Origin of the sequence: Micromonospora sp. DT178, assembly GCF_049841695.1 — a bacterium.
Lineage (GTDB): Bacteria > Actinomycetota > Actinomycetes > Mycobacteriales > Micromonosporaceae > Micromonospora.
Genome location: NZ_JBNCKV010000001.1, coordinates 678,735 through 734,510, shown reverse-complemented (window position 1 = coordinate 734,510; position 55,776 = coordinate 678,735). Strand labels below are relative to the sequence as shown.

Sequence of the window (55,776 nt, the reverse complement as noted above, 5' to 3'; positions counted from 1 at the left end):
TGGTGGCGAATGCCAAGGGTTACGCCCCCGCCCCTATTACCAAGTGGCGGACCGAAGAAGACGGGTGATTACCACTGCGCTCCACTCAGAATGGGAGAGGCTGCCTATTGCTCGCGCAACCGTACCGACAACTCACCGTGGCAGGTCGCCGATCGGTGCCACGGTCGCGGCCGGATGCTGCGCGCCGGCGGGCCCGGGCCCGCCGGCGCGCAGCGTCGTCATCCAGCGTCTGCTGGCTCGGCTCACCGGCCGGGCGTGCCGTCCATCTGCGCACCGGTGGAAAGCGAGGCGTACGCCGCCTGCAACTGCAGGCGAACCGCCGCCGAGCTGTGGTGCGCCGCCACCCACTCCCGTCCGTTGGCGGCCAGTCGGGCGGCGGTCTCGGGCGCGGACAGCAGCCCGCTGACCGCCGCGATCCAGCCAGCCCCGTCGTCGGCGACGCGGACGTGGACACCGTCCACCACACCCGCGCGGTCGGCCACCATGCTGGTCGTCACGCTCGGAACTCCAACCGACATCGCCTGGATGAGCTTCAGCTGGACGCCGGTACCCCGGAAGATCGGCGCGATGGCGACGGCAGCATCCGCGTAGTGGGGCTCGACCGCGGGCGCGTTGGCGTGGAGTTCGATGCCGTTTCCGACCAGTTCCTGCACCGCCTTGGGCGGGTCCGTGCCGACGATCCGGAGCCGGGCGTCCGGGACGGCGTCCCGAATGCCCTGCCAGCACTCACGCACGAACCACATCAGGCCGTTGACGTTCGCCTCGTAGCTGAGCCGACCGACGAACAGGACCGTCGGTGCGATCGGGCCCGCCTGCCGCTGGACGGAGAAGTCGCAGGGGCTTCTGACGAGGAAGGTGTTGGGCCGCTCCTGGCCGGGCAGGGACGGAGCGGAGAGCATCAGGGGAACCCCCATGCCGACCAACTTGTCCTCTCGGGCCCGCATCCGGGGTGCCTCCACGCGGCCCAACGCCCGCCAGGCGGGGCTGGGCCCGTGCGAGGCGAGCTGCTCGTAGTACTCGCTGCGGAACTCGTCCAGGTCGACGATGACCGGCGTTGAGCCACAGGCCTCGACCAGGTGGACGGTACGGAAGACATTGAGGTGCACGACGTCCGGCTGGAAGTCGTCCAACTCCCGCCGCAGCGCGTCGGTGAGCGCCTTCGGGCTCGCGTACCCCGTCTGCAACGAGACCCCGGTGCCGAGTGCCCGCGCGGAGCGCAGCATGGAACCGACGCGTGGGTTGGGGACGAGGGTGCGCTCCTTGACCGGCAGGAGCTCCGCCAGCCGCGCCTCCTCCTCGTCGTGCACCAGCCCCAGGAAGCGGACATCGTGCTCGGCGGCGAGCATCTCCAGGATCACGAGGCTGCGCGGACGGACCGATGCCGGGATCCACGGCGCCACAAACAGAATCTTCAAATCGGCAGCCTCCTCAGGGCTGACGCGAGGAGTCGCTGACCCCGCGTGCCATGCTTCGCGAAATAGACATACATGCCGGACCGGTACAGGGGGTTCTTGCCGACCGCACCGGTGCTGGTGCTCTCCTTGTGTTCGGCGACACTCGTCCCGACCGACGCGACACCCCAGCCACCGGCGCGCAACTGCGTGCACAGGTCGACGTCCTCGAAGTAGAGGAAGAAGCGGGGGTCGAACCCACCGATGGACCGGAACGCCTCGCCTCGTACGAGCATGCAGAACCCGGACACCCAGGCGGTTTCGCGCACCTGGCCGGTCGGTTCGACATCGAGATACTCGAGCATCTTGAACTTCTTGCGCAAGGGCGTCGCCCGAGCCAGGTGCTGCTTCAGTCGCCTCGGCACGAGATGGTCGACCTTCAGCGCCGCCAGCCATTCCTTCGCGATGCTCGGCTCGGGCCCCGCCGAGATTCCGAAGCGCCCGTCCGGGTATCGCATCAGCGGCGCGACCACGCCCCGCTTCGGGTCGGCCCGCAGGGCCTCCACGAGGTGCGCGAACGACTCGGGATTGATGTGGCAGTCGGGGTTGAGGAGGAAGTAGGCGTCGGCGCCGGGGAGGGTCTCCGCCGCGGCGTTGATCGCCTTGCCGAAGCCCACGTTCGGCAGCGAGATGACGGGATACCCGAAGGACTTAGCGACCTCGACGCTGTCGTCCGTGGAGGAGTTGTCCACGACCACGACATCGTCCACCGGCAGGGTGCCCAGGCAGCCCAGACTCAGGGGAAGCTCCCGGGCCGAGTTGTAGGAGACGATGATGGCTGCGATTTTCACTGTCGACTCGCAATCCCGTAGGCGTCGAGGTACGAGCGGACCGTGTCGTCCCAACGGAACGTCCGCTCGATGTGTGCGCGGGCGCGCCGACCGCGCTGCGCGGCGTCGTCGGGTGACTCGACTGCGGCCCGGACTGCCGCCGCGATCTCGTCGGCCGTCGACGCGGTGTACAACATCGAGGCGTCACCGCGTACGGACGCGGCCGGTCCATCCGACGTGATGACGGGGCAGCCGAGGGCCATGGCGTGTGCCACCTTCATCAGCACTCCGCCGCCCACGATCGACGGCACGACGACGGCGTGGGCGTCGAGCATCTCCGACCGGAGGTCGGGTACCGCACCCGTCACCACCACCCTGCCGTCGCTCTCACCGAGGCCGACCACGTCGGCGGAGGGCTCCGCCCCGACGATTCTGAGTTCCGCCTGCGGCAGGCTCTGCCACACCAGCGGCATCACCTCACGCGCGAGGAACTGGGCGACGAGCGCGTTCGCGCGTCGCCACATCGCCCCGGCGAACACCAGTCGCGGTCGCTCCGTCGCCGGCGGCGGCGACCAGGACCGGTCACCGACGTGGATTCCCGGCCGGGCGAGCACGGTGTTCGGGTTGCGTGCGGCGGCGACCGCGAAGTCGGCGTCGGAGAGGGTGATGACGGCGGCCGCCTGGCGGATCGCGGCGCGTTCGAACCGTCGCGTCCGAAGCAGCTCGATGAGACGGTACGGCCGTTCCAGGCCGGACGACGCCCGGTAGGACTCCAGCATCACCTTCTCGGTGATGTCGTGCAGACCCAGCACCGAGGCGGGGCTGATCCCGACGACCTCGGCGGACTGCAGATACTCCGAGTGCACGACGTCAGGCCGGATCCGGCGGATGAGCTCGGCCGCCTCCCGGGTCGCTTCTCGCGGCCACGCCTGGCGGAGCCATGCCGGTTCCAGGCGGAGACGGTCCCGGTGGCTCGGACGAGCGGTGACCGTGGCGGGCAACAACGTGTACTTCAGATCGTCCGGCTCCGCCGGCGCCGTGTGCTCCGGCGAGTAGACGAAGAGGTCGACCTGCTCAGCCAACCGCGGGGTGAGCTGCACGATCGTGTCGGCCGCAGCGTGGTAGTGGTGCGCGTTGGGCGCGAACGGGGTGAGCAGAAGGACGCGCATCAGCCCAGCCGCTTCACGAGCGTCGTGACGAACCCTTGCGCGATCCGTCCCTGGGCCGCGACCCGCTGGGCGGCCTCCCGGAACTGCTCGGCGGACGCGGCAGCCGCGGTCGCCGTGCGGTAGAGCGTGTCTGCGTCGACGTCCGGTGGCACCAGGTACTCGCGGAGCCCCAGGTCGACGAAGGCGTCATGGACCTTCCGCTCGTACGCGATGGCCACCGTCGGAACGCCGATCGCCACGGCGAGGAGTGCGGCGTGCAGGCGGGTGCCGAGGACGAGCTGGTTCGTGGCGAGCGACTGCAACCAGTCGCGGAGCGCTCCGACGAGAGGCCGGCTGCCGTCCAGCGGGGTGGGGTCCAGGTCCAGAAGGTCGCGGAAGGCGCGCTCGTAGATGACGCGGTCGTCCTCGCCGTGCGCTCCCCGGCCGAAGGCCATCGGAAGGAAGGTGCCCGACCATCCCTCCTGGCGGAGCCGAGCGGCGCATCCGGAGGTCGCCGCCAGCAGCGAGCCCTCGAGGTCGGGCGCGAGCGGCCGCATCGACAGCGCGAAGCGGCGGCCGGAGTCGACCCGCTCCAGATCGGGCAGCGGCAGGGTGTACGCCATGTCGCCGATGACCTCTGCGCCCGAGCCGAAGTGCGACGCGGTCCGCTCGTCGCGCACACCCACCGCGACACAGGAGGCGCCGATGAGACGCAGCAGCTGACGGCCGAACGGCGTTCCTCCCTCGCGCACGCCGACGCCGACGGTGGCGACGGGCGTTCCCGCCAACTTGGCCATCGCGATGATCCGGGCGAACATCGGCAGGGTGCCGGGCCAGGACAGGTTGGGAGAACGCTCCTGGAAGACCGTGCCGGGGCCGAGCAGGAGCAGTTGACACGACTTGATCGCGCGCTGCACCGCGACCTGACGCTCGGAGGCACCACGAGCCCGCAGTACGGGCATGTGCTCCGTCTGCACGCCATGGAGTTCGGCGACCCGGTCCGGGTTCGGGGAGAAGACCACGAAGGACGCGTTCTCCTTGACCTCGCGGACGCAGGTGATGAGCGAGTGGAGGAGGATCTCGTCTCCGAGATTGTCCGATCCGAACCACCCGACTATTCCGACCCTCACATGTCCTCCGTCGTTGCAGCCCGCAGTCTGCCTGCGGCCCTCCGTTGTCTCACAAATCTGACGGTAGCCAGAGCAAGGATGACGCCCCCGAGAGTGGCGGACGCCGAGGCGGATCCCATCACGGTCAGCAGTCCGGCGAGCGCCCATGCCGCCGCCGCGACAGCTCCGAACGAGATGAGGACCGGCCACACCAGTTCCTTGATCCGCAGGAACCACAGCAGCGACCCGGCCACGACAAGCTCGTTCAGCACCATCGCGCAGGCGGCTCCGTAGGCGCCGTATCTGCCGTCGAGCGCGAGGTTGAATCCGACGCTGCCGCAGATGCTCAGCACGAGCACCATCAACCGGCTGGCGGCACGGCCCCGGGCGAGCAGGATGGCGGACAGACCGAAGTTGGCGAATCGCAGCGCGAGGAACAGGGTGAGCACCATCGCGAGCTCCGGGATGTTCCCCGCCTGGTCACCGAAGAGCACCACGGTAGCGATCGGAAGGCCGATGAACATGACGCCGGCGGCGCCCTGGCCCGCGAGCCCGAAGAACTGGAAGATCGTGAGCGGGTCGTTCGCCTGGGCGGTCCCGGAAGTCCCCTTCGGCGCGGCATAGGCGAGGGCGCCGAGGCCCATGGACGCCGCGACCTGGACCGCCGGCCCGATGATGGCCGCGGCCGAGACGTACTCTCCGACTTCCACGGCGGTGACGAAGAACGCGAGGATGAAGACGTCGCCTCGGAAGTAGAAGAGACCGAGCAGGTCGGAGGCGAAGTACGGCAGCGCCAGCCTGATGTGGTGGGCCGAGCGGACGCCCCGGGAGGCGCGCAGCGACGGCAGGATCCGCACGACGAGTACCGCGGCCGTCGACCGGAGGACCGACGTCACCAGGAAGTAGACAGCGGCGTCACCGAGGGCGAGCCCGTCCGTCAGCCACACGTCGACCGCGCACGCGCCGATGAGCAGGAGGCCGGTGGAGGTGTTCGTGAGCGGTTCGGCCCAGGCCGAACGTGTGCCTCGGATGAGGACCCACGCCGTCTCGTTCCACTGTTCGAAGAGGCTGGCGACGAAGACCAGGAAGAAGGCGAGCTGCGCTTCCGGGGGAAGAAGGACGCCGATCACCACGTACGCGACGGCGGCGGCCGACATCAGCACGACGAAACGGCCGCCATGGATCCGGGCGACCACGGGCGGCGAGACCGTCCCCGCGGCGGCCTCCCTGGTCAGGTAGGTCGGCAGACCGAGGGAGAGCGCGGCGGCGGTGAAGGACGCGGAGAGCGTGGCCATCCCGTAGAAGCCGACGGCCTCAACGCCGGCGCCCCTGGTCAGCAACGCCATGACCACCAGGGTGGTGAACCGCGTGGCCAGGGTGGAGAGCCCCAGCAGGCCCGACACGACCGTCAGCGACGTGCGCCGCCCCGCCGGCGCCCTGGCCTCAGTCGCGACCATTGCCGGTCGCAACCGCCGAGAACCGCGTCCGGGCATGGAAATAGCCCGCTACGAGCGCCAACATCAGAAAATAGGGTCCCTGCATCAGTCCCCAGCCCGTCATACCGATGAGGACGAGAGCCGGCAGAGCGCTGACCAGGACCCTGGGTGCCAGTTCCGAGGTCCGCGTACGAAAGACGGAGCGAATGGCCGCCGTCGCGGTCAGCACGAACGGCAGCCAGAGGAGCAGCGCGCCGACGATGCCCACCTCGGCGGCGCTCAGCAGCAATACGTTGTGCACGGGCACGCCACTCGCCGTCAGCGGATCCGAGGCGCCGACGACGGCGACGTAGCTGTTGGGTCCCACCCCGGCCCACGGATGCGCTCGGATCGCTTCCCCCGCGACCACGAGGAGGTGTTGTCGGGAGCCTCCACCGGGGTCCGCCAGGAATCGCTCGATCAGCCACGGTAGCGACGCCAGGCCGAGCACCCCGGTGAGGCCGACGACCACGAAGTACTTCTTCTGCCACCGCCCGGTCATCAGCTCGAGCAACATGAAGATGAGGATCATGGAGACCACGGCTGCGAGAACCGTGCGACTCTGGGTGAGGGACACGCCGATGAGGACGACACCGAGTGTGGCCCAGGCCACCCATCGTTCGCGCACCGTCCGCTGCGGCAGGGTCAGCGCGCACAGGCCGCAGAAGAACAACACCTTCGCCAGCTCGCCCGGATGGCTCGTCAGGCCCGTGGCACGCCCGAGCACGTCGAGCGCCTGTTGGCCGGAGACGCGTCGCAGCGGAAAACCGAGCACCGCCGCGGTGATCGCGAAGAGTTGCAGCCACGCCACGGCCGCGAAGGCCCAGAGCAGGATCGAGTGCCGGCGGTCCGCGCGCTCGGCCGTGGCACCGATGGCGAACACGATCGCCGCCAGACCGAAGTGCAGCAGGCCACTCACGGTACGCGGGGACGCGTCCCAGTGGAACGCGGCGAACAGGGCCAGCCACCCGAGAAACGGCGCCCACAGGAGGAGGGCGCGGACGAGTCGACGACGCGTGTGCATCGTGACCAGCACGAACGCCACAGCGATCGCGATGGTGTACGAGTAGAGCGTCGGCGCCCCGGTCGACACACCGGCGTAGATGACGACATCGGCGGGAGCAAGGGCGATCGGCACCAGTCCGAGTGTCGCCACCAGGAGCGCCAGTGCGGCGACGATGCGCTGATCCGGATCGGACCGCAGCCCTGCGGCGATCGACCGGCCGGCCCGGGTCAGCTGGACAACCAGGCTCGGGCCCCGATGGCGGCCCGGCCCACGGGCTCCGCGGTTCTCGCCGCCCGGGCCGGCAGCCGGGTCGACGTGTGTCCGAACTGGCTGCTGACCGCCGCTGCGCCATGTCGCCGGGGCATGGCGTGGATCACCCTGGGGATGACCACTGGCCGTACCGGTGAACATGACATCTCCGTATCAGCCTTGGTCGGCCGGTCGCTGCTACGGCTGCGCCGGTCGTGCCGCCGTGCGGGGGTTTCGCTCACGCCTCCAGGGCGGGATCCAGAGCCGATGACGGATCGCTCCGGGGCCGAAGCGGGACTTCGCGCGCTCATCATAGAGGTGGGTGTCGGCGGCGAACCATAGGTCCCGGGCCCCCGCGCCGGACCTTCCGACCTGCATGCCGGCTGTACCGGACATGACACTGACCGTATGTCCGGTGATCGCGCGGGGGGTTCCGCGCATACCTGACTGGAACGGCCGAATCCCGCTTCTTGTGGCTTCGACTTGTCGCCGGCACCGCAGATCCTGGGACCAGCAGACAGGAGCCGATCCGTATCCTACGACTCGCCGATCACCTCTCTCGCCAAGCCGCCAACATGAACCTCACCCAGGCAAACGGCTCGACGCCCGCAGTTTCTCTTTCCGGCCGGTCCAGACGCAGATCAGAACTCGGCGTTGTCACGGATGGAGTTGACCACGCGCCGAATGACGTCGACCCAGTCCTCCGGGGCGGTCATTCGCAGCACGAGCTGACGGTCGATCGCACCGTCCGGCTCCGAGCGCCAGAAGGCGACCACGACGATGCCGTACTTGTTGGCGCCGTTCAGCTTCACGGTCTCGGCCAGGACGACGTACGGCCCGCCGCTGCGCCACTGGAGCCCCCACGCCTCCTCCGCCTTGCGCAGGGCGTCGCGTTGCTCCTCGCCGCATTCAGGACAGTTACGGACGATCAGCTCGCCGCCGACCTCCGCGTTGTCGCCGATCGAGGCACCGCAGTTGTACTTGACCTGCCCCTCGGTGCTGCCGCCCGGAGTGCACGTCCAGTCAGCCGGTGCCACGAACTCGAAGCCCAGGCCGTCCGGGTTCAGCGTCCGTACGGCATCGCTCCTGCTGAAGACCTGCCATTTGGGCCAGTCCCCCGGCCGTGGCGGCTCGATGCCCGGCTGCTGTGGACGCGCGGAAGGTGACCAGCTTGAGGCGCCGGACGGGACCACGGCGGTGGGTGAGGGGTTCGCCGTCGGCTCGGTCGTATCCCCGCGCCCGATCCAGACGAAGGCACCCGCACCGCCGACGAGGACCAGCACCAGTGCGACGATCCCGACCCAGAGCCCGGTACGGCGCCGGCGCGTCTTGGAAGGCGTGATGCGGCGATCAGGCGCGGCGAGCGGATCGTACGGCGGGATGCCGGCCGGCGCGGGGGCCTGGGCGGCGGCGGGCGACTGGGGCGTCCCGGCGACCGGCTGCGCCGGCATCGCGGTGGTCGGCGCGTCCCAGCCTGGCGCCGGCGGGCCCGAGGCCGAATGCGGGGCCGACGACACCGGCTGGGTGGGGTTCGGACCCGCGTGCATCGCCCACGGCAGATGCGGAACACCGGAGACCGACTGCGGTACACCGGAGACGGGATGGGTCACCCCGCTGACCGGCTGAGGCATGCCGCTGACCGGCTGGGGCATGCCGGAGACCGGCTGGGGCATGCCGCTGACCGGCCGTGCAGCCGTCGGGTCCGGGGTGTACTCCACGCCGAGTGCACGGAGCAGCTTCTCCGCCCCGGGTCCGACCTCCGCCGAGTACGCCACCCAGGGCGCGGCGGCCGAGAAGTCGGCGTAGGCGTAGGGCAGGGGGTCCGCCGCCTGCGCCAGCGAGTTCGTCATCCCGACGAACGCCTCCCGCCAGCCGGGGGCCGCGGCGACGGCGGCGTCCAGGACGGCCACGGTGACGAGGCGCCCCTGCTCGTCGATCGCCGCCCACGCCTTACCCACCGGAGACCCGCCCAGCACGTGGGTGAACCTGTAGGGACCTGCCGGCTGCATGCGCCAACTCCTCTGCTCAACCGCCGTGCGGATCCTACAGAGGCGGCGCCAGCGCCTCCGCCCGCCCGTCGCAGGCCCGACAGGCCTCCGCCCGCCCGTCGCCGGGCCCGACGCCCTGCTGGGCCGCGCGGCGGGCCCGTTGCGCGCCCCAGGCCACTCGCCGGCCCCGCACCACGGGCGTTCCGCGGGCGGGCTTGCCCTGTGAAAGTTTTCATGCATACAGTCACCTCATGAATGAGGGAGCTGTCATGGCGCCCATCGAGCGGGTGCTGGACCTGTTCCAGGGGGTCCGGCTCACCCCCACCCAGCGCCGCATCGCGCACTGCCTCGTGCAGCACGCGCCGGCCGCGGCGTACCTGTCGGCGGCCGAGGTCGCCGAGCTGGCGGGGGTCAGCCAGCCGTCGGTCACCCGGTTCGCGGTCGCGCTCGGCCACGACGGCTACCCCGCGCTGCGCCGCCGGCTCCGCGAGCTGACCGCCGGCGCCCCGGGCGACGCCACCGACGCGGGCAACGAGCTCCAGCAGGCGGTACGCGCCGAGATCGGCAACCTCGACCGCCTCGCCGGGCAGCTCGCCGACCGGGACCGGATCGCCGAGACCGGGAGGCTGCTGGCCGCCAGCCGCCCCCTGCCGGTGCTCGGCCTGCGCGCCGCCGCCCCGCTGGCCGCCTACTTCGCGTACTTCGCCGCCAAGGTGCACCCCGACGTGCGGGTGCTCGACGACGGCGGCAGCCTGCTCACCGACCGCCTCGAACAGGCCGCCGAGGCCGGGGCGGGCGCCCTGCTCGCCTTCGTGCTGCCCCGCTATCCCCGGGAGACCCTGGACGCGCTGCGCGAGGCCCGGGCCGCCGGCCTCACCGTGGTGGCCATCACCGACTCGCCGGTCAGCCCGGCCACCGAGCACGCCGACGTGGTGCTGCCCGCCGCGGTCGGCGCGCAGCTCGTCTTCGACCTGCACACCGCGCCGATGACCCTGGCCATGGTGCTGCTCCAGGCCATCTGCGACGCCGCCCCGACCGACACCCAGCGCCGGCTGGAGGCCTTCGAAGCCTCCGCCGCCCGCCGCCAGTTGTTCCTCGGATGACCCGGAGGAGAGCCGAGATGACCCAGCCCGTCCGCGCCGCACGCGGCACCGAACGCACCGCCCGTGGGTGGCCCCAGGAGGCCGCGCTGCGGATGCTGATGAACAACCTCGACCCGGAGGTGGCCGAGCGCCCCGACGACCTGGTTGTCTACGGCGGCACCGGAAAGGCGGCGCGGGACTGGCCGTCGTACCACGCGCTGGTGCGCACCCTGACCGACCTGCGCGACGACGAGACCATGCTGGTGCAGTCGGGCCGGCCGGTGGGCGTCATGCGTACCCACGAGTGGGCGCCCCGGGTGCTGCTGGCCAACTCCAACCTGGTGGGCGACTGGGCCACCTGGCCGGAGTTCCGCCGCCTCGAACAGCTCGGCCTGACCATGTACGGGCAGATGACCGCCGGCTCGTGGATCTACATCGGCACCCAGGGCATCCTCCAGGGCACCTACGAGACGTTCGCCGCCGTCGCCGCCAAGCGGTTCGGCGGCACCCTGGCGGGCACGCTGACGCTCACCGCCGGCTGCGGCGGGATGGGCGGGGCGCAGCCCCTCGCGGTCACCATGAACGGCGGCGTCTGCCTGGTCGTCGACGTGGACCGCAGCCGGCTGGACCGGCGGGTGCACGACCGCTACCTCGACGAGGTCGCCGACTCCCTGGACGACGCCGTCGAGCGGGCGCTGGCCGCGAAGCGGGACCGGCGGGCGCTGAGCGTCGGCGTGGTCGGCAACGCGGCCACGGTCTTCCCGGAGCTGCTGCGCCGGGGCGTGGACATCGACGTCGTCACCGACCAGACCAGCGCGCACGACCCGCTGTCGTACCTGCCGGAGGGGGTGGAGCCGGCCGACGCCCGGGACTACGCGGCGGCGAAGCCGGCCGAGTTCACCGACCGGGCGCGGGCGTCGATGGCGAAGCACGTCGAGGCGATGGTCGGGTTCCTCGACGCCGGCGCGGAGGTCTTCGACTACGGCAACTCGATCCGGGGCGAGGCGAAGCTCGGCGGGTTCGAGCGGGCCTTCGACTTCCCCGGCTTCGTGCCCGCGTACATCCGGCCGTTGTTCTGCGAGGGCAAGGGCCCGTTCCGGTGGGCGGCGCTCTCCGGCGACCCGGCCGACATCGCGGCCACCGACCGGGCGATCCTGGAGCTGTTCCCGGAGAACGAGTCGCTGGCCCGGTGGATCCGGATGGCCGGCGAGCGCGTCGCCTTCCAGGGCCTGCCGGCGCGGATCTGCTGGCTCGGCTACGGCGAGCGCGACAAGGCGGGGGTGCGGTTCAACGAGATGGTCGCCTCCGGCGAGCTGTCGGCGCCCGTGGTGATCGGCCGCGACCACCTGGACTGCGGCAGCGTGGCCAGCCCGTACCGGGAGACCGAGGCGATGGCCGACGGCTCCGACGCGGTGGCCGACTGGCCGCTGCTCAACGCGCTGGTCAACACCGCCAGCGGGGCGTCCTGGGTGTCGATCCACCACGGCGGCGGGGTCGGCATCGGCCGGTCCATCCACGCCGGGCAGGTCTGCGTCGCCGACGGCACGGCGCTGGCCGGGCAGAAGATCGAGCGGGTGCTCACCAACGACCCGGCGATGGGCGTCATCCGGCACGTGGACGCCGGCTACGACGCCGCCCGCGAGGTTGCGGAGGCCACGGGCGTGCGGGTGCCGATGGCGGAGGGTGACAACCCGTGAGCGACCTCGCCGGGCGGTTCCGGGCGCTGTGGGACGAGATCGCGCCGGTCGGGCGGGACGAGGGCAGCGGCGGCTACCTGCGCTACGCGCTGACCGCGCCCGAGCTGCGGCTGCGGGAGTGGTTCCGCGAGCAGGCCGACCGCCGGGGCATGCCGGTCACCGACGACGGCAACGGCAACCTGTTCGCCCGGTGGGGCGACCCGGAGGCCGGCGACGCGGTGCTGACGGGCAGCCACTTCGACTCGGTGCCGCACGGCGGGGCCTACGACGGCCCGCTCGGCATCGTCAGCGCGTTCCTCGCCGTCGACGAGCTGCGCGCGGCCGGCGTCGCGCCGGCCCGCCCCGTGGTGGTCGGCGCGTTCGTCGAGGAGGAGGGCGCGCGGTTCGGCGTACCGTGCCTGGGGTCGCGGCTGCTCGCCGGGGAGATCGCGGTGGAGCGCGCGGCCGGGTTGTGCGACGCCGGCGGGGTGAGCTTCGCCGAGGCGCTGGGCGCCCGGCCGGCAGGCGCCCGGCCGGAGCTGCTCGGCGGCTTCGCCGCCTTCGTCGAGCTGCACGTCGAGCAGGGCCGCGCGATGGTCGACGCCGGCGCGCCGGTGGGGGTGGCCAGCGCGATCTGGCCGCACGGCCGCTGGCGCTTCGAGTTCACCGGCGAGGGCAACCACGCCGGTACGACCCGGATGGCCGACCGCCGCGACCCCATGCTGACGTACGCCTTCACCGTGCTGGCGGCCAACAAGGAGGCGCGGCTGCGCGGCGCCCACGCCACCGTCGGCCGGGTGGCGGTGGAGCCGAACGCCACCAACGCCATCCCGTCGAAGGTGACCGGCTGGCTGGACGCCCGGGCCGCCGAGCCGGAGACGCTGACGGGGCTGGTCGACGCGGTGCGCGCGAAGGCCGCCGAGCGGGCCCGCCGCGACGGTACGGAGGTGGCGCTGACGGAGGAGTCGGCCACCCCGCTGGTCGCCTTCGACGGTGGCCTGGCCGACCGGCTCGCGACCCTGCTCGACGCGCCGGTGCTGCCGACCGGGGCCGGGCACGACGCCGGGGTGCTCGCCGCGCACCTGCCCACGGCGATGCTCTTCGTGCGCAACCCGACGGGGGTGTCGCACTCGCCGGCGGAGTCGGCCAGCGACGCCGACTGCGCGGCCGGGGTCACCGCCCTGGCCCGGGTGGTGGAGGAGCTGGCATGCCGGTGAGCGCGGCCCGGGGAGGTTGTCGGCGGCCTGTCGGGCTGATGTCGCAGACGATTCGCCCCCGCGGTGATCGACTGATGTCGCAGACGATTCAGTTCGACAGGGGGCGTACGACATGACCGTGACCCGCTGGCTCGCCGAGTACGCCTGGCTGCCCGACCACGCCGAGCCGACCGCCGACGTGCTGATCGAGACGACCGACGGGCGGATCACCGGTGTGACCCCGCTGACGGCCGGGAGCACGCCGCCCGCCGGGGTCGAGGTCATGGCCGATGCCGAGCGGCTGCCCGGGCTGACGCTGCCCGGGCTCGCCAACGCCCACTCGCACGCGTTCCACCGGGCGTTGCGCGGGCGCACCCACGGCGGGCGCGGCGACTTCTGGACCTGGCGCGACCGGATGTACGCGGTGGCGCAGCGGCTCGACCCGGACTCGTACCTGGCCCTGGCCCGGGCGGTCTACGCCGAGATGGCGCTGGCCGGCGTCACCTGCGTCGGCGAGTTCCACTACGTGCACCACGGCCCGGACGGCACCCCGTACGCGGACCCGAACGCGATGGGTGCGGCGCTGGTCGAGGCCGCCGCCCACGCCGGGATCCGGATCACCCTGCTGGACACCTGCTACCTGACCGCCACCGTCGACGGGGAGCCGCTCGCCGGGCCGCAGCGACGCTTCGGCGACGGCGACGCGCTGCGCTGGGCGGAACGGGTCGACGCGTTCCGGCCCGCCGACGACCACGCCCGGGTCGGCGCGGCGATCCACTCGGTGCGCGCGGTGCCGGCCGGGCAGCTCGCCACCGTGGCCGGTTGGGCGGACCGGCGCGGCGCACCCCTGCACGTGCACCTCTCCGAGCAGCCCGCCGAGAACGATGCCTGCCGGGCCGCGCACGGCTGCACCCCGGCCCGACTGCTCGCCGACCGGGGGGCGCTCGGCCCGAACACCACGGCCGTGCACGCCACCCACCTGACCGGCGGCGACCTCACGCTGCTCGGGGACGCCGGCACGGGCGTCTGCCTCTGCCCGACCACGGAGCGGGACCTGGCCGACGGGATCGGCCCGGCCCGGCGGATGGCCGACGTCGGCCTGCCGCTCAGCCTGGGCAGCGACAGCCACGCCGTGATCGACCTCTTCGAGGAGGCCCGCGCGGTCGAACTGGACGAGCGGCTGCGCACCCGCCGCCGCGGGCACTTCGGCCCCGCCGAGCTATACGACGCGGCCACCGTGGGCGGTCACGCCGCGCTGGGCTGGCGCGACGCCGGGCGGATCGCCGTGGGGGCGCGCGCCGACCTGGTGACCGTACGGCTGGACAGTCCGCGCACGGCCGGCGTTCCGCCGGTGGGGGTCTGGTTCGCGGCGGGCGCCGCGGACGTCGCACAGGTCGTGGTGGACGGCCGGACGGTGGTGCGCGACGGCCGGCACCTGACCGTCGACGTGCCGGCCGAGCTGACCGCGGCGATCGAAGAGGTGACCTCGTGAGCAGTCTGCTGGTCGACGACATCGGCGAGCTGGTGACCAACGATCCGCCCGGCGACGAGGGCGGCCCGCTGGGCATCCGGCGCGACGCCGCCCTGCTGGTCGAGGAGGGGCGGGTGGCCTGGATCGGGCCGGCCCGCGACGCGCCGGCCGCCGACCGGCGACTGGACGCCGGGGGCGCCGCCGTGCTCCCCGGCTTCGTGGACAGCCACGCCCACCTGGTCTTCGCCGGGGACCGGGCCGCCGAGTTCGCCGCCCGGATGGCCGGGCAGCCCTACACCGGCGGCGGCATCCGGACCACCGTCGGCGCGACCCGGGCGGCCACCGACGACGAGCTGCGGGCCACCGTGCGCCGACTGCGCGGCGAGGCGATGCGGCAGGGCACCACCACCATGGAGATCAAGAGCGGGTACGGCCTCACCGTCGCCGACGAGGCCCGCTCGCTGGCGATCGCCGCCGAGGTCAGCGAGGAGACCACCTTCCTCGGCGCCCACGTGGTCCCCGCCGAGTACGCCGACCGCCCCGACGACTACGTGGGTCTGGTCTGCGGGCCGATGCTGGCCGCCGCCGCGCCGCACGCCCGCTGGATCGACGTCTTCTGCGAGCGGGGCGCGTTCGACGTCGACCACGCCCGCGCCATCCTCGCCTGTGGGCAGGCCGTCGGGCTGGGCGTGCGGGTGCACGCCAACCAGCTCGGCCCCGGGCCGGGCGTCCAGCTCGGCGTCGAGCTGGGCGCGGCGAGCGTCGACCACTGCACCCACCTGACCGACGCCGACGTCGACGCGCTGGCCTCGACCCGCGTCGACGGCGGACACACCACCACCGTCGCCACCCTGCTGCCCGGCGCCGAGTTCTCCACCCGCTCGCCCTACCCGGACGCCCGCCGGCTGCTCGACGCCGGCGTGACCGTGGCGCTGGCGACCGACTGCAACCCCGGTTCGTCGTACACCTCGTCGATGCCGTTCTGCGTCGCGCTGGCCGTACGCGAGATGCGGATGACCCCGGCGGAGGCCGTCTGGGCCGCGACCGCCGGCGGCGCCCGGGCGCTGCGCCGCGACGACGTCGGGGTGCTCCGGCCCGGGGCCCGGGCCGACCTGATGATCCTCGACGCCCCGTCCCACCTGCACCTGGCCTACCGGCCCGGTGTGCCACTGATCCGCCAGGTTCTGCGCAACGGAGTGCCCCAATGACCGTCACCGTCCTGCCCACCGGGATCTCCCCCGCCGACGTGCTCGCCGTCGCGCGCGGCACCGCCAAGGTCGTCCTCGACCCGGCCACCGTCGACGCCATGACCGTCAGCCGGTCCATCGTCGACGGCATCGAGGCCGCCGGCCGGCCGGTCTACGGCGTCTCCACCGGCTTCGGCGCGCTGGCGAACACCTTCGTCGCGCCCAAGCGGCGGGCCGAGCTCCAACACGCGCTGATCCGCTCGCACGCCGCCGGGGTGGGCGCGCCGATGCCGCGCGAGGTGGTCCGGGCCATGATGCTGCTGCGGGTCCGCTCGCTGGCGCTCGGCCGTTCCGGGGTCCGGCCCCTGGTCGCCGAGGCCCTGGTCGACCTGCTCAACCACGACGTGACGCCGTGGGTGCCGGAGCACGGCTCGCTGGGCGCCTCCGGCGACCTGGCGCCGCTGGCGCACTGCGCGCTGGTGCTGCTCGGCGAGGGCTGGGTGCTCGGCCCGGCCGGCGAGCGGCTGCCCGCCGCCGACGTGCTGCGCCGGGCGGGGCTGGCGCCGATCGGGCTGGCCGCCAAGGAGGGGCTGGCGCTGATCAACGGCACCGACGGCATGCTCGGCATGCTGCTGCTGGCGATCCACGACGCCGCGCACCTGTTCACGATGGCCGACGTCACCGCCGCCCTCGCCATCGAGGCGATGCTCGGCTCGGAGCGGCCGTTCCTGCCGGAGCTGCACGCCATCCGGCCGCATCCCGGGCAGTCGGCCTCGGCGGCGAACATCCACCGGCTGCTCCAGGACTCCCGGGTGATGGACTCGCACCGCGACGACCTCGCGCACGCGGTGCAGGACGCGTACTCGATGCGGTGCGCGCCGCAGGTCGCCGGGGCGGCCCGGGACACGCTGGACTTCGTCCGCACGGTGGCCGGCCGGGAGCTGGTCTCGGTGGTGGACAACCCGGTGGTGCTGCCCGACGGCCGCGTCGAGTCGACCGGGAACTTCCACGGCGCGCCGCTGGGCTTCGCCGCCGACTTCCTGGCCATCGCCGCCGCCGAGGTGGGCGCGATCGCCGAGCGCCGGGTGGACCGGCTGCTCGACGTCACCCGGTCCCGGGAGCTGCCGGCGTTCCTCTCCCCCGACGCCGGCGTCAACTCGGGGCTGATGATCGCCCAGTACACGGCGGCCGGGATCGTCGCGGAGAACCGCCGGCTCGCCGCGCCGGCGTCGGTGGACTCGCTGCCCACCAGCGGCATGCAGGAGGACCACGTCTCGATGGGCTGGGCGGCGGCCAAGAAGCTGCGCACCGTGCTGGACAACCTGACCAGCCTGCTCGCCGTCGAGCTGCTCGCCGGCGTACGCGGGCTCCAGCTGCGCGCCCCGCTCGACCCGTCGCCGGCCGGCCGGGCGGCCGTCGCGGCGCTCGGCGGGATCGCCGGGGAACCCGGGCCGGACGTCTTCCTGGCCCCGCTGATGGAGGCCGCCCGGGACGTGCTGGCCGGGCCCGAGCTGCGCGCCGCCATCGAACGCGAGATCGGGCCCCTCGACTGACGGCCACCCCGGGCCACCGTTGCGCCGCGGTGGCCCGGGGTGCCGCGCGGGCGGCCGGACCGCGTCGCCCACGGCGGTCTCAGCCCGCCAGCACCGCCACGCCGACCAGCACGGGCACGGCGGCCACCGTCGACAGCAGGATCGCGTCGCGCGCCAGGACCGCACCCCGGCCGTAGCGGATCGCGTAGACGAAGACGTTCTGCGCCGTCGGCAGGGCGGCGGTGACCGTGCAGGCCAGCACGAGGTCGGGCGGCAGGCCCATCGCGAAGCGGGCGACGAGGTAGGCGACGGTGGGCTGGACCACCGTCTTGAGGACGACCGCGAGCCGTACGTCCCGCCCGGTCTCGCCGGAGCCGGGCCGCGGCGCGCCGTGCAGGGAGAGGCCGTACGCGATCAGTGTGGCGGGGACCGCCATCGCCGCGACGAGTTCGATCGGCCGCAGGACCGGCTCCGGCGGCAGCCAGCCGGTCAGGCTGGCCCCGACGCCCAGGGCGCACGCGATGGTGACCGGGTTGGTGAGCGGCTGGAGCACCACCGTGCCGAGCGACGGTCTGCTGCCCGCCGTGGCCGCCTCGAGGAAGGCGAACGCGACCGGCGTCATGACGACCAGTTGGAACATCAGGACGGGCGCGACGAACGAGGCGTCCCCGAGGACGTAGACCGCGACCGGGATGCCGATGTTCGCCGCGTTGACGTACGACGAGGCCAGGGCGCCGACCGTCGCGTTCGCGACGGAGCGGCGCCAGCAGAGCCTCGCGACGGCGACGAACACCGACGCCACGGCGGTGGTGCTCACCACCGTGACGACGAGGGCGGACGAGACGACCGCGGGCACGTCGGCCCGGGCCACCGTCTCGAACAGCAGCGCCGGAGTCGCCACGAAGAACGCGACGCGGGAGAGGACGGTGGCCGCCTCCGGCCCCAGCACCCCGCCACGGCCGAGCGCGTAGCCGACGGCGATGACGGCGACGATGACGGCGAAACCCGTCAGCACCCCTGGCACCGGGGCGGGTCCGTCAGCTCGCGGGCGGCAGCACCTTGGCGACCAGCTTGGCCAGCTCCCGCAGCGCCTTGCCCCGGTGGCTGACCGCGTCCTTCTCCTGCGGCGTCAGCTCGGCGTTGGTGCGGTCCTGGCCGTCGCCGAGGAAGATCGGGTCGTAGCCGAACCCGCCGTCGCCGCGCGGCGACCGGAGCAGCCGGCCGGTCTGCCGGCCGTCGACCAGGTGCTCCTTGCCGCCGGGCAGCACCAGGGCCACCGTGCAGACGAACGACGCGCCCCGGTGCTCGTCGGGCAGGTCCGCGATCTGGTCCAGCACCAGCTGGAGGTTGGCCTCGTCGTTGCCGTGCCGGCCGGCCCAGCGGGCGCTGAACACCCCCGGCATGCCGTTCAGCGCCTCGACGGCGAGCCCGGAGTCGTCGGCGATCGTCGGCAGGCCGGTGCGCCGGCAGCCCTCCCGCGCCTTGATCAGCGCGTTCTCGCCGAAGGTCAGGCCGCTCTCGGGCAGCTCCGGGTACTCCTCGACGTCGTCGAGCCCGATCAGGGCGACGCGGTGCGCGCCGAGCGCGCCGTCGAGGATCCGCTGGAGCTCGACGAGCTTCTTGCGGTTACGGGTGGCGAGCAGCACCTTGTTCATGAGAAAAGCGCCTTCCGCTGGGCTTCGGCCAGTTCCACGCAGCCGGCGACAGCCAGGTCGAGCAGGGCGTCGAGCTGCGCGCGGGCGAACACGCCCGCCTCCCCGGTGCCCTGCACCTCGACGAACTCGCCGGTGCCGGTGCACACCACGTTCATGTCGACCTCGGCGGCCACGTCCTCGGTGTAGTCGAGGTCCAGCCGGGGCTCGCCGTCGATGATCCCGACGCTGATCGCGGCCACCGAGCGGTGCATCACCTTCTCCGGCTTGCCGGCCAGCGACTTGCGCCCGGCCAGCCAGGTCACCGCGTCGTGCAGCGCCACGTACGCGCCGGTGATCGCGGCGGTACGGGTGCCGCCGTCGGCCTGGAGCACGTCGCAGTCGAGCACGATCGAGTTCTCGCCGAGGGCCTTCAGGTCGATCGACGCCCGCAGGCTCCGGCCGATCAGCCGGGAGATCTCGTGCGTACGCCCGCCGACGCGGCCCTTCACGCTCTCCCGGTCGGAGCGGGTGTTGGTGGCCCGGGGCAGCATCGCGTACTCGGCGGTGACCCAGCCGAGCCCGGAGCCCTTGCGCCAGCGGGGCACGCCCTCGGTCACGCTGGCGGTGCAGAGCACCCGGGTGCCGCCGAACTCCACGAGCACCGAGCCCTCCGGATGGGTGCTCCAGCCCCGGGTCAACGTCACAGGTCGGAGTTCGTCGGGTCGCCGCCCGTCAGGTCGTGCCATCCCTGCACCCTATGCGGTGCCCCGATCGGTGTGCCCCGGGGTGTCCCGCCCCGGGCGCCGGCCGGTCAGATCTCGTAGCTGGCGCCGGGCCGGACGACTTCCAGCGGCCCGTCGAAGGCGGCGCCGGCCGACTCCACGGTGTGCGCCTCGCTGCCCCAGGCGGCCACCAGGTGGGTGAGCAGCAGTCGGCCCACCCCGGCCTTGGTCGCCGCCTCGCCGGCCTCCCGGCCGGTCAGGTGCAGGTCCGGCGGGTTCTCCACGCCGTCGAGGTAGCTCGCCTCGCAGAGGAACGTGTCGGCGTCCTGGGCCAGTCGCAGCAGCGCGTCGCAGGGCGCGGTGTCCGAGGAGTAGCAGAGGACCCGGCCGCCGTGCTCCAGCCGGACGCCGTACGTCTCGACGGGGTGGTTCACCCGGTCGACGGTGACGGCGAACGGGCCGATCGGGAAGGTGCCGGGTTCGAGGGCGTAGAACTGGTAGACGTCCTCGACCGTGCTGTCCTCCTGCCCGTACGCGGCGGCCAGCCGGTCCGGCGCGCCGGCGGGGGCGTAGACGGGCAGCGACGGGTAGGGGCCGTCCGGGGCGTAGCGGCGGACCACCACGTATGACGCCGCGTCGAGGATGTGGTCGCAGTGCAGGTGGGTGAGGATGATGGCGTCCGGGGCGTGCAGCCCCGCGTAGCGCTGGAGGTTGGACAGCGACCCGGAGCCGAAGTCGACCAGCAGCCGGAAGCCGTCGGCCTCGACGAGGTAGGCCGAGCAGGGGGACTCGGGACCGGGGAAACTGCCCGCGCAGCCCAGGACGGTCAGTCGCATCGAGTCGTCTCACTGTAACTATGCGTAGTTTCCGCGCCGACGGTTCCGCTGTGGATGATCTCTACCGACGCGTACGCCACGCAGGGCAGCCTACGCGCGCCCGCGCGACGACAAGAGTCATCCACAGGAAGTTGTCACCAACGTGACACCCGCCCGGGCCGCCCGCCCGGATCCCGTGACGAGACGGCGTGCGCCGGTAGCGCTGGGTGAGTGGCCCGGCCGCGTCGCGCCGAGGCGCTCGGCGCGGGAGTGACGGCGGGAGCCGTGACGGGCGGCCGGGCCACCGACGCGTGTCGGTGGCCCGGCCACGGGGACGTCACGCCCAGAGCTGCCCCTCCAGGGCTTCCTCCGCGTCGGCGAGGGTGCCGCCGTACGCCCCGGTGGAGAGGTACTTCCAACCGCCGTCGGCGACCACGAAGGCCACGTCGGCCCGCTGGCCGGCGCGGACGGCCTCGTGCGCCACCGCGAGGGCGGCGTGCAGGATCGCGCCCGTGGAGAAGCCGGCGAAGATGCCCTCCACCTCGACGAGCTGCCGGGTCCGCAGCACCGCGTCGCGGGTGCCGACGGAGAAGCGCCGGGACAGCACCGACGCGTCGTAGAGCTCGGGGACGTAGCCCTCGTCGATGTTGCGCAGCCCGTAGACCAGCTCGCCGTAGCGCGGCTCGGCCGCGACGACCTGGATGCCGTCGACCTTCTCGCGCAGGTAGCGCCCGGTGCCCATCAGCGTCCCGGTGGTGCCGAGACCCGCCACGAAGTGCGTGATCGTGGGCAGGTCGTGCAGCAGCTCCGGACCGGTGGTCTCGTAGTGCGCCCGGGCGTTGGCGTCGTTGCCGTACTGGTAGAGCATGACCCAGTCGGGGTGCTCGGCCGAGATCTGCTTGGCGGTGGCCACCGCCTGGTTGGAGCCGCCCGCCGCCGGCGAGAAGATGATCTCCGCGCCGTACATCCGGAGCAGCTGCACCCGCTCGGTCGAGACGTTCTCCGGCATCACGCAGACCAGCCGGTAGCCGCGCAGCTTGGCCACCATCGCCAGCGAGATGCCGGTGTTGCCGCTGGTCGGTTCGAGGATGGTGTCGCCCGGCCGGAGCCGGCCGGCCTCCTCGGCCGCCCGGACCATGAACAGGGCCGCCCGGTCCTTGATGCTGCCGGTGGGGTTCCGGTCCTCCAGCTTCGCCCAGAGCCGCACCGGCGGCGCCCCGGCGGGCACCGTCGGGGAGAGCCGGGGCAGCCCGACCAGGGGCGTTCCCCCGCAGGCGTCGAGGAGGCTGTCGTACCGCGCCATGGTGACCGCCGCCGTCAGCGGGCGGCGGCGGCCGACCGCGCGGCGACCGCGGCGCCGTGCTGGGCGATCGCGGCGGCCGCGGCGAAGCCGAACGCGCCCCCGGCGACGGCCGGCAGGATGGTCACGCTGTCGCCGTCGTTGAGCTTGGCGTCCAGCGCGCCGAGGAAGCGGACGTCCTCGTCGTTGACGTAGACGTTGACGAAGCGGTGCAGCGCGCCGGCGTCGGTGACCAGCCGGGCCTTCAGGCCGGCGTGCCGGGAGTCCAGGTCGGCGAGCAGGTCGGCGAGCGTGTCGCCGGCGCCCTCGACGACCTTCGCGCCGCCGGTGTAGCTGCGCAGGATGGTGGGGATGCGAACCTCGATGGCCATGATGTCGTGCTCCTCGATGATGGTCGGGCGTGCCGGAAGGTGACGGGACGTGGACGGGTGTGACGGCGCTGGATCAGCGGCCGGAACACTCGTAGTCGACCGTCGCCGGGCTCTGCCCGAACATGTAGGACTGCACGGCGTGCGGGTCCACCCCCGCGTCCACGATCCGGACCGGCTCCTCGGTCACCACGCCGTCGACGATCCGGAAGGAGCGGATCTCCTCCGTGTCGGCGTCGCGGGTGGAGACCAGCAGGTAGTGCGCCCCGGGCTCACCGGCGAAGGAGATGTCCGTGCGGGACGGGTACGCCTCCGTGGCGGTGTGCGAGTGGTAGATGACGACGGGCTCCTCGTCCCGGTCGTCCATCTCGCGCCACACCCGCAGCTGCTCCATCGAGTCGAACTCGTAGAACGTCATGGAACGGGCGGCGTTGTCCATCGGGATGTGCCGGGTGGGGGTGTCGCTGCCGGCGGGACCGGCGACCACGCCGCACGCCTCGTCGGGGTGGTCCCGACGGGCGTGGGCGACGATCGCGTCGACGATCGACCGGTCGATGCTCAGCACGTGGTCCAGCCTAACGCGTACCCGCCGCGACCTTAAGGTGGCGGCGGTCACGCCTAGTCGATCAAGGCGTTGAGCAGGGATTCCTGGAGGTAGCCGAGGTACGCGTAGACCGACAGTTGGAACACCCGGCTGGAGGTCGGGTCCTCGGCGACCGCGTCGTCGAGCTCCTCGCCGAGGTCGGTGCCGTCCTTGATCTCCAGCCGGACGCCCATCGCCAGCCGGGCGTCGTTGAGCGCCCGCAGCCACGCCTCGGCCGCCTCCGCGTCCAGGCGCACCTCGCCGCCGGCCTCGTCGGGCAGCGCGGCGAGGATCGCGCCGGCCTGGTCGATCTTGGCGGTCTTCAGGTCGCCCTCGGTGTAGCGGCGGAACTCGGCCGTGCCGGACGGGTCCTCCGGGTAGACCTCGGGGAAGAGCCGGCCCACCACCGGGTCGGTGTGGTCGAAGCCGTCGGTGAGCAGCCCGACCACCTCGGATGCCACCTTCCGCAGCACCCGCACCTCGTCGACGGCGAAGGTGACGACGTAGCGGTCGCCCTGGCGACGGAACATGCTCACGACCGGTCCACCGTCGCCCACAGCCCGTACGCGTGCAACTGCGACGCGTCGTGCTCCATCCGCTCCCGGGCGCCGCTGGAGACCACGGCGCGACCCTTGTGGTGCACGTCGAGCATGAGCTGTTCCGCCTTCTCCCGGCTGTAGCCGAAGAGCTTCTGAAAGACCCAGGTCACGTACGTCATGAGGTTGACCGGGTCGTCCCACACGATCGTCACCCACGGCCGGTCGGACGCCGGCACCTCATCGGTGTCCGGCGTCTCGACAGGTGCAACCTGCGGAGCCGCCATGCCCCCCATCGTGCCACCGGATCCGCCGAACCGAGGAACCGGAACGCCGGCCCGGCGCGGATCGCCGCGTCCGTCCTGGTCAAGGGCATCGGCGGTGGCGAGCGGCGGCCTCGGCGCGGTGCCGACGCCGCGGGCGACCGGATCGCCCTCAGGCGAGCAGGATGCCGTGGTCGACAGCATCGGAGAGCACCCCGTCCAGCGAGAGGCGGACCACCTCGAACCGCCGGGACACCTCCCGGGACAGTTCCAGTTCGACCTCGCGCAGCGCGCGCTGCGCCCAGGCACGGGCGGCGTTGGCATCGTGGTTGCCGGGGCTGCGCCAGTGCTGCCAGCAGCCACCCGAGAGGGCCACGGCCACCGGCGGGAGCACCTCCACGCCCGCCACGCCCGGGTAGCTCGCCAGTGCGTCGGTCGCGCCGACCCCCGTCAGCCCCGCCACGCCACCGGTGCTGGTGACGAGCAGCACGCGGTCCAGCTCGTGCTCGCCCCGGTGCTCCGTCAGGCCCCAGCGCACGGGGGCGTAGAGGCGCCGCCGGACGCCCGCCGGCAGCGGCGCGCCGAAGACCCGCCCGGCGGCCTCATCCAGGAGCCCGCGCACCGCCTCGTCGCACTGGGCGGTGGCCAGCAGCGACAGCGCCTCCATCTCCCGGTCGAGCAGCTGCGGCAGGCCGGCGCAGCCGACCCCGAAGACGATCTCCTGCACCACGCGGAGGTGGATGTTCGCCACCTCCAGGGCGAGGTGCTGGCGGATGCGCCGGGAGGAGGACCGGGCCTGCCGGTCGAGCTGCTCCGACCAGCCGCCCGGGTCGGCCACCACCGGCACCCGGCCGTGCGCCCCGGGCAGCACCAGCGGTTCGGCGCTCGCCCGTCGCAGCCCCTCGTCGGCGGCCCAGCCAACCAGGGCCCGGCGCAGGTCCGCCCCGTCACCCGCGGCGTCGAGCGGGAACCAGCGGGCGTCGGCGAGCCCGGGAACGGCGGCCAGCAGGGCCGCCCGGTGCGCCTCGACGGTGACCGCGACCGGATCCACCGGTGCCGGAGCCGACCCGACGGACGCCCCCGTGCCCTCCGTCGTCGCCGCGCCCTCCGGCACCGGGGCCCAGCCGCCCGCGCCCGGGGTGACCGCGAAGACGACCTTGACGCCGGCGCGGGCCAGGTCGGCGAGCAGGTGCAGCTCGACCGCGGTGAATGCCTGGTCGGCGGCGATCACGAAGAGCACCGCCCCGGACCGGCCCGCCGCGTCGAGCAGCAGCTGACCGCCGGCCACCCCGAGGGCACCGGTGTCCGGCGTGTCGACGAGGCTGAAGTGCCGCAGCAGGGGCTCGGGCACGCTCAGCTCGACCCGGCGCGGCGGGCGCGCGAGCGCCGGCCCGGCGGCCAGCCGGTCGGCCCCGTAGGAGTGGGGCTGGCGGTAGCCGGGCACGTAGGCGGCCCGCGTCGGCACCTGGGAGTGGCGCACCGCGAGCCAGCTGCCGGCGGGCACGGCGAGCATGGCCGGATCGAGCTGGAGCAGGCGGGCGAGCACCTCGCGCCGCCCCGCGCCGGCCGGGCCGACGCCGATCACGGCCAGCGGCTCCTCCGGGCGGGGCTCGGTCACCCCGAGCCGGACGGGCAGCCGGTCCCGACGGGGCAGCTCTGCGGCTCCGGCCATGTCGTCGGGCCTGTCGACGGCAGGGAGAGGACCGGGCTTCATCGAAAGCGGCCTCCCGTGGCAGGCGACCGGCAGCGGCCGGCCGCATGGAATCGTCCGGTGACGGCACCCGGATGCCGGAAGAGTACGGGCGACCAGGCCCCCGAACCGAACACTTCGAATACTCAGGGGTAACTGCGAGATTACTCAACTTCGGTGCGTGACGGCGTGCACGCGGACGGATTCCGGTCGATATGCTGCCCCGATGAGTCGGTGGGGGTTCGTCGGCCGAACGGATGAGCTCAACCGTCTGCTGTCGGCGGTGACCGGCACGGAGGGGCGGGGCATCTTCTTCAGCGGCAACGCGGGCATCGGCAAGAGCCGCCTGCTGCGCGAGGGGATGGCGGCCCTCCCCCGCGACGGGTACGCCGTCTGGTCGATCGCGGCCAGCGCCACCACCGCCGCGCTCCCCTTCGGCGGCCTCGTCCAGGTGCTCCCGACCGAGCAGCCGCAGGGCCTCTCCCCCGCCGGCATCCTGCGCTGGGCGGTGGACGTGCTGCAACAGCAGGCGGCCGGCCGCCGGATCGTGCTCGCGGTCGACGACGCGCACCTGCTCGACCCGCCGTCGGCGGCGCTGGTGCACCTGGTGGCCCGGTCCGACAACGCCACGGTCGTCGGCACGTCGCGCGACGGCGAGCAGCTCCCGCTGCCGATCCGGGCCCTGTGGACCGACGGCCTGGTCGAGCACGTCGAGCTGAAGCCGCTGCCGCCGGCCGAGACCACGCGGCTGCTCTCCGAGATCCTGGAGGGACCGGTCGACGCCACCTCCGCCGACCGGCTCGGCCGGCTCTCCGAGGGCAACCCGCTGCTGTTGCGCGAGCTGGTGTTCGCCGCCGACCGCGGGGAGCTGACCCGCACGTACGGGATCTGGAAGTGGACCGGCCGGCTGGAGCTGGCGCCCAACCTGACCGACCTGATCGACGTCCGGATCGGCCAGCTCACCCCGGGCGTACGCGGGGTGGTGGAGCTGGTCGCCTTCGGCGAACCGCTCGGCCTGCACCTGCTCAACCAGGCCGCCGACCCGGTGGACGTGGAGACCGCCGAGGAGCGCGGGCTGATCGCCGTCGAACACGACGACCGCCGGGCCAACGTGCGACTGGCCCACCCGCTCTACGGCGAGGTGATGCGCCGCCGCTGCCCCGTCAGCCGGACGCGACGGTTGCAGGCCCGCCTCGCCGAGCTGCTGGAGCTGGTCGGCAAGCGACGCCGCGACGACCTGCTCCGGGTGGCCGTCTGGCGGCTCGACTCGGGCACCGCGCAGGATCCGGCCCTGCTGCTCGACGCGGCCCGGCAGGCGTTCGCCCGCTACGACGTACCGCTGGCGACCCGGCTGGCCCGCGCGGCGCTCGACGCGGGCGGCGGCTTCGACGCGGCGGAGCTGCTGGCCACCATCCTGATGTTCGCCGACCGGCCGGAGGAGGCGATCGGGGTGCTCGACGCGGTCTCCGGCGACATCGAGGGCGACCGGCGGCTGAGCCGCTGGCTGACGGTGCGGGGCATGGTCAGCTACTGGGGCCTGAGCCGGGAGTCCACCGTGGAGGAGATCGCCGCCCGCAGGTCGACCCTCACGGACTCCGCCGACCAGGCCCGGGTGCTGGCCTTCGAGGGCATCATGCGGCTGCACCGACTGGACACCGGCATCGCGTTGCGGCTCGGGCAGACGGTGCTGGACCGGCCGGCCGCGAGCGTCGCCGCCCGGGAGCTGGCCCGCAGCACGATCGCCCACCTGCAGGCCGCGCAGGGGCAACTGCACCGCAGCGCCACCGCGATCAACCAGGTGCAGGCCGAGGTGGGCCGGTGGCGGGCGGACATGCCGTACCTCCAACTGGCCCTGGAGCTGGCCCGGGGCACCCGGCTGGCGCTCGCGGGCGACCTGGCCGGCATCGACGCGATCGTGGCCGACGAGTTCGCCGACCTGGCCGGGGCCGGCGACTTCCGGCTCGGCACCGGCTACCTGGCCATTCTCCAGGCGTACGCGGCCCGGCTGCGCGGCCAGAGCGACGCGGCGCTGCGGACCAGCCTCGGCGCCTGCGCGGTGCTCGCCACCAGCCGGGTCTACGCGGGACTGGCCCAGGCCGAGCGGGCCCAGGCGGCGGCGCTGCGGGGCGACGCCGCGCAGGCGGCCGAGGCGATGGCGGAGGCCGACCGCACCCACGCCCCGGGCATGGTGGTGCTGTACCCGTGGCTGGAGCAGGCCCGGGGCGCGGTGCTCGCCGCCGGTGGCGACGTGTCCGGCGCCGTCAAGCACCTGACCGGGCTGGCCGACCGGCTGCGCGCGGACGGCTTCGCCGGCCACGAGGTGCACGTGCTGCACGACCTGGTCCGGCTGGACCAGGCGACGGCGCCCCTCGGCCCGACCTGCTCCGACGGCAGCCGGCGCACCGTCGCGCAGCGGCTCGCCGAGCTGTCCGAACGGGTCGACGGGCTGCTGCCCCCGCTGCTCGCCCGGCACGCCCGGGCCGCCGCGGGCGGATCCGCCGACGAACTGCTGGCGGTCGCCGACAGCTTCGACGCGCTCGGCCTGGCCGTCTACGCGGCGGAGGCCACCGCCACCGCCCTGGACCGGCTGCGCCGGCGGCGGTCCCCGGCGGCGGCCACGGCCCGGGAACGCCTCGCCGCGCTGCTCGGCCGCTGCGACCTGATCCGTACCCCGGCGTTGCAGGCCGGCTCCCCGGCGCTGAGCGAACGCGAGTGGCAGGTGGCGCGCCTCGCCGCCGACGGGGTGACCAGCCGGGCCATCGCCGAGCGGCTCTTCCTTTCCGCCCGCACGGTGGAGAACCACCTCCAGCGCATCTACGGCAAGCTCGGCGTCGCCGGGCGGGCGGAGCTGCGGGCCGCCCTGCGGGCGATCCCGGGCCACGAGGGCGGCGATAGCGGGTGAACCCTAGGCTGGGGAGGTGAGCACCCTTCGCCCCGCGCTGCTGACCGACCACTACGAGCTGACCATGGTCAGTGCCGCCCTGCGCGACGGCACCGCCGACCGCCGCTGCGTCTTCGAGGTGTTCAGCCGCCGGCTGCCCGCCGGCCGGCGCTACGGCGTGGTCGCCGGCACCGGCCGGCTGATCGAGCTGATCCGCGACTTCCGCTTCGACGCCGACGAGGTCGACTTCCTGCGGCGTACCGGGGTGGTCGACGAGCGGGCCGCCGCCTGGCTGCGCGACTACCGCTTCACGGGCGACGTCGAGGGCTACGCCGAGGGCGAGCTGTTCTTCCCCAGCTCGCCGATCCTCACCGTCTCCGGCGGCTTCGCCGAGTGCGTGGTGCTGGAGACGCTCATCCTCTCCGTGCTCAACCACGACAGCGCCGTCGCCGCCGCCGCCGCGCGGATGGTCACCGCCGCCCGCGGGCGGACCCTGATCGAGATGGGCTCCCGGCGCGCGCACGAGGAGGCGGCGGTGGCCGCGGCGCGGGCCGCGTACCTGGCCGGGTTCCGGTTCACCTCCAACCTCGCCGCCGGGCGGCGCTACGGCATCCCGACCGCCGGCACGGCCGCGCACGCGTTCACCCTGCTGCATGAGGACGAGCGGGCCGCGTTCGCCTCGCAGGTCGCCACGCTGGGCAAGGACACCACGCTGCTGGTCGACACGTACGACATCAGCCAGGGCATCCGCAACGCGATCGCGGTGGCCGGGCCCGACCTGCGGGCGGTACGGATCGACTCGGGCGACCTGGCGGTGATCGCGCAGCAGTCCCGCGAGCTGCTCGACTCGCTGGGCGCCACCGAGACCAAGATCATCGTTTCCGGCGACCTCGACGAGCACGCCATCGCCTCGCTCGCCGCCGAACCGGTCGACATGTACGGCGCGGGCACCGCCGTGGTCACCGGTTCCGGCGCGCCCACCGCCGGGCTGGTCTACAAGCTCGTCGAGGTCGAGGGCCGCCCGGTGGTCAAGCGCTCCGAGCACAAGGCCACCATCGGCGGCCGGAAGGTGGCCGTACGCCGGCACAAGCCGACCGGCACCGCCACCGAGGAGATCGTCGTGCCGCAGGGCGTGCCTGACCCCCGGCCCAACGACCGGCTGCTCCAGCACTCGTTCCTGGCCGGCGGCGAGCCGGTCGACCGGCCGAGTCTGGACGAGTCGCGGGAGCACCTGCGGCAGTGCCTGATCTCCATCCCCTGGGAGGGTCTGAAGCTCTCCGCCGGCGACCCGGCCATCCCGGTCACGGTCGTCCCGGCCGACTGAAAGGAGCACCAGTGAGCAACGCGCTGATCATCGTGGACGTGCAGAACGACTTCTGCGAGGGCGGCTCGCTGGCCGTGGGCGGCGGGGCCGGCGTGGCGGCCGGGGTCACCCGGCTGCTCGCCGCCGAGCCGGACCGCTGGGACCACGTGGTCGCGACGAAGGACTACCACGTCGACCCGGGCGCCCACTTCGGCTACCCGCCGGACTACGTGGACTCCTGGCCGCGGCACTGCGTGGTGGGCACCCCCGGCTCGGAGTTCCACCCCGACCTGGCCACGGACCGGATCGAGGCGATCTTCCACAAGGGCGAGCACGCCGCCGCGTACTCCGGCTTCGAGGGGCACGCCGACGACGGCGAGTGCCTGGCCGACTGGCTGCGCCGGCACGGCGTGGACCGGGTCGACGTGGTGGGGATCGCCACCGACCACTGCGTACGGGCGACCGCCCTGGACGCCGCCCGGGAGGGCTTCGCCACCACCGTCCTGCTGGACCTCACCGCCGGGGTCGCCCCGGACACCACCGACGTGGCGCTGCGTGCCTTCGAGGGCGCCGGGGTCACTATGCGCGGGGAGCCTGTGATCAGGGCCGCATGAGGCGGTAATTCGCTGGCGGGTGTCGTACCTCCGGCCGAGGATGTCCGGCGGAGGTACGCACCGACATGAACATGAAGCCTTACCGGGAGGCGCTCGCCCTGCCCGGTCTCCGGTCGCTGCTGCTGGTGTCGGTGCTCGCCCGCGTCCCGCTCACCGCCACCGGGGTGACCCTGACGTTCTACGTCGTGCTCGACCTCGGGCGCGGCTACGGAGCGGCCGGGCTCGTCGGCGCGGCGGTCACCGTGGGCGCCGCGATCGGCGGTCCGCTGCTCGGCCGCCTGGTCGACCGGCGCGGCCTGCGGCCGGTGCTCGTGCTGACCGGGACCGCCGAGGCCGTCTTCTGGTCCACCGCGCCGATGCTGCCGTACCCGGTGCTGCTGCCCGCCGCGTTCCTGGCCGGCTCGCTCGCCCTGCCGATCTTCTCGGTGATCCGGCAGTCCATCGCCGCGATGGTGCCGCCGGAGCGGCGCCGCCCCGCCTACGCGCTGGACTCGATGGCGGTGGAGCTGTCGTTCATGGTCGGCCCCGCGCTGGCCGTGGCGGCGGTCACCGCGATCTCCGCGCGGACCACGCTCTACCTCGTGGGCGCCGGCATCGTCGCCGCCGGCGTCGCGTTCTGGGTGCTCGACCCGCCCACCCGGGGCGGCGGCGAGCCGACCGGGCCGCAGGCGAGGGTGCCCCGCCGGTCGTGGCTCACCCCGCGCCTGCTCGCGGTGCTGGCGGTCAGCGCCGCCGGCACGCTGGTGCTCGGCGGCACCGACGTGGCCGTGGTCGCCGTGCTGAGGGAGAGCGGCGACGTCGGGTGGACGGGCGCCGTCCTCGCCGTCTGGGCGGTCGCGTCGCTGGTCGGCGGCTTCGCGTACGGGGCGGTCACCCGCTCCTTCTCGCCGCTGGTCCTGATGGCCGCGCTCAGCCTCTGCACCATCCCGGTCGGGCTGGGCGGGGCGCACTGGTGGCTGCTCTGCCTGGCGCTGCTCCCCGCCGGGGCGCTCTGCGCGCCGACCATCGCGGCCACCTCGGACGCGGTCAGCCGGCTGGTCCCCGCCTCCGTACGCGGCGAGGCGATGGGCCTGCACGGCTCGGCGGTCACGGTCGGCATCGCGGTCGGCGCGCCCCTCGCGGGCGCCGTCATCGACGCCTCCGCGCCGGTCTGGGGCTTCGCGGTCACCGGGGCGGTCGGGGCGCTGGTGGCGCTGGCCGTGCTCCCGATCGAGCTGCGCCGCCGCCGCACCGCCGCCACCCTCCCGCCCACCCCCGAACTCGTCCCGGCCCCCGCCACCTGACCGACCGCCCTTTTCCGGCGCGCCCCTGGCCCGGCGGTCCTGCCCCGGCGCCCCTGGCCCGGCGGTCCACCTGGCTTCGCGTCCTCACTTCCGGCGCCCCTTCTTGGCCTACGCCGGTCCCGCGCGGGCCGTCGGGCAGGCATGCGAGATCGGTTGATGCCCAGCCGGCGTCCAAGCGCCATGTGGCCCGGTTTTCCGTCAACTGATCATGAGGTCCGCGCTCAGGCTACGGCTAGGTCACGCCGCTCCGAGGCGACGCCGCACAGAGCCGCGCCGCGCAGAGCCGCGCCGCACAGAGCCGCGCCGCACAGAGTCGCGCTGGACAGGGTGGGGCTGGGCAAGGGGCGACGCGGGGTGGGCGGCAGCGGAGGTCGGGGCGGCCCGGTCGGGATCGTGGGCGCCGGGTTCGCTGCGGCGGGGCGTACCTCTCGCAACGCCGACGGGCGCCGCCCCGGATGGGGTGGCGCCCGTCGTACGTGATGCGGAGCGTCAGCGTCGGTCGACGTCGCTCGCGGTGTCCTCGCGGTAGCTGGCGCCGCCGTCGGACTCGCTGGTCAGCGGCTTGGCGCCGCCCTCCGGCGGGCCGGCCAGGCTCTGGCCGCCGGCCGCCAGCTCGGGGAACTTGAGGTCGAACGCCGGCCGCTCGGAGCGGATCCGCGGCATCCGGTCGAAGTTCCGCAGCGGGGGCGGGGAGCTGGTCGCCCACTCCAGCGAGTTGCCGTGACCCCACGGGTCGTCGACCTCGACCACCGGGCCGGCCTTGTACGACTTCCAGCAGTTCCAGATGAACGGCAGGGTCGAGATGCCGGTGATGAACGCGCCGATGGTGGAGACCATGTTCAGCGTCGTGAAGCCGTCGCCGGGCAGGTAGTCGGCGTACCGGCGCGGCATGCCCTCGTTGCCCAGCCAGTGCTGCACCAGGAACGTGGTGTGGAAGCCGATCATGGTCAGCCAGAAGTGCACCTTGCCCAGCCGCTCGTCGAGCATCCGGCCGAACATCTTCGGGAACCAGAAGTAGATTCCGGCGAAGACGGCGAACACGATCGTGCCGAAGAGCACGTAGTGGAAGTGGGCCACCACGAAGTACGAGTCGTGCAGGTGGAAGTCGATCGGCGGGCTGGCCAGCAGCACGCCGGTGAGACCACCGAAGAGGAAGGTGACCAGGAAGCCGATCGAGAAGAGCATCGGCGTCTCGAAGCTGATCTGGCCGCGCCACATGGTGCCGATCCAGTTGAAGAACTTCATACCGGTCGGCACGGCGATCAGGTAGCTCAGGAAGCTGAAGAACGGCAGCAGCACCTGGCCGGTGGAGAACATGTGGTGCGCCCAGACGCTCATCGACAGGCCGGCGATGGCGATGGTCGCGGCGACCAGGCCCTTGTAGCCGAAGATCGGCTTACGGGAGAAGACCGGGATGATCTCGGAGATGATGCCGAAGAACGGCAGCGCGATGATGTACACCTCGGGGTGGCCGAAGAACCAGAAGAGGTGCTGGTAGAGCATCGGCCCGCCGGTCGCGGGGTCGTAGACGTGGGCGCCCAGGAGCCGGTCGGCGGCCAGCGCCATCAGCGCGGCGGCCAACAGCGGGAAGACCAGGATCACCAGGAGACCGGTGACCAGGATGTTCCAGGTGAAGATCGGCATCCGGAACATCGTCATGCCGGGCGCGCGCAGGGTCAGGATCGTGGTGATCACGTTGACCGCGCCCAGGATCGAGCCCAGACCCGAGATGACCAGGCCGACGACCCACAGGTTCGCGCCCACGCCGGGCGAGTGCTCGACGGAGCTCAGCGGCGCGTAGGCGGTCCACCCGAAGTCGGCCGCGCCACCCGGGGTGAGGAAGCCGACCATGGTCATCGAGCCGCCGAAGAGGAACAGCCAGTAGGCGAAGCTGTTTAGCCGGGGGAACGCCACGTCGGGCGCGCCGATCTGCAGCGGCACCACGTAGTTCGCGAAGGCGAACACGATCGGCGTCGCGAAGAACAGCAGCATGATCGTGCCGTGCATGGTGAACAGCTGGTTGTACTGCTCGGGCGACAGGAACTGCAGCCCGGGCCGGGCCAACTCGGCCCGCATGATCAGGGCCATCAGGCCACCGATCATGAAGAACGCGAACGCGGTGACCATGTACATGATCCCGATCTGCTTCGCGTCCGTGGTACGCAGCAGCCGCGCGATGGCCGACCCCTTGACCGGCGCTCGGACCGGCCAGGGCCGGGTCACGACCGGCTTGGGTGCGACGGTGGTCACGAGTGGCCTCCGGTTCTGGGTTGTCCCGCTCGGCACGCGCTGGTTATCTGCGGGCCGTCATCCGCAAGGAGGATAGTCCCCGGCAGGTGGCTGCGCCGCGTGGGGTGGTCGGGTAGCCTGCCCCACCCCGGCGCACGGGGCACTCAACCGCCGGCCGCTACAGCGGGCCGAGCAGCAGCCGGTAGTGCTCGCCGAAGATCCGGTCGCCGCGCCCGCGCAGCAGCGGGTCGCGCAGCGCCGGCGGCACGTCCCGGGTCCGGTTGCGGTCCCGGGTCCGGTCCCGCACCCATCGCGTACGCGGGCGACGACGACTCTCGTACGCCGCCAGCGCCACCTCGACGTCGCCTCCGGCCGCGCGGAGGGACTCGGCGAGCACCACGGCGTCCTCCAGCGCCATCGCCGCGCCCTGGGACAGCGTCGGCGCGGTGGCGTGCGCGGCGTCCCCGACGAGCAGCACCCGCCCCCGGGACCAGCAGCCCAGCTCCACCTCCTCGGTGACCCCGACGTGCACCCGGTCCAGCGCCTCCAGCACGGCCGGCACCGGTCCGCCGTAGTCGCCGAAGAGCTCGCGCAGCCGGGCCGCCGGGTCGGCCGGCGCAGCGGTGCCGGCCTCGTCGGCGTAGCAGTGCAGCCGCCCGGCGCCGATCGGCACGACCAGGAAGCCGGCGCGCTGGCCGAGCAGGGCGGTCCACTCGGTGACCGGGGGTCCGTCGCGCACCACGGCGCGGTAGACGACCTGGCCGGCGGGTCGGGGCGGACCGCCGAGCGCGGCCAGGGCCCGGATCGAGGAGCGCGGCCCGTCGGCGCCGACGACGAGGTCGTACTCGGCGGCGGTGCCGTCGACGAAGGTGACGCCGACGGAGTGCGGCAGCAGGTCGACGGTGCGCACCTCGGTGCCGTGGCGGACGGCGCCGCCCGCGCCGGTGAGCAGCACCCGGTGCAGTTCCGTCCGGGGCAGCGCCCGGCACTCGCCGACCCCGGACCAGAGCGCGTCGAGGTCCACCTCGCAGAGCGGCGCCCCGGTCGCGTCGAGGAACCGCTGCCGGTGGATAACGTGCCCGAGCGGGCGTACGGGCCCGTGGAGGTCGAGCCGGCACAGCGCCCGGGCCGCGTTGCCGGGCAGGTAGAGGCCGGTCTCGGCGTTCTCACCCGGGGGCAGCCTCTCGGTGACGTCGGGACGGTAGCCCGCCATCCGCAGCGCCCGGGCCACGGCCAGGCCGGCGATGCCCGCGCCGACGACGAGGATGCGCAGGGGAGAGCCACCCATGGTGGTGTACGCCTCCGGAGGGGTTCGGCACGCGTTGGAGGCAAGACACTACTCGGCGCAATCGGCACACACCAGAGTCAATCGTCCCAGACGAAACATTCCTCGGCGGCCGTCGCCGCTACTTCGGTGGATCACCTGCCCGCCGACCGGTCCGTGCGTGACAAACCTCACTTACCTCTCCAATACCCCAGGCCCGTTGCGCTGCGGTTTCAGAGATGTAAATGTGTCGAAGAAGCTGTGGGAGCGCTCCCGCATCCACCGGCCGACTCCGTCCGGCGTTCCGCGCCGAAGCCGAAGGAGCATCATGAAACGTCCACTCCGGGCCCTCGCGGCAGCCGCGCTGCTCGCCACCGGCTCGATCGTCGCCGTGGCCCTCGGCGGCACCGCCAGCGCCGACACGCAGATCTGCGAGCAGTACGGCTCCACCACCATCCAGGGCCGCTACGTGGTGCAGAACAACCGCTGGGGCACCACCGCCCAGCAGTGCATCAACGTCACCGACAGCGGCTTCGAGATCACCACCCAGAACGGCAGCAACCCGACCAACGGCGCGCCGACCGCGTACCCGTCGGTCTTCCTCGGCTGCCACTACACCAACTGCTCCCCCGGCACCAACCTGCCGATCCAGGTCAGCCAGATCAGCAGCGCCACGAGCAACATCGCCTACCGGTACGTCAGCAACGCGATCTACAACGCCTCGTACGACATCTGGCTGGACCCCTCGCCGAAGCGCGACGGGGTGAACCAGATGGAGATCATGATCTGGCTCAACCGGCAGGGGCCGATCCAGCCCATCGGCTCCCCGGTCGGCACCGCCACCATCGACGGGCGCAGCTGGGAGGTGTGGCGGGGCAGCAACGGCTCGAACAACGTCATCTCGTACCTCGCTCCGTCGGCGATCAGCAGCGCCAACCTCAACCTGCTGGCGTTCATCAACGACACCCGCAACCGGGGCGCGATCACCAACTCCTGGTACCTGACCAGCATCCAGGCGGGCTTCGAGCCGTGGCAGGGCGGCGCCGGGCTGGCCGTGACCTCGTTCAGCGCCGCCGTCAACGGCGGCGGCAACCCGACCACCCCGCCGCCCACCAGCCCGCCGCCGACGACTCCCCCGCCGACCACCCCGCCGCCGGGCGGCTCGGGCTGCGCGGTGAAGTACACGCCGAACTCGTGGAGCAACGGCTTCACCGCCGACGTGCAGATCACCAACACCGGGTCGAGCACGGTCAACGGCTGGACGCTGGCCTACGACCTGCCCGCCGGGCAGCAGGTGACCAGCGCCTGGAACGCCACGGTCAGCCAGAGCGGGTCGGCGGTGACCGCGCGGAACATCAGCTGGAACGGCTCGCTCGCCCCGGGCGGCACGGCCAGCTTCGGCTACCAGGGCACGCTGAGCGGCACGTACGCGTCACCGACGAGCTTCGCCCTCAACGGGGTGGCCTGTACGCGCTCCTGAAACGCCGGACGCGACGTCCGCCGGGCCACCCCGGTGCCCGGCGGACGTCGCGCGTGAGAGGGCCGGCCTGGTCAAACCCGGGTGAGCCGGACGGCGTCGGCGATGACGAGGCCGGGGGCCGAGCTCCACCGGCTGACCGCGACGCGGTTGGCGTCCCCGGCCGGCAACGTGAAGGTGCCGAGGGTGCGCCACTGTCCACCGGTGATCCGCTGGTCGACGACGATCGTCCGGTTTCCGGTGGTGGTGGACACGATGTACGGCGTGGCGGAGTTGTAGCCGCTGACGGCCGGCCACCACGCGTCGACCCGGTAGTTCGCGGTCGCCGGGACGTTGAACTTGTACCAGGCGGCGTCGCTGGCGGCGACCGGGTCCGCGAAGCGGTAGTCGGTCCCGTACCGCTGGGCCGAGTACGCCGAGGTGCCCCAGTTGGCGCTGGCGGTGAAGCGCCCGGCGGTGGAGTTGTCCACCACCGCACTCCACGGGGTGCCGCCGCCGGCCATCTTCGCGGCGACGTCGGCGCGCATCGTGTTCAGGTCGATGAAGGACGGGTCGATCTTGCCGCTGGTGCTCGTCTCGCGGTGGCCCCGGGCGTAGCTGGCGTCCTTGCCCAGCCGCTTGAGCACGGCGGCCGTGGCGGCGATCGACGCGTTGTACTGCGCCGCCGTCATCTCCTGGTTCACGCCGTTGTAGTCGATCTCCCAGCCGATCATCAGCGTGTTGCCGTCGCCGGCGGGGATCGGCCCGCTGCCCCGGCTGACGCCCGCGTGGTTGCAGCGCCCGGCGGAGATGACGTGGAAGACGCCGTGGTAGTCGACAAGCGCCTGGCAGAGCGGGCCGGGCAGGTCGGACCGGCCGTTGATGCAGACGTTGAGCGCCGGGTGCGGGTTGCTGGCGCTGGAGGTGGCGGCGGTGTGGTGCCAGAGCACACCGATCGGATCGAACGAGCCGGGACGCATCCGGTTGACCCAGTCGCCGTGGGTGACGACCTGGACGCCCGCCCCCCGCAGGACGTCCACCAGCCAGGGAATGGTGGCCATCAGGACTCCCCGAGCAGGTCGGCGAGGCACTCGGCCTTCGGCGCGGCGAGCGGCGCGGCGCTCGCCGTGGCGGGCTTGGCGGCTACGGCCACCGCGGTGGCCACCAGGGCCGACATACCCAGCACCCCGCGTCGGGGGAGGCGGGCGGGTCGTGACGCGTTCATGGCGCTCCTTCAGACAAGGGCGGAGGGGTTCCGACTCATCGATGAACTGGTGACGCGCACGGTATATCGTCACGAGCATCTATGTCGATACCCTTCATCGCCCCTATTCAGGCTGAAGGAATTTGGCAACGACGGACCCCGGACCGGGGCTCGGTCCGGGGTCCTTGAAGGGTCCGTCAGGGGTTGCCGAGGGCGTCGATGTCGCGCATCTCCTCGGCGGTCAACGAGAAGCGGAAGATGTCGGCGTTGACGCGGATCCGCTCCGGGGTCACCGACTTGGGAATGACCACGATCTCGTGGTCGACGTGCCAGCGGAGCACCACCTGGGCCGGGGAGACGTCGTGCGCGGCGGCGATGCGGGTCAGCACGGGATTTGCGAGGTCGCTGGTCTTGAACGGGCTGTAACCCTCCAGCACCACTCCCCGGTCCCGGTGCTCCTTGTGCCGCTGCCGGTCGTACAACGAGGGGCTCCACCGGATCTGGTTGACGGCCGGGTTCTCCTCGGTCGCCTGGATCAGCTCGTCGATCTGGCCGGTGCCGTAGTTGCTGACCCCCACCGCGCGCGCGAGCCCCTCGTCCCGGGCGGCGAGCATCTCGCGCCAGACGGGGATGTTGTCCGCGGGGTTCGCCGGCGGCCAGTGGATCAGCCACAGGTCGACGTGGTCGGTGCCGAGCGCGGTCAGGCTGGCCTCGATCGTCTCCCGCTCCCGTCCGACCCGGTCCGGCGGCAGCTTGGTGGTGACGAAGACGTCCTCGCGGCGCAGTCCGCTCTCCCGGACCGCCCGGCCGACCTCCTCCTCGTTGCCGTACATCGTGGCGGTGTCGACGTGCCGGTAGCCGGCGTCGAGCGCGGCGAGCACCGCGTCGTACCCGGCCTGGCCGGTGGCCTGCCAGGTGCCGAAGCCGAGCAGGGGCATCCGCACCTCGCCCGGCAGCGCAACGGCGGGCTGGTCCTCGTGGTCCATGCCGCGGTCATACCCGCGATGACCCGCGACATGCCCGCCGAACCGGACACGCGGGCAGCCGGCGGGCCGGCGCGGATTGCCGGAGAATGCGGGTGTGGCTGACCCGCTGGAGGAGTACCGGCGCAGACGGGACGCGGCGCGCACCCCCGAGCCGGTGCCGAAGCGCCCCCCGGGGAGGAAGCGGCCCGCCGACGGCACGGCCCGGTTCGTCATCCAGCAGCACCACGCCCGGAGCCTGCACTGGGACCTGCGCCTGGAGCACGAGGGGGTGCTGGCCTCCTGGGCGGTGCCGCGCGGGCTGCCCCGCGACACCGGTCGCAACCACCTCGCCGTGCACACCGAGGACCACCCGATGGAATACCTCGACTTCCACGGCGAGATCCCGGCCGGCGAGTACGGCGGCGGGCGGATGACCGTCCACGACCGGGGCACCTACCGGTGCGAGAAGTGGCGCGACGACGAGGTGGTCGTGGTGCTCGACGGCGAGCGCACCTCGGGGCGGTACGTCCTCTTCGCCACCGGCGGCAGGAGCGGGCGGGACTGGATGGTCCGGCGCACCGACCCGCCCCCGGAGGGCTGGACGAGCATGCCGGAGCTGGTCCGCCCGATGCACCCCACCAGCGCGGCGAAGCTGCCCGGGGACGAGGCCCAGTGGGGCTACGAGCTGCGCTGGGACGGGGTGCGCGCGGTCGCGTACGTCTCGGGTGGGCGGCTGCGGCTGCTCGCGGAGGACGACGAGGACGTCTCCGGGACGTACCCCTGGCTGCGGGAGCTGGCCGAGGAGCTGGCGCCCACGGAAGCCGTGCTGGACGGCGTCCTGGTCCGCATCGACCGCGCCGGCCGGGTGCGCCCGGCGCGCGGCGGACGCCGGACCCCCGACGCCCAGTACCTGATCTTCGATCTACTCTGGATGGAGGGCGTGACCAGCCTCGACCTGCCGTACGCGCAGCGCCGGGAGCTGCTCGACGGTCTGGCGCTCGCCGGCCCGCACTGGCAGACTCCGCCGTGGTTCCCCGGTGCCGGCCGGGAGGCGCTGCGGACCGGCCGGGAGCAGGGGCTGCCCGGAGTGGTGGCGAAGCGCCTGGACTCGGTCTACGAGCCGGGCGGGCGCAGCCGGCGCTGGCTGAGCATCGACGCCGGCCGAGACACGAGCTGAGACGGCGAGGAGCATCGTGTACCTGACGCACCTTGAGTGCCCGCGCTGCGGGCGGGAGCACGACGCCGGCAAGCTGGCCAACCTCTGCGACTGCGGATCCCCGCTGCTGGCCCGCTACGACCTGGCGGCGGTGGCGAAGGTGCTCACCCCGGAACGGTTCCCCCTGCGCCCGGCCGACCTGTGGCGTTACCGCGAGCTGCTGCCGGTGGCCGACCCCCGGCACGAGACCACGCTGGGCGAGGGCTGGACGCCGCTGCTGCGCACCCCGACCTACGGCGCGGAGATCGGCATCGCGGAGCTGATGGTCAAGGACGAGGGGTTGACCCCCACCGGCTCGTTCAAGGCGCGCGGCGCGGCGGTGGGCGTCAGCCGGGCCCGCGAGCTGGGCGTGACGCGGATCGCCATGCCCACCAACGGCAACGCGGGCGCGGCCTGGGCCACCTACGCCGCGCGGGCCGGGCTGGGCGCGACCATCGTCATGCCGCTGGACGCACCGGCCATCTGCCGGCGCGAGTGCGTGGCCGCCGGGGCCGACCTGCGCCTGGTCGAGGGGCTGATCAGCGACGCCGGGCGGCACGTCGCGGGGCTGGTCGCCGGCTCCGGTGGCGCGATCTTCGACGCCGGCACGCTGCGGGAGCCGTACCGGCTCGAAGGCAAGAAGACGATGGGGTACGAGATCGTCGAGCAGCTCGGCTGGCAGGTGCCGGACGTGATCATCTATCCCACCGGCGGCGGGGTCGGCCTGATCGGCATCCAGAAGGCGCTGCACGAGCTGCGCGAGCTGGGCTGGATCGAGGACAAGCTGCCCCGCCTGGTCGCGGTGCAGTCGACGGGCTGTGCGCCGATCGTCCGCGCCTTCGCCGCCGGTGAGCAGCGGGCGCGGCCCTGGGCCGACGCGCACACCGTGGCGTTCGGCATCACCGTGCCGGCCCCGCTCGGCGACGAGCTGATCCTCGACGCGCTGCGCGCCAGCGCCGGCACCGCGATCGCCGTCGACGACGCCGAGATCCTGGCCGACCTGCGGGACTTCGCCGCCCGCGAGGGGCTGCTGCTCTGCCCGGAGGGCGCCGCCTGCCTGACCGCCGCCCGGCACCTGCGCGCCGGCGGCTGGATCCGGGCCGGCGAACGCGTGGTGGTGCTCAACACCGGGGCCGGCGTCAAGTACCCGGAGACGGTGGACGTCACCGGCGTGCCGGTGCTGTCCGCCTGACCCGACAGCCCCTCCCCGCACCGCCGTCAGTCCGTGCCGGGGTCGGTCAGCCGCCAGGCGGCGCTGACCAGGCCGATGTGCGACAGCGCCTGCGGGGTGTTGCCGAGCTGCGCGCCGGAGCGCGGGTCGATCTGCTCGCTGAACAGGCCGATGTCGTTGGCGTGCCCGAGCAGCCGCTCGAAGAGCGCCTCGGCCCGGCCCAGCTCACCGGCCATGACCAGGCACTCCACCAACCAGAACGAGCAGGGCAGGAAGCCCGCCGGGTCGGTGTCCCAGCGACGGACGAGTCCGTCGCCGGCACCCAGCCCGCGCTCGACCGCCTCGATGGTGGCGCGCATCCGCGGGTCGGTCGCCGGCAGGAACCCCACCAGCGGCAGCAGCAGCACGGAGGCGTCCAGCTCCGGCGAGCCGAACGCGCCGCCGTACGCGCCGGTCCGCTCGTGCCAGCCGTCGCGCAGCACGGCGGCCCGGATCTCGTCGCGGATCCTCGCCCACCGCCGGGGGTCGGCCCGGTCGCCGAGCCGGGGCGCGAGCCGCACCGCCCGGTCCAGCGCCACCCAGCAGAGCACCTTCGACGTGAGGTAGTGCCGGTCGGTGTCCCGGGTCTCCCAGATGCCCCGGTCGGGCAGGTGCCAGGTGGCGGCCACCTGCTCGGCCAGGCCAAGCACCATCTCGCGCAGTTCCGTGTCGAACGCCTCCCCCAGGTGGTCGCGCAGCTGCCAGACCGCCGCGACCACCTCGCCCGGCACGTCGAGCTGGCGCTGCCGCCAGGCGTCGTTGCCGACCCGTACCGGCAGGCTGCCGCCGTAGCCGCGCAGGTGGGCGCACTCGTGCTCGGAGACGTCCCGCTCCCCCTCCAGGCCGAAGAGCACCGGCACGGGGTCGGGGCCGACCCGGCCGATCGAGCGGGCCGCCCAGGCGAAGAGCCGGGACGCCTCGGAGGGGCAGGCGGCCACCCAGAGGGCGCGCAGCGTCATGGCGAAGTCGCGCAGCCACGAGTAGCGGTAGTCGTAGTTGCGGTCACCGCCGATCCGCTCCGGCAGCGACGTGGTGAGGGCCGCGGCCACCGCGCCGCTGCGGGCGTACGTGAGGCCGGTGAGCACGGTCGCGCTGTGCCGGACCTGCTCCGGGTAGCGGCCGTCGTAGTGGTGCGACTCGCGGTAGGCCTGCCAGGCCTGCACCGTCTCGGCGAGCGCGGCGACCGGCTCCAGCCGGGCCGGCGCCGTCCCGTACGCCTGCCCGTACGCCACGTCGAAGCCGACCACCTGCCCGGCGGAGACCTCGAACTCCTGCCGGACCCGGTCCCGGTCGACATGCGGCGGGATTCCGCCGGCGTGCAGCGGCGGGATCCCGCCGGCGTGCAGGGTCAGGACCACCGGGCCGGCCGCGGCCAGCACCCCGCCGTCGGGCTGCTCATGCAGGTACGGGGTGAGCAGGCCGTACTCCGGGCGGGGGCGGAAGTCGAGCGACATCCGCACCCGCCCAGCCAGTCCCTCCACGACCCGTAGCAGCACCGCCGGGGAGTTCATCCCCAGCTGGTGGCCACGGGCGCCGAACTCGGCGGCGAGCGCGTCGGTGACCGCGACGCTCCCCTCCGGCGTGTGGTGCACGGTGCGCAGCACCAGCGTGTCGGCCACGTACGCCCGCTCGACCCGGTGCCCGGGAAGCCCGGCGGCGCTGGGCGCCAGCCGCCAGTGGCCGGCCTCGGTGTCGAGGAGGCGGCCGAAGACCGACGGGGAGTCGAACCGGTCCGGGCACCACCAGTCGATCGAGCCGTCCCGACCGACCAGGGCGCCCGAACGGCAGTCGGAGAGGAACCCGTAGTCGGAGATCGCCAGTTGGTCCACCCGCTGCGGGTACCCCGTTCCGGCCGCCTCAGGCGGCACCGACGGTCAGGAGGTGGGCGGCTCGTCCTCGCCGGCGGCCTCGGCGGCGTCGGCCTCCTCCTTGGTCCGGTGCACCGCCTGGTCGGCGTGCTCGGGCGGCCCGTAGACCGTGTAGAGCACCAGCGGGTTGGGGCCGGTGTTGACGAAGTTGTGCTTCGTGCCGGCCGGCACCACCACCAGGTCGCCCTGCACTACCTCGCGCTTCTCCCCCGCCACCTGGGCCTCGCCCGTACCGCTGACGAAGGTCAGGATCTGGTCGATGTCCTCGTGGACCTCCTCGCCGATCTCGCCACCCGGCGGAATCGTCATGATCACCAACTGGGTGTGCTCACCGGTCCACAGCACCCGCCGGAAATCCGGGCTCTTCTCGGCGACGGTCGCGATAGTGAAATGCTCCATGCCGACGCACATACCCGCTGCGGCCCGACGCCACGCCGGGACTCGCAGATGGTGGAATTCGCCACTCGTGCGGGGTTTCGATCCCCGCTGGACGGGGATCGAGTGAGTAGCCGGCGCACGGTGGCCGGTCGAGCCAGGTCCCCGCCGGCGTACCGCCGTACGGCTGCGGTGGTGGGAGACGGCCAGAGCGCGGCGACGTTCCGATCCCCGGGATCCGAACGGCGCCGCGCGCTCGTGTCCGGCTCAGTCGTCGTCCTCGACCGCCACCGGCTCCAGGCCCACGCAACGCAGCTTCAGCTCGACCTCCCCGGACGGGCCGGCGAAGGCGACCTCCACGTCGTCGTCCGGCCCCCGCTCCGCGTCCGCGACCCGGTAGCCCTGGGCGGGCGTCCAGGAGACCAGCCGCACCCCGTCCGGCCCGCACTCGGCCACCGCGCTGCCACCCGACGTGGCGAAGGCCCGACGTGCTCCCGCCGGGGCCGAGCCGGTCGCTCCCGGCGACGACGGCCCGCCGGTCCCGCTCGCCGACGGCGACGACGGCGCGCCGACCCCGGGGGCGGTGGGCCCGGGCGAGGCCAGGGCACGCTCGATCTCCTCCTGGCTGAGCACTCCGCCCGGGGTACCGGCGATGCTCTCCCCCACCCACCGGATCGCGGCCACCCCGATCAGGGTGGCGACGACGGCGGTGGCCAGCCACCCGGCGACGGCGAGGAACGAACGGCGGCGCATCCCCCGAGTCTCCCCGATCCGAGGTTGGGACGAGCCCCGCACAGGGCTAAGGGAGGGTTAACGTCCGGGCCGGCGCGTCGGGTGGCGGCTAGCCTGCCACCTGTGGCCCGCCTGCTGCTCATCGAGGACGACCTGACGATCCGTACGCCGCTGCTGCGGGCGCTGCGCGAACGGGGGCACGCGGTGGCCGCCGCCTCGACGGCGATGACCGGCCTGCGCGACGCGCTGGACGACCGGCCCGACCTGGTGGTGCTGGACCTGGGACTGCCCGACCTGGACGGCCGCGAGCTGCTGCGGATGCTCCGCGCGGTCAGCGCCGTGCCGGTCATCGTCGCCACCGCCCGCGACGACGAGACCGAGATCGTCCGGGTGCTCGACGCCGGGGCGGACGACTACGTGGTGAAGCCGTTCACGGCCGCGCAGCTCGACGCGCGGATCCGGGCGGTGCTCCGGCGCGGGACCGGCTCCGCCCCGGAGGAGGACCCGGCGCTGGTGGTGGGCGGGCTGCGGGTCGACCCGCGGTCGCGGCAGGTCACCCTGGACGGTGCGCCCGTCGAGCTGACCCCGCGCGAGTTCGACCTGCTGCACCACCTCGCGGGCCGGCCCGGCCAGGTGGTCACCAAGCGGGAGCTGCTCGCCGAGGTGTGGCGGGTGCCGTACGGCGGAGCCGACAAGACCGTGGACGTGCACCTGTCCTGGCTGCGGCGCAAGCTCGGGGAGAGCGCGCAGGCGCCCCGCTACCTGCACACCGTACGGGGCGTCGGGGTCCGGCTCGAAGCGCCGGGGAGCGCCGGATGAGGGCCCGGCTGGCGCTGCTGGTCGCCGCGGTCAGCGTGCTCACCCTGGTCGCCTTCCTGGTGCCGCTGGCGCTGCTGGTGCGTACCGTCGCGGCCGACCGGGCCACCGTGCGGGCCACGGCCGACGCGCAGAGCCTCGTCACCGTCGTCGGTACCGCCGACACCGCGACGATCCGGCTGACCGTCGACCAGCTGGCCACGGAGTCCGCGCGGCCGGTCACGGTGTTCCTTCCCGACGACACGGTCCTCGGCGCCCCCGCCCCGCGTACGGCCGCGGTGGCGCTGGCCGCCCGGGGGCAGAGCCTCACCGCCGAGTCCGGGCGGGGTCGGGAGGTGGTGATCGCCGTGCAGGGCCGGCCGGACGGCACCGCCGTTATCCGGACGGTGGTCCCGCCCGCCGAGCTGACCGCCGGGGTGACCCGGTCCTGGCTGGCCCTGGCCCTGCTCGGCGTGCTGCTGGTGCTGATCGGGCTGGCCGTCGCCGACCGGCTGGCCCGCACCCTCGTCCGGCCGATCGGTGAGCTCTCCGCGGTGTCGCACCGGCTGGCGAACGCGGAGCTGGCCGCGCGCGTCACGCCCGCCGGGCCGCGCGAGCTGCGTGAGGTGGCCGGCGCCCTCAACCACCTCGCCGGCCGGATCCAGGTGCTGCTGGTGCAGGAGCGGGAGGAGGTCGCCGACCTTTCGCACCGCCTGCGCACCCCGCTGACGGCGCTGCGCCTGGAGGCCGAGTCGCTGCGTGACCCGGAGGACGCGGCCCGGGTGACCGCGGCCGTGGACGGGCTGGAGCGGGCGGTGACCGGCCTGATCCGACAGGCCCGGTGGCGGGTGCCGACGGCCGAGGCGGCCAGCGCCGACGCGGCGGCCGTGGTGGCCGAGCGGGTGGCGTTCTGGTCGGTGCTGGCCGAGGACACCGGGCGGGCCGTGACGCTCGACCTGGCGCCGGGACCGCTGCCGGTGGGCGTGCCCGCCGACGAGCTGGCGGCGGCCGTGGACGCCCTGCTCGGCAACGTCTTCGCGCACACCCCGGACGGCACCGCGTTCGCCGTCCGGCTGGTGGCGGCGGAGGCGGGCCGGGCGGCGCTGACCGTGGCGGACGAGGGGCCGGGGATGCCGCCCGGCACGATCGACCGGGGCGCGAGCACCGCCGGCTCGACCGGCCTGGGCCTGGACATCGCCCGCCGCGCCGCCCAGTCCAGCGGCGGCCGCCTCACCCTGCACACCGCGCCCTCCGGTGGCGCCGAGGTACGCCTCGAACTCGGCCCGCCCCCGTCCTGACCCGTCCTCCGGCCGCGCCCGGACGGGCTTAACCCGGCCTTAGCGTTCGGGCAGCGTGGCGCTATCCGGACCGGCGCGATCCTGAGAACCAGCAACCGAGGAAGGGTGAACGAGATGAAGCGCAAGTCCCTGATGCTGGTGTCGCTCGGCGGCGCGGCCGTGCTGGCCGTGACCGGCGCGACGTTCGGCGTCGCGGCGGCCGACAACGGCGCGGCCCGGGCGACCACCCTGGCCGCCGCCACCACCGCCCCGACGGCCCCGGCCACGCCGGGCACCCCGAGCGGCACCGGGAGCAGCGCCCCGGCGACGAGCGGCGCGCCGACCACCGGCGGCACCCCGGCCCCGTCGGGCAGTGGTGCGCCGGCCACCGGCGACGACGCGGTGACCGAGCAGCGGGCCGGCGAGATCGCGCTGGCCCGGGCGGGCGGCGGCAAGATCGTCGAGGTCGAGCGCGAGGACGAGGACGGCCGCGCCGTGTGGAGCGTCGAGATCGTGGCCGGGCAGACCGAGCACGAGATCGATGTCGACCGGGGTGACGGCACGGTGGTCAAGGCCGAGCAGGAGCCGGTCGACGACGATGACGACGACCGGGACGACGACGATGACGACGACGACTCGGACGACGACGGCGACGACGACTGATCCGTTGCCGCTAACACCGCCGTCCCGCCGTGTGCGGGACGGCGTCGTCGTCGTTGCGGGCAGGCGGGACGGCGCCGTCGTTGTTGCGGCACCCGGGGCGGCGGCGACGCCGTTGCGGAACGCGGCGAGCGGGCCCGGCCCGGGTCGCGGCAGACCGGCACCGTCCCGGCGAGCTGCCGTCGCCGACGGGTGCGGCACGCCCCGGCACGCGGGACGGGCCGGTCGGCCCTGTGACCGACACCGATGTCTGGCTACATTGGGGTATGGTGCCCGCCCACCGGGGCCGGGCGGCGGAACCGGTCTACCGCCCCATCCTCGCCAACCGGCGGGGTGAGCTGGAGGCGCTCGGTCATCTCGACGACGTCGTCGCCCCCCTGCTCGCCCCGGTCCTCCAGGTGTCCGTCCTCGACCGGTTCACGCTGGACGTGCTCCGTCGGCTGCCCGCCGGGCTGCTCACGGCCGTCGACGTCACCGGCCTGCCCGACGCCCCGGAGGCCGAACTGGTCCGCTGGGGCGTACCGCTGGTGCCGGTGATCGGGCTCGCGGACAGTGACCGGCGCCTGGTGGCGCACGGTGCCGCGGCCCGGGCGCACGCCCAGCGGGCGGTCGTCCGGCTGCGGGTCGGTCACGACCGGGCCGGACCGGACGCGGCCACGGCGGCGGCGGAGCGGGTCTGGCGGTTCACCGGCCTGGTGCCCGAGCAGTGCGACCTGCTCCTCGACGCGGGCGACGTGTGCTGCCGGGCCGACGTGCGGGTGGCCGAGCCCCGGGTCCGCCGGCTGCTGGAGTGGGCCCGCCGGCACGCCTGGTGCTCCGTGAGTGTGGCGGCGGGCGGGATGCCCCCGGCGGTGTCCGGCCTGCCCACCGACGAACCGGTGCGCCTCGACCGCTGGGACTGGCAGCTCTGGCAGCGGCTGGCCGACCTCGGCGTCGGGTACGGCGACTACGGCGTCGGCACCGCGGTGCCCGGTGCCGACCGGTCGGGAGACCGGCTGCCCACCGTCCGCTACACCACCGACGGTGCCTGGTGGGTGTACCGCTGGTCGCGGCGGGGCGGACGCGGCGACGACCGGTTCGCGGACCTGTGCCGCACCGTGGTCTCGGCGCCGCACTGGCCGGCCACGGGCGCGGCCTTCTCGTGGGGTGACCACGAGATCCTGCGGCGCGCCCGCCGGGGCGCCGGCGCCGGATCCGCCAGCAACTGGGCGGCGTGGAGCACCTCGCACCACCTGGCGCACGTGCTGGCCGCGCTGCCGCAGCCGGGGCGGGAGTCCCGGCCGGGGCCGTGGCGCTCCGATCAGGCGCCGCCGGAGCGGGGCCGACCCGCCCGACCGCACCGCAACGGGGATACCCGCCGGGCCGGCTGAGCGCCTCCCCGCCGGGCACCGGCGGGGAGGCGACGCCCCGCCGTCACTGCTTCTCGGTGAACCCGAACTGCACGATGCCCTCGTCGTCGACGCTCGCGTCCACCGACGCGTCGCCGAGCAGATCGGCGGCGTCGGAGTCCAGGAAGATGCGGGCGCCCTGGTTGTCGACCACATGGTCGCCCTCGGCCGGTTCGGCGACCAGTTCGACGGTGAGCGAACCCGCGTCGGTGTCGGCGGCGATCCGCACTCCGCCGTCCTCGGCGACGTCCTGCTGGTTGGCGAGGTCTCGGATGACCAGCACGGCGTTGTCGGTCATGGTGAGCATGGCGGAACTCCTCGTGGATTCTCGGATTCGCGGTGCGGGACCGGGGTTCGGCCCGCGGACGAGCACACGTGGGAGGCGATGGAAGGGCGACACGCACATCGCCGTCGCGCTTCGGGGCAGCTCAGGGCCCCTCCACGGCCTACGGTGCCCCCTGTCGGGGGATCCGTCAAATAGAGCGGGGTCAGTGCGCGGCGCCGGCCGGGGCGAGTCGGGCGCGGATGTCGCGTACCGCCGCGCGGCCCGCCCGGTTGGCGCCGATCGTGCTCGCCGACGGGCCGTACCCGATCAGGTGAATGCGCTCGTCGGCGACCACGCGGGTGCCGTCCATCGTGATACCGCCGCCCGGCGCGCGCAGGCGCAACGGCGCGAGATGGTCCAGCGCGGCCCGGAAGCCGGTGCACCACAGGATCACGTCCGCGGGCACGAACCGCCCGTCGTCCCAGGCCACCCCGTCGGGCGTGATCCGGTCGAAGACGGGTAACCGGTCGAGCACGCCGCGCTCGCGCAGCCGGCGCAGTTCCGGCGTGAGCGGCAGCCCGGTCACCCCGACCACGCTGGCCGGCGGCCGACCCGCGCGTACCGCCGCGTCGACCAGGGCCACCGCCGCACGCCCCCGCTCGGGGGTGAACTCCTCGTCGCGGAAGTCGGGCGGGCGCCGGGTCACCCAGGTGGTGCCGGCGGCCACGGTCGAGACGTCGGCGAGCAGTTGGACGGCCGACGTCCCGCCGCCCACCACCACGACCCGCCGGCCGGTGAACTCCGCCGGTCCCCGGTAGTCGGCCGTGTGCAGTTGCCGGCCCCGGAAGGTCGACCGGCCGGGGTAGTGCGGCCAGAACGGCCGCGTCCAGGTGCCGGTGGCGTTGACCAGGGCACGGGTGGTCCAGGAACCGTGGTCGGTGTGCACGGCCAGCCGGCCGTCGGGCCGGTCGCGCACCTCCCGGACCCGCACCGGGCGCCGCACCGGCAGGTCGAACTCGCGCTCGTACGCGGCGAAGTAGGCGCTGACCACCTCGGCCGCCGGCCGGTCGGGCCCGGCCACCGGGAAGGGCAGGCCGGGCAGGTCGTGGAAGCCGTGCACCCGGTCGAGCCGCAGCGTGGGCCAGCGGTGCCGCCACGCCCCGCCCGGCCCGTCGCCCCCGTCGAGGATCACGAAGCCGTCCCCGGGGGCGAACCCGGCGCGGCCCAGGTGGTGGCCGGCGGAGAGGCCGGCCTGCCCGGCCCCGATCACCAGCACGTCGACGGAGCGCTCGTCCATGCCGGGTACAACACCGGCGGGCCCGCCCGGCTGCCCGCCGGAAGCGTCTCGCCGGTCACAGCCCGCCGGGCCCACGGAAAATTTCTTTCCATCGACGGTCTTTTCTGGCAGATACCTGCATGGCAGCATCACCCCATGCATCGTCGTCTCTTCCCCCGGACGCTCGCGCTGGTGGCGCTGGTCGCCGCCGCGGCCACGGCGGGCGCGCCCACCGCCACCGCCGAGTCCCCGACCCCCGCGGCGACCCGGCTGAACGCCACCATCGACGCGATCCTCGCCGACAGCCGGCTGGCCGGGGCGCAGGCCTCGGTGGTGGTCAAGGACGCGACGACCGGGGAGACGGTCTACCACCGCAACGGCGACCGCCGCCTGGTGCCCGCCTCCAACACCAAGCTGCTGACCTCGGCGGCGGCGCTGGAACTGCTCGGGCCGGGCCACCGCTTCAGCACCGAGGTGCGCACCAGCGGCGCCCGCCGGGCGGGCCTGGTCTCCGGCAACCTCTACCTGCGCGGCGGCGGCGACCCGACCATGCTGGCCGCCGACTACGACGCGCTGGCCGCGCAGGTCGCCGCCGCGGGCGTCCGGGTGGTCACCGGCAACCTGGTGGCCGACGACACCCGCTACGACAGCACCCGCCTCGGCCCCGACTGGACCTGGGACGACGAGCCGTACTACTACGCCGCGCAGGTCTCCGCCCTGACCGTGGCACCGGACACCGACTACGACGCGGGCACCGTCATCGTCCACGCCGCCCCCGGCGCGACCGCCGGCGCGCGTCCGGTCGTCACCACCACCCCGGCCACCCGGTACCTGAAGATCGACAATCGGGCCGAGACGGTCGCCGGCGGGGAGACGTCGGTCTCCTTCGAGCGCGCGCACGGCAGCAACACGGTCGTGGTGACCGGGCAGATCGCGCTCGGCGCCGCCCCGGCGAGCGACTGGGTCAGCGTCTGGGAGCCCACCGGCTACGCCGCCGACGTCTTCCGCTCGGCGCTGCGCCGGCACGGCGTACGGGTGCTCGGCCGGACGGTGACCGGCCAGGCCACCCCGGAGGGCGCGGCCGAGGTGGCGCGGCACCGCTCGATGCCCCTGGCCGAGCTGATGGTGCCGTTCCTCAAGCTGTCGAACAACGGGCACGCCGAGGTGCTGACCAAGGAGATCGGCCGGGTGCTCTCCGGCGCCGGCACCTGGTCGGCCGGGCTGACCGCGATCAGCGAGTACGTCGCCGACGCCGGGATGGACACCGGCACCCTGCGCCAGCGGGACGGCTCGGGGCTCTCCCGGCGCAACCTCATCCCCGCCGACGAGTTCGTGGACCTGCTCACCGCCGTGCGCGACGAGCCCTGGTTCGACACCTGGTACGCGGCCCTGCCGGTCGCCGGCGAGGCGGACCGGTTCGTCGGCGGGACGCTGCGCAGCCGGATGCGGGGCACGGCGGCGGCGGGCAACGTGCACGCCAAGACCGGCAGCCTGACCGGCGTCTCCGGCCTCTCCGGCTACGTCACCGACGCCGACGGGCGGGTGCTGGCGTTCTCGATCCTGCTCAACAACTACCTGGCCTCCTCGGTGAAGACGCTGGAGGACCAGATCGCGATCGCCCTGGCCTCGTACACGGCCAAGGGCGTGACCGGCGCGCGGGTCGCGGCCCCGACGGCGCCCGACGCCCCCCGGGTCCCGGAGGGCCTGGAGTGCGCCTGGGTCAAGCCGAACGCCTGCTGACGGGCCGGCGGGGCCCGGTGCGGGGGCCCCGCCGGCGCTCAGGCACCGGGGCGGTGCGGAAGCTCGGCCGCCGGGTCGCCGCGCTCGATCAGCGCGGCGATCTCGGCGGGACGCAGGCCGCGCTGCGCCAGCACCCGGGTGCCCCAGCGGTGCAGCCGGCACGGGTGCGGGCTGGCGTCGTTGCGGCAGACCGTCCCGCCGGACCAGAGCCTGGGCGCGTGCACCACGACCGCCCGCACGGCGAACTGGGCGTCCTCGACGGTCACGTACGGCGGCAGCGGGATGTCCCGGAGCACCTCCCCGGACGGTTCCCCGGCGCCCCGGGGGGCGGCCGGGCGGACGGTGCGGGTGGTGACGCTGCTCATCGGTCAAGCCTCCACAGGGGATTGTCGGAGATGGACAGCAGAAAGTTACGACAGGCTTGACGCAGCGCGACGGACAAACTGTCCCACGAGGTGGACACGGACCACCCGGCGGCGGGGGCGGCGGGACCGTCGCCGGGGCGGAGCCGCCGGTCAGCCGGCCGCCCGCGCCCGCAGCCGGGCGGCCGTCCGGCGGGGGTCGTAGTCGGGGGCGACGCCGTCGACGATCAGCGCCGCGCCCGGGATGTGCCGGGTGCGCAGCGGCAGGATCTCCTGGTACGCAGGCGAGTCGTACCAGGCGCGGGCCCGGTCCAGGTCGGGGAACTCGATGACGACCAGGGTGCCCGGCCAGTCACCCTCCCTGACCTCCACCTCGGCGCCGTGCACCCGGAACCGGCCGCCGAACGGGTCCAGCGTGGCCTGGATCCGCTCGATGTAGGTGAGGATGTCCTCGTTGACCGGGGTGTGGTGCAGGTGGGCGAGCGCGAACGCGGGCATGGTGCCTCCCGGGAGCCGATCCGCCCGGCCGGACGACCGGGGCGGTACGCCGAGTCTTCCGCCGGCACGCCCCGGCGTCGATTACCCGTCAGGTAACGACGGCGGGTCGCTCCCGCTCAGGCGCGTTCGAGCACGACGACGGGGATCTCCCGGTCGGTCTTCGCCTGGTACTCGTCGTACGCCGGCCAGATGGCGGCCATCGTGGACCACATGCGCGGCTTCTCCTCCGCCGTCGCGGTCCGCGCCCGCGCGGTGAACCGCTCGGCGCCCACCTGCACCTCGACCAGCGGCTCGTCGAGCAGGTTGAGGTACCAGGCCGGGTGCTTCGGGTCGCCGCCCTGTGAGGCGACGACCAGGTAGGCGTCGCCGTCGCGGCCGTAGATCAGCGCGGTGCGCCGCAGCTTTCCGCTGCGCCGGCCCCGGGTGGTCAGTAGCAGGGTGAAGACCCCGGGCCGCCACTCGTGCCCCTCGGCGCCGCCGGTCTCGACGTACCGCCGGATGTGGTCGGCCACCCAGCCCTGCGGGCTGTCCAGCACCTGCTCGCCCATCGGCCCTCCCGTTCGCCCTCGCGCACCCGGTCGTCGCGACCACGCTACTCCGGGCAGCGGCCTGTCGCCGGGCGAACGAGCCCGCCCGGACGCCCGGGTCAGCGCAGCGCGACCGCCTGGACGCCGACGTTGCCGCAGTCGTCGCTGAACGCCTGCTCCACCGTCCAGGTCAGCACCAGCCGGCTGCCCTTCGGCGCCTGGAACCGGATGGTGAACTCGGTGGACCGGCTGGTGTGCCGGTCCTCGATCCGCAGGGTCCGGCTCGGACCGCCGACGGAGAGGCGGGCGTCCAGCCGTCCCCGGGCCATCCACACCCCGCCGTACAGCCGGACGGTGCGCGCCCGGCCGTCGGCGACCACCGCGAGCGTGAAGCCGCTGCCGGCGTCGCACCGGTAGACCCCGTGGGGCGAGCCGCTCACCGACGCCACCGGGCTGCCGTCGCGCCAGCTGAAGCTCTCCTGGTTGTCGTCCCAGCCGCCCCGCCGGCCGGTGCCGCCCTCGTCGCGGATCTCGCCGGAGCCGCCGCGCTTGCGGACCGCCGACTCCGCGCCGCGCAGGCCCCAGTGGATCCAGTCGCGGCTGCCCATCGTGGTCAGGTCCACCTCGCCCGGCGCCTCGGCCATGCTGGCGGCGAGCACCGCCCGCACCGGCGGCGCGGACGTCGGTGGCGTCGACGACGTCGGTGGCGCCGGGGACAGGCTCGGCGGACGCTGCCGGGGCCGCAGCCCGGGCGAGACCAGGCCGGCGTCGAGGTCGCGCCCCTCCAGCCCGGGGAAGCCGCTCGGCCGGCCGGCGCCCGCCGGTACGCCGCCGCCGGTCTCGCCGTCCGGCTCGGGGTCGCCGGCGGTCAGGTACGACACGAGGGCGACCAGGCAGGCGGCCACGGCGATCCCCTCCACGGCCCACCGGCGGCGCTGCCGCGCCCGGGCCAGCCGCCGCAGGGTGGCGCGGGTGTGCCCGGCCTGCGGCGGGTGCGGCGTCCCGGGCGGGGCTGCCGGCTCGCCTTCCCGGCGGCCGTACCGCGACGGCCGGATGTGCTGTCGGGTGAGGTCTTCCTCCGCCACCGACCCTCCACTTTCCACCGGCCCCGGCCGGACGCGGCCGTCCCTTGTGGGCGTCCCGCGCCCGCACCGCCTCGTCCGTCGCGCCGGACGGACGGGCGTGTCCAGTTCGTCACCGGACGGTAGCGGACATCGATCAGGACCACGGTCCCGGGTCCTGCGGCGGTCGGCTCAGTCCCGCCGGCGGCGGCGCAGACCCCGGCCGGGATGCCAGCTCTCGATCACCAGGTGGTCCGGCGGGTCGCCCACCCGGGTCAGCACCACCTCGGTCAGCTCGATCCGGAACCGGTGCGAGCCGTCCTCGCCCGGCGGCTCCTCGTGCGCCCGCCCGGCGATCTTCGCATCGCCGCCCCAGGCCCCCGGGTCCTCGGCCGGAGTGTCCTCCGTCGGGCAGTGCAACGCCACCCGAGGGTCGCGGCGCAGGTCGAGCGCCTTGACCGCGCCGGGCAGGCTGCCCAGGCGCAGGTGCCCGCCGTCGAAGTCGAACTCGGTGCCGCTGATCCGGGGGGAGCCGTCCCGGCGCAGCGTCGCCATCGTGCCGTGTTTGCGTACCGCGAAGCGCGCCCGGACGCGCTCGGCGAAGCCGGGCTCGTCCCGGACGAGATCTGACCACCATGCCATGACGCTCAGCCTGGCAGGCAATCCGGACAACCCGCGTCGGCTTTTCTCAGCGGATCTCGAAGCCGAGCGCCTGCGCGATCACCACGGTCTGCCCGGGGTCGACGATCGCCCCGGCCCGCTCCACCACCGTCGGGTCGAGCGCGGTCAGGTCGCTGCCGCGCAGGTCGGCCCCGGACAGCCGGCAGCTGTGCAGCTGCGCGGCGGAGAGGTCGACGCCGGTGACCGTGGCCCCGGTGAGGTTGGCCCCGGTCAGATCCACCTCCCGCATCCGGACGTCGGTGATGCGGACCCCGCGCAGGTCGGCGCCGGGCAGCGCGACGAACGACCAGTCGCCGCCGGCGACCGTCAGCGGCCGCAGGTCGCACTGGGCGAAGGTGCTGCCCACGAGCTTGCAGCCGGTGAACTCCGCCTCGAAGAAGTTGCACCGCTGGAAGGTGCAGCGGGTGAAGGCCGAGTCGGTGTGCCGGGAGGCGTTGAACTTCACGTTGCCGAAGGTGCAGCCGTCGAAGACCGCGCCCCGGCTCACCGCCTCGGTCAGGTCGATGTGGAAGAACTCGCAGCGGACGAAGCGCCGGTCCACCAGTTCCTCGCCGTACCAGTCCTCGTTGCGGAAGGTCTCGTCCTCGGTCAGCTCGGGCATCGGACCAGGCTACCGAGGGGGTGGGACAACGGCCGGCGGCCCTTCCACCGAGGCGTACCGGCTAGTAGGTTCGGCGGCGTGAGTGTGGCACGCAGCATCGACCCGGACCAGATCGGCTTCGACGCGGCGCGGTTGGCGCGCATCGACGAGCACTTCGGCAGGTACGTCGACGACGGTCGCCTCGCCGGCTGGCAGGTGCTGGTCACCCGCCGCGGCGAGATCGCCCACTCGTCGACGTACGGGCTGCGCGACGCGGAGGCGGGCAGGCCCGTCGAGGCGGACACGCTCTGGCGCATCTACTCGATGACCAAGCCCGTCACCTCCGTCGCCGCGATGATCCTGTGGGAGGAGGGCCGCTTCCAGCTGACCGACGAGATCAGCCGGTGGCTGCCCGAGTTCGCCGACATGCGGGTCTACTCCAAGGGCTCGGCCCTCAAGCCGTACACGGTGCCGGCGGTCGAACCGATCCGGGTCTGGCACCTGCTCACCCACACCGCCGGCCTGACGTACGGCTTCATGCAGACCTCGGTGGTCGACACCATCTACCGGGCCGCCGGCTACGACCTGTACCCGCCGGCGGACGTCGACCTGGCCACGGCCTGCCAGGCCTTCGGCGAGCTGCCGCTGCTGTTCCAGCCCGGCACCGCCTGGGGCTACTCGGTCGCCACCGACGTGCTCGGCCGGCTGGTCGAGGTGGTCTCCGGGCAGAGCCTGGACGCCTTCTTCGCCGACCGGATCTTCCGCCCGCTGGGCATGACCGACACGCACTGGTGGGCCGGGGGCGACGCCGCCGACCGGCTCGCCGCCCTCTACGC

General features: G+C 73.8%; 52 protein-coding genes (1 of these 52 cut by a window edge). 19 read left to right on the top strand and 33 right to left on the bottom strand.

What is annotated here, in order from left to right; translation table 11 throughout:
• Nucleotides 1–242: 242 nt before the first annotated feature.
• The 7 genes from ACLQ22_RS03425 to ACLQ22_RS03395 all read right to left on the bottom strand — a co-directional run bounded on the left by ACLQ22_RS03425 (nt 243) and on the right by ACLQ22_RS03395 (nt 9,217).
• On the bottom strand, nt 243–1,415 hold the full coding sequence (locus ACLQ22_RS03425) for a glycosyltransferase family 4 protein (RefSeq protein WP_425691008.1): 1,173 nt from the start codon (nt 1,413–1,415) through the stop codon (nt 243–245).
• Nucleotides 1,412–2,242 (bottom strand): glycosyltransferase family 2 protein, encoded by an 831-nt coding sequence (locus tag ACLQ22_RS03420; RefSeq protein ID WP_425691007.1) that lies wholly within the window; start codon nt 2,240–2,242, stop codon nt 1,412–1,414. Before ACLQ22_RS03420 ends, ACLQ22_RS03425 begins: the two co-directional genes overlap by 4 nt.
• Entirely contained in the window at nt 2,239–3,390 is a 1,152-nt protein-coding gene (locus ACLQ22_RS03415; RefSeq protein WP_425691006.1) for a glycosyltransferase, read from the bottom strand. Before ACLQ22_RS03415 ends, ACLQ22_RS03420 begins: the two co-directional genes overlap by 4 nt.
• Nucleotides 3,390–4,499: a polysaccharide pyruvyl transferase family protein gene (locus ACLQ22_RS03410; RefSeq protein WP_425691005.1), complete on the bottom strand. Its 1,110-nt coding sequence runs from the start codon at nt 4,497–4,499 to the stop codon at nt 3,390–3,392. The genes ACLQ22_RS03415 and ACLQ22_RS03410 overlap by 1 nt, the downstream gene beginning before the upstream one ends.
• Nucleotides 4,496–5,935, bottom strand: a complete 1,440-nt coding sequence (locus ACLQ22_RS03405; protein WP_425691004.1) for a lipopolysaccharide biosynthesis protein — start codon at nt 5,933–5,935, stop codon at nt 4,496–4,498. The genes ACLQ22_RS03410 and ACLQ22_RS03405 overlap by 4 nt, the downstream gene beginning before the upstream one ends.
• Nucleotides 5,922–7,370, bottom strand: coding sequence for an O-antigen ligase family protein (locus ACLQ22_RS03400; protein WP_425691003.1), 1,449 nt, complete (start codon nt 7,368–7,370; stop codon nt 5,922–5,924). The genes ACLQ22_RS03405 and ACLQ22_RS03400 overlap by 14 nt, the downstream gene beginning before the upstream one ends.
• Before the next feature lie 479 nt (nt 7,371–7,849).
• On the bottom strand, nt 7,850–9,217 hold the full coding sequence (locus tag ACLQ22_RS03395; protein WP_425691002.1) for a hypothetical protein: 1,368 nt from the start codon (nt 9,215–9,217) through the stop codon (nt 7,850–7,852).
• 230 nt (nt 9,218–9,447) lie between these two features.
• Between ACLQ22_RS03395 and ACLQ22_RS03390 the strand changes: the two genes are divergently transcribed.
• From ACLQ22_RS03390 to hutH, 6 genes are all read left to right on the top strand, one after another.
• Entirely contained in the window at nt 9,448–10,299 is an 852-nt protein-coding gene (locus tag ACLQ22_RS03390; protein ID WP_425691001.1) for a MurR/RpiR family transcriptional regulator, read from the top strand.
• A gap of 17 nt (nt 10,300–10,316) precedes the next feature.
• Nucleotides 10,317–11,975, top strand: coding sequence for a urocanate hydratase (hutU, locus tag ACLQ22_RS03385; protein WP_425691000.1), 1,659 nt, complete (start codon nt 10,317–10,319; stop codon nt 11,973–11,975).
• Complete coding sequence (locus tag ACLQ22_RS03380; RefSeq protein WP_425690999.1) at nt 11,972–13,171, top strand: allantoate amidohydrolase; 1,200 nt, start codon at nt 11,972–11,974, stop codon at nt 13,169–13,171. The genes hutU and ACLQ22_RS03380 overlap by 4 nt, the downstream gene beginning before the upstream one ends.
• Before the next feature lie 118 nt (nt 13,172–13,289).
• Nucleotides 13,290–14,642 (top strand): formimidoylglutamate deiminase, encoded by a 1,353-nt coding sequence (locus ACLQ22_RS03375; protein WP_425691072.1) that lies wholly within the window; start codon nt 13,290–13,292, stop codon nt 14,640–14,642.
• A complete protein-coding gene (gene hutI, locus ACLQ22_RS03370; RefSeq protein WP_425690998.1) occupies nt 14,639–15,829 on the top strand; it encodes an imidazolonepropionase in 1,191 nt (396 codons plus the stop codon). Before ACLQ22_RS03375 ends, hutI begins: the two co-directional genes overlap by 4 nt.
• On the top strand, nt 15,826–17,361 hold the full coding sequence (gene hutH, locus ACLQ22_RS03365) for a histidine ammonia-lyase (RefSeq protein WP_425690997.1): 1,536 nt from the start codon (nt 15,826–15,828) through the stop codon (nt 17,359–17,361). The genes hutI and hutH overlap by 4 nt, the downstream gene beginning before the upstream one ends.
• Nucleotides 17,362–17,440: 79 nt before the next feature.
• Here the strand turns inward: hutH and ACLQ22_RS03360 are convergent, their stop codons facing one another.
• The 10 genes from ACLQ22_RS03360 to ACLQ22_RS03315 form a co-directional block, all read right to left on the bottom strand.
• Entirely contained in the window at nt 17,441–18,355 is a 915-nt protein-coding gene (locus tag ACLQ22_RS03360) for an AEC family transporter (RefSeq protein WP_425690996.1), read from the bottom strand.
• Nucleotides 18,356–18,377: 22 nt separating this feature from the next.
• Nucleotides 18,378–18,995, bottom strand: coding sequence for an RdgB/HAM1 family non-canonical purine NTP pyrophosphatase (gene rdgB / locus ACLQ22_RS03355; RefSeq protein ID WP_121396337.1), 618 nt, complete (start codon nt 18,993–18,995; stop codon nt 18,378–18,380).
• Nucleotides 18,992–19,720, bottom strand: coding sequence for a ribonuclease PH (rph, locus tag ACLQ22_RS03350; protein WP_121396338.1), 729 nt, complete (start codon nt 19,718–19,720; stop codon nt 18,992–18,994). The genes rdgB and rph overlap by 4 nt, the downstream gene beginning before the upstream one ends.
• 65 nt (nt 19,721–19,785) lie before the next feature.
• Nucleotides 19,786–20,532: an MBL fold metallo-hydrolase gene (locus tag ACLQ22_RS03345; protein ID WP_121396339.1), complete on the bottom strand. Its 747-nt coding sequence runs from the start codon at nt 20,530–20,532 to the stop codon at nt 19,786–19,788.
• Nucleotides 20,533–20,848: 316 nt separating this feature from the next.
• Nucleotides 20,849–21,814, bottom strand: coding sequence for a PLP-dependent cysteine synthase family protein (locus tag ACLQ22_RS03340; protein ID WP_121396340.1), 966 nt, complete (start codon nt 21,812–21,814; stop codon nt 20,849–20,851).
• A gap of 14 nt (nt 21,815–21,828) precedes the next feature.
• Nucleotides 21,829–22,182: a MoaD/ThiS family protein gene (locus ACLQ22_RS03335; protein ID WP_121396341.1), complete on the bottom strand. Its 354-nt coding sequence runs from the start codon at nt 22,180–22,182 to the stop codon at nt 21,829–21,831.
• A 73-nt stretch (nt 22,183–22,255) separates the two neighbouring features.
• A complete protein-coding gene (locus tag ACLQ22_RS03330) occupies nt 22,256–22,744 on the bottom strand; it encodes a M67 family metallopeptidase (RefSeq protein ID WP_366640477.1) in 489 nt (162 codons plus the stop codon).
• Between the two features lie 53 nt (nt 22,745–22,797).
• Nucleotides 22,798–23,292, bottom strand: a complete 495-nt coding sequence (locus ACLQ22_RS03325) for a DUF2017 domain-containing protein (RefSeq protein ID WP_425691071.1) — start codon at nt 23,290–23,292, stop codon at nt 22,798–22,800.
• A gap of 2 nt (nt 23,293–23,294) precedes the next feature.
• Nucleotides 23,295–23,585: an ATP-dependent Clp protease adapter ClpS gene (clpS, locus tag ACLQ22_RS03320; protein ID WP_089001780.1), complete on the bottom strand. Its 291-nt coding sequence runs from the start codon at nt 23,583–23,585 to the stop codon at nt 23,295–23,297.
• Nucleotides 23,586–23,733: 148 nt separating this feature from the next.
• Nucleotides 23,734–25,233 (bottom strand): hypothetical protein, encoded by a 1,500-nt coding sequence (locus ACLQ22_RS03315; protein ID WP_425690995.1) that lies wholly within the window; start codon nt 25,231–25,233, stop codon nt 23,734–23,736.
• A gap of 244 nt (nt 25,234–25,477) precedes the next feature.
• On the opposite strand from ACLQ22_RS03315, the gene ACLQ22_RS03310 reads away from it, so the two are divergent.
• The 4 genes from ACLQ22_RS03310 to ACLQ22_RS03295 all read left to right on the top strand — a co-directional run bounded on the left by ACLQ22_RS03310 (nt 25,478) and on the right by ACLQ22_RS03295 (nt 31,332).
• Complete coding sequence (locus ACLQ22_RS03310) at nt 25,478–28,153, top strand: LuxR C-terminal-related transcriptional regulator (RefSeq protein ID WP_425690994.1); 2,676 nt, start codon at nt 25,478–25,480, stop codon at nt 28,151–28,153.
• A gap of 16 nt (nt 28,154–28,169) precedes the next feature.
• A complete protein-coding gene (locus tag ACLQ22_RS03305; protein ID WP_425690993.1) occupies nt 28,170–29,456 on the top strand; it encodes a nicotinate phosphoribosyltransferase in 1,287 nt (428 codons plus the stop codon).
• An 11-nt stretch (nt 29,457–29,467) separates the two neighbouring features.
• Nucleotides 29,468–30,049, top strand: coding sequence for an isochorismatase family protein (locus tag ACLQ22_RS03300; protein ID WP_425690992.1), 582 nt, complete (start codon nt 29,468–29,470; stop codon nt 30,047–30,049).
• Between the two features lie 65 nt (nt 30,050–30,114).
• The gene (locus ACLQ22_RS03295) at nt 30,115–31,332 is read left to right on the top strand and encodes an MFS transporter (protein WP_425690991.1); all 1,218 of its coding nucleotides are present in this window, start codon (nt 30,115–30,117) and stop codon (nt 31,330–31,332) included.
• 489 nt (nt 31,333–31,821) lie between these two features.
• Here the strand turns inward: ACLQ22_RS03295 and ctaD are convergent, their stop codons facing one another.
• Both ctaD and ACLQ22_RS03285 read right to left on the bottom strand, forming a co-directional pair.
• Nucleotides 31,822–33,582 carry an aa3-type cytochrome oxidase subunit I gene (gene ctaD, locus ACLQ22_RS03290; protein WP_366640486.1) on the bottom strand — a complete coding sequence of 587 codons (1,761 nt, stop codon included), beginning with the start codon at nt 33,580–33,582 and terminating at the stop codon, nt 31,822–31,824.
• Nucleotides 33,583–33,739: 157 nt separating this feature from the next.
• Entirely contained in the window at nt 33,740–34,849 is a 1,110-nt protein-coding gene (locus ACLQ22_RS03285; protein WP_425690990.1) for an FAD-dependent monooxygenase, read from the bottom strand.
• A 304-nt stretch (nt 34,850–35,153) separates the two neighbouring features.
• Between ACLQ22_RS03285 and ACLQ22_RS03280 the strand changes: the two genes are divergently transcribed.
• The gene (locus tag ACLQ22_RS03280; protein WP_425690989.1) at nt 35,154–36,305 is read left to right on the top strand and encodes a GH12 family glycosyl hydrolase domain-containing protein; all 1,152 of its coding nucleotides are present in this window, start codon (nt 35,154–35,156) and stop codon (nt 36,303–36,305) included.
• Between the two features lie 71 nt (nt 36,306–36,376).
• On the opposite strand, the gene ACLQ22_RS03275 is transcribed toward ACLQ22_RS03280, so the two are convergent.
• From ACLQ22_RS03275 to ACLQ22_RS03265, 3 genes are all read right to left on the bottom strand, one after another.
• Nucleotides 36,377–37,342, bottom strand: coding sequence for an N-acetylmuramoyl-L-alanine amidase (locus tag ACLQ22_RS03275; protein WP_425690988.1), 966 nt, complete (start codon nt 37,340–37,342; stop codon nt 36,377–36,379).
• Entirely contained in the window at nt 37,342–37,506 is a 165-nt protein-coding gene (locus ACLQ22_RS03270; RefSeq protein WP_165947736.1) for a hypothetical protein, read from the bottom strand. The genes ACLQ22_RS03275 and ACLQ22_RS03270 overlap by 1 nt, the downstream gene beginning before the upstream one ends.
• Nucleotides 37,507–37,682: 176 nt before the next feature.
• Entirely contained in the window at nt 37,683–38,471 is a 789-nt protein-coding gene (locus ACLQ22_RS03265; protein WP_425690987.1) for an aldo/keto reductase, read from the bottom strand.
• 94 nt (nt 38,472–38,565) lie between these two features.
• On the opposite strand from ACLQ22_RS03265, the gene ACLQ22_RS03260 reads away from it, so the two are divergent.
• Both ACLQ22_RS03260 and ACLQ22_RS03255 read left to right on the top strand, forming a co-directional pair.
• Nucleotides 38,566–39,627 carry a DNA polymerase ligase N-terminal domain-containing protein gene (locus ACLQ22_RS03260; protein ID WP_425690986.1) on the top strand — a complete coding sequence of 354 codons (1,062 nt, stop codon included), beginning with the start codon at nt 38,566–38,568 and terminating at the stop codon, nt 39,625–39,627.
• Between the two features lie 16 nt (nt 39,628–39,643).
• Nucleotides 39,644–40,837 (top strand): threonine synthase, encoded by a 1,194-nt coding sequence (locus tag ACLQ22_RS03255; protein WP_425690985.1) that lies wholly within the window; start codon nt 39,644–39,646, stop codon nt 40,835–40,837.
• Between the two features lie 26 nt (nt 40,838–40,863).
• On the opposite strand, the gene ACLQ22_RS03250 is transcribed toward ACLQ22_RS03255, so the two are convergent.
• From ACLQ22_RS03250 to ACLQ22_RS03240, 3 genes are all read right to left on the bottom strand, one after another.
• Nucleotides 40,864–42,684, bottom strand: a complete 1,821-nt coding sequence (locus ACLQ22_RS03250) for a glycoside hydrolase family 15 protein (protein ID WP_425690984.1) — start codon at nt 42,682–42,684, stop codon at nt 40,864–40,866.
• A 45-nt stretch (nt 42,685–42,729) separates the two neighbouring features.
• Nucleotides 42,730–43,122, bottom strand: a complete 393-nt coding sequence (locus tag ACLQ22_RS03245; RefSeq protein ID WP_121399025.1) for a cupin domain-containing protein — start codon at nt 43,120–43,122, stop codon at nt 42,730–42,732.
• 243 nt (nt 43,123–43,365) lie between these two features.
• Entirely contained in the window at nt 43,366–43,851 is a 486-nt protein-coding gene (locus ACLQ22_RS03240) for a septum formation initiator (RefSeq protein WP_425690983.1), read from the bottom strand.
• A 102-nt stretch (nt 43,852–43,953) separates the two neighbouring features.
• On the opposite strand from ACLQ22_RS03240, the gene ACLQ22_RS03235 reads away from it, so the two are divergent.
• From ACLQ22_RS03235 to ACLQ22_RS03220, 4 genes are all read left to right on the top strand, one after another.
• Nucleotides 43,954–44,649: a response regulator transcription factor gene (locus tag ACLQ22_RS03235; RefSeq protein ID WP_121396357.1), complete on the top strand. Its 696-nt coding sequence runs from the start codon at nt 43,954–43,956 to the stop codon at nt 44,647–44,649.
• On the top strand, nt 44,646–45,923 hold the full coding sequence (locus ACLQ22_RS03230) for an ATP-binding protein (RefSeq protein ID WP_425690982.1): 1,278 nt from the start codon (nt 44,646–44,648) through the stop codon (nt 45,921–45,923). The genes ACLQ22_RS03235 and ACLQ22_RS03230 overlap by 4 nt, the downstream gene beginning before the upstream one ends.
• Before the next feature lie 114 nt (nt 45,924–46,037).
• A complete protein-coding gene (locus ACLQ22_RS03225) occupies nt 46,038–46,565 on the top strand; it encodes a PepSY domain-containing protein (protein WP_425690981.1) in 528 nt (175 codons plus the stop codon).
• 263 nt (nt 46,566–46,828) lie between these two features.
• Nucleotides 46,829–47,932 (top strand): beta family protein, encoded by a 1,104-nt coding sequence (locus ACLQ22_RS03220; RefSeq protein WP_425690980.1) that lies wholly within the window; start codon nt 46,829–46,831, stop codon nt 47,930–47,932.
• 43 nt (nt 47,933–47,975) lie between these two features.
• On the opposite strand, the gene ACLQ22_RS03215 is transcribed toward ACLQ22_RS03220, so the two are convergent.
• On the bottom strand, nt 47,976–48,257 hold the full coding sequence (locus ACLQ22_RS03215) for an adhesin (RefSeq protein ID WP_425690979.1): 282 nt from the start codon (nt 48,255–48,257) through the stop codon (nt 47,976–47,978).
• Between the two features lie 181 nt (nt 48,258–48,438).
• Nucleotides 48,439–49,512, bottom strand: coding sequence for an NAD(P)-binding domain-containing protein (locus ACLQ22_RS03210; protein WP_425690978.1), 1,074 nt, complete (start codon nt 49,510–49,512; stop codon nt 48,439–48,441).
• Between the two features lie 135 nt (nt 49,513–49,647).
• On the opposite strand from ACLQ22_RS03210, the gene dacB reads away from it, so the two are divergent.
• A complete protein-coding gene (gene dacB / locus ACLQ22_RS03205; protein WP_425690977.1) occupies nt 49,648–51,231 on the top strand; it encodes a D-alanyl-D-alanine carboxypeptidase/D-alanyl-D-alanine endopeptidase in 1,584 nt (527 codons plus the stop codon).
• 38 nt (nt 51,232–51,269) lie between these two features.
• Here dacB and ACLQ22_RS03200 read toward each other — a convergent pair whose 3' ends face one another.
• From ACLQ22_RS03200 to ACLQ22_RS03175, 6 genes are all read right to left on the bottom strand, one after another.
• Nucleotides 51,270–51,596, bottom strand: coding sequence for a hypothetical protein (locus ACLQ22_RS03200; protein WP_425690976.1), 327 nt, complete (start codon nt 51,594–51,596; stop codon nt 51,270–51,272).
• 150 nt (nt 51,597–51,746) lie between these two features.
• Nucleotides 51,747–52,091: a DUF1330 domain-containing protein gene (locus ACLQ22_RS03195; protein WP_425690975.1), complete on the bottom strand. Its 345-nt coding sequence runs from the start codon at nt 52,089–52,091 to the stop codon at nt 51,747–51,749.
• A gap of 116 nt (nt 52,092–52,207) precedes the next feature.
• Complete coding sequence (locus ACLQ22_RS03190) at nt 52,208–52,639, bottom strand: nitroreductase family deazaflavin-dependent oxidoreductase (RefSeq protein ID WP_425690974.1); 432 nt, start codon at nt 52,637–52,639, stop codon at nt 52,208–52,210.
• Between the two features lie 98 nt (nt 52,640–52,737).
• Nucleotides 52,738–53,703 carry a hypothetical protein gene (locus ACLQ22_RS03185; RefSeq protein ID WP_425690973.1) on the bottom strand — a complete coding sequence of 322 codons (966 nt, stop codon included), beginning with the start codon at nt 53,701–53,703 and terminating at the stop codon, nt 52,738–52,740.
• Nucleotides 53,704–53,871: 168 nt separating this feature from the next.
• Nucleotides 53,872–54,321: a pyridoxamine 5'-phosphate oxidase family protein gene (locus ACLQ22_RS03180; protein ID WP_425690972.1), complete on the bottom strand. Its 450-nt coding sequence runs from the start codon at nt 54,319–54,321 to the stop codon at nt 53,872–53,874.
• 46 nt (nt 54,322–54,367) lie between these two features.
• A complete protein-coding gene (locus ACLQ22_RS03175) occupies nt 54,368–54,961 on the bottom strand; it encodes a pentapeptide repeat-containing protein (RefSeq protein WP_425690971.1) in 594 nt (197 codons plus the stop codon).
• Between the two features lie 78 nt (nt 54,962–55,039).
• On the opposite strand from ACLQ22_RS03175, the gene ACLQ22_RS03170 reads away from it, so the two are divergent.
• A protein-coding gene (locus ACLQ22_RS03170; RefSeq protein ID WP_425690970.1) for a serine hydrolase domain-containing protein crosses the window boundary here: on the top strand, nt 55,040–55,776 show its 5' portion. Its footprint extends 496 nt past the window's final position; the window shows 737 of its 1,233 coding nt (coding positions 1–737); the start codon lies at nt 55,040–55,042; its stop codon lies off the right edge, out of view.

What these genes read in the sequence shown, in the direction of transcription:
- ACLQ22_RS03415 (WP_425691006.1), bottom strand. Translation starts at nt 3,390, where the DNA reads ATGCGCGTCCTTCTGCTCACCCCGTTCGCGCCCAACGCGCACCACTAC.
- ACLQ22_RS03405 (WP_425691004.1), bottom strand. Translation starts at nt 5,935, where the DNA reads ATGGTCGCGACTGAGGCCAGGGCGCCGGCGGGGCGGCGCACGTCGCTG.
- ACLQ22_RS03400 (WP_425691003.1), bottom strand. Translation starts at nt 7,370, where the DNA reads ATGTTCACCGGTACGGCCAGTGGTCATCCCCAGGGTGATCCACGCCAT.
- ACLQ22_RS03395 (WP_425691002.1), bottom strand. Translation starts at nt 9,217, where the DNA reads ATGCAGCCGGCAGGTCCCTACAGGTTCACCCACGTGCTGGGCGGGTCT.
- ACLQ22_RS03390 (WP_425691001.1), top strand. Translation starts at nt 9,448, where the DNA reads ATGAATGAGGGAGCTGTCATGGCGCCCATCGAGCGGGTGCTGGACCTG.
- hutU (WP_425691000.1), top strand. Translation starts at nt 10,317, where the DNA reads ATGACCCAGCCCGTCCGCGCCGCACGCGGCACCGAACGCACCGCCCGT.
- hutH (WP_425690997.1), top strand. Translation starts at nt 15,826, where the DNA reads ATGACCGTCACCGTCCTGCCCACCGGGATCTCCCCCGCCGACGTGCTC.
- rdgB (WP_121396337.1), bottom strand. Translation starts at nt 18,995, where the DNA reads ATGAACAAGGTGCTGCTCGCCACCCGTAACCGCAAGAAGCTCGTCGAG.
- rph (WP_121396338.1), bottom strand. Translation starts at nt 19,720, where the DNA reads ATGGCACGACCTGACGGGCGGCGACCCGACGAACTCCGACCTGTGACG.
- ACLQ22_RS03345 (WP_121396339.1), bottom strand. Translation starts at nt 20,532, where the DNA reads ATGCGACTGACCGTCCTGGGCTGCGCGGGCAGTTTCCCCGGTCCCGAG.
- ACLQ22_RS03340 (WP_121396340.1), bottom strand. Translation starts at nt 21,814, where the DNA reads ATGGCGCGGTACGACAGCCTCCTCGACGCCTGCGGGGGAACGCCCCTG.
- ACLQ22_RS03335 (WP_121396341.1), bottom strand. Translation starts at nt 22,182, where the DNA reads ATGGCCATCGAGGTTCGCATCCCCACCATCCTGCGCAGCTACACCGGC.
- ACLQ22_RS03325 (WP_425691071.1), bottom strand. Translation starts at nt 23,292, where the DNA reads ATGTTCCGTCGCCAGGGCGACCGCTACGTCGTCACCTTCGCCGTCGAC.
- clpS (WP_089001780.1), bottom strand. Translation starts at nt 23,585, where the DNA reads ATGGCGGCTCCGCAGGTTGCACCTGTCGAGACGCCGGACACCGATGAG.
- ACLQ22_RS03315 (WP_425690995.1), bottom strand. Translation starts at nt 25,233, where the DNA reads ATGGCCGGAGCCGCAGAGCTGCCCCGTCGGGACCGGCTGCCCGTCCGG.
- ACLQ22_RS03310 (WP_425690994.1), top strand. Translation starts at nt 25,478, where the DNA reads ATGAGTCGGTGGGGGTTCGTCGGCCGAACGGATGAGCTCAACCGTCTG.
- ACLQ22_RS03295 (WP_425690991.1), top strand. Translation starts at nt 30,115, where the DNA reads ATGAACATGAAGCCTTACCGGGAGGCGCTCGCCCTGCCCGGTCTCCGG.
- ACLQ22_RS03285 (WP_425690990.1), bottom strand. Translation starts at nt 34,849, where the DNA reads ATGGGTGGCTCTCCCCTGCGCATCCTCGTCGTCGGCGCGGGCATCGCC.
- ACLQ22_RS03280 (WP_425690989.1), top strand. Translation starts at nt 35,154, where the DNA reads ATGAAACGTCCACTCCGGGCCCTCGCGGCAGCCGCGCTGCTCGCCACC.
- ACLQ22_RS03275 (WP_425690988.1), bottom strand. Translation starts at nt 37,342, where the DNA reads ATGGCCACCATTCCCTGGCTGGTGGACGTCCTGCGGGGGGCGGGCGTC.
- ACLQ22_RS03270 (WP_165947736.1), bottom strand. Translation starts at nt 37,506, where the DNA reads ATGAACGCGTCACGACCCGCCCGCCTCCCCCGACGCGGGGTGCTGGGT.
- ACLQ22_RS03265 (WP_425690987.1), bottom strand. Translation starts at nt 38,471, where the DNA reads ATGGACCACGAGGACCAGCCCGCCGTTGCGCTGCCGGGCGAGGTGCGG.
- ACLQ22_RS03245 (WP_121399025.1), bottom strand. Translation starts at nt 43,122, where the DNA reads ATGGAGCATTTCACTATCGCGACCGTCGCCGAGAAGAGCCCGGATTTC.
- ACLQ22_RS03240 (WP_425690983.1), bottom strand. Translation starts at nt 43,851, where the DNA reads ATGCGCCGCCGTTCGTTCCTCGCCGTCGCCGGGTGGCTGGCCACCGCC.
- ACLQ22_RS03230 (WP_425690982.1), top strand. Translation starts at nt 44,646, where the DNA reads ATGAGGGCCCGGCTGGCGCTGCTGGTCGCCGCGGTCAGCGTGCTCACC.
- ACLQ22_RS03225 (WP_425690981.1), top strand. Translation starts at nt 46,038, where the DNA reads ATGAAGCGCAAGTCCCTGATGCTGGTGTCGCTCGGCGGCGCGGCCGTG.
- ACLQ22_RS03220 (WP_425690980.1), top strand. Translation starts at nt 46,829, where the DNA reads ATGGTGCCCGCCCACCGGGGCCGGGCGGCGGAACCGGTCTACCGCCCC.
- ACLQ22_RS03215 (WP_425690979.1), bottom strand. Translation starts at nt 48,257, where the DNA reads ATGCTCACCATGACCGACAACGCCGTGCTGGTCATCCGAGACCTCGCC.
- ACLQ22_RS03210 (WP_425690978.1), bottom strand. Translation starts at nt 49,512, where the DNA reads ATGGACGAGCGCTCCGTCGACGTGCTGGTGATCGGGGCCGGGCAGGCC.
- dacB (WP_425690977.1), top strand. Translation starts at nt 49,648, where the DNA reads ATGCATCGTCGTCTCTTCCCCCGGACGCTCGCGCTGGTGGCGCTGGTC.
- ACLQ22_RS03200 (WP_425690976.1), bottom strand. Translation starts at nt 51,596, where the DNA reads ATGAGCAGCGTCACCACCCGCACCGTCCGCCCGGCCGCCCCCCGGGGC.
- ACLQ22_RS03195 (WP_425690975.1), bottom strand. Translation starts at nt 52,091, where the DNA reads ATGCCCGCGTTCGCGCTCGCCCACCTGCACCACACCCCGGTCAACGAG.
- ACLQ22_RS03190 (WP_425690974.1), bottom strand. Translation starts at nt 52,639, where the DNA reads ATGGGCGAGCAGGTGCTGGACAGCCCGCAGGGCTGGGTGGCCGACCAC.
- ACLQ22_RS03180 (WP_425690972.1), bottom strand. Translation starts at nt 54,321, where the DNA reads ATGGCATGGTGGTCAGATCTCGTCCGGGACGAGCCCGGCTTCGCCGAG.
- ACLQ22_RS03175 (WP_425690971.1), bottom strand. Translation starts at nt 54,961, where the DNA reads ATGCCCGAGCTGACCGAGGACGAGACCTTCCGCAACGAGGACTGGTAC.